This window comes from Streptomyces sp. NPDC041135, assembly GCF_055592085.1.
Genome location: NZ_JBVIYZ010000017.1, coordinates 1 through 56,371, shown reverse-complemented (window position 1 = coordinate 56,371; position 56,371 = coordinate 1). Strand labels below are relative to the sequence as shown.

Below are 56,371 nucleotides of genomic sequence, written 5' to 3'. Positions count from 1 at the left end.
CCCATACGGCGCAGGGTGTTGACCGCGCCGGTGGCCATGCCCGCGTCCCGCGGCTCGACCGCGTTCAGCGCGGCGGCCGAGGCGGAGGAGCTGATCATGCCCATACCGGCACCGGCGAGGATGAAGCCCACGATCAGGTGGGTCCAGCTGCTGTTGCCGTTCAGTCCGGTCAGCGACCAGATGCCGGCCGCGACGAGCACCATGGCGTAGGCGCACAGCCACTGGTCGGAGATCTTGCGCGACAGCTTCGCGGCGAGCGGAGCGGCGATGAAGGCGGCGCCGGTCAGCGGCAGGAAGCGCACACCGGCGTCGACGGCGTTGTAGGACAGGCCGTTCTGCACCCAGATGGCCAGGTAGTTGATGATCGCGACCAGCGTGGCCTCGACACCGAAGGAGGCGAGGACGACACCGAGGAACTTGCGGTTCTTGAACAGCCGCAGCTCCAGCATCGGGGTCTTGGAGACGGCCTCCCAGACCACGAAGCCGATCAGCAGCGCGCCGCCGATGGCGAACGAGGTGAGGATCTTCGCCGAGGTCCAGCCGTCCTTGTTGCCCTGGACCAGACCGAACAGCGCGGCGACCAGGCCGAGCGTGAGCAGGACCGTGCCGGGCCAGTCGGCCGGCTTGGGCCGGTCGGAGCGGGACTCGTCGAGGTACTTGAAGCCGATCAGGAAGGCGGCCGCCGTGACCGGCACGGTGACCAGGAAGATCCAGCGCCAGCCGGGGCCGTCGCACAGGGCGCCGCCGAGCAGCGGGCCCACGGCGATGGCCGCCGCGATCGAGGCACCGAAGGCACCGATGGCGCCGGAGCGGGCCTTCGGGTCCGGGAAGGCCGCGCCGATCAGGGGCAGCGTCATGGCGAACAGCATCGTGCCGCCGAGGCCCTGGACGACACGGGCGATCTCCAGCGGCAGCGGGCTGCTGGTGAGCGCGCAGGCCAGGGAGCCGAGGGTGAAGACCAGCATGCCGGCCTGGAAGATCTTCTTGCGGCCCAGCCGGTCGCCGAGCGTCGCCGCGGTCAGCATCAGGCAGGCGAGCGGGAGGTTGTAGGCGTTGACGACCCAGGACAGGTTCGACAGATCCGTGTCCATCGCCTTCTGAATGCTCGGCAGCGCCACCGCCACGATGGTGACGTTCATCAGGAGGCAGAAAACTGAGACACAGACCAGGACGAGTGTCCAGATCCGGCCGGAACGCCCCGGAGCGACGGGAGCGGTCATGACGGTGTCCTTTCGATTACACAACGGCTGTAGCCCAGCCATAGGTGTACGCCCATTGCGCTACAGGTGTCAAGCTAAGCTTGTACACTCATCAGGTAAGGTCGGCTCACGGGACGAAGGAGGAGGCCATGCCCACCAGCACCAGTCACGCGTCCACGCAGGCCAAGACGGCTGCCAAGCGACGTCGGCCCGCTCGCCGGGGCGAAGGGGGCCAACTCCGTTCGGAGATCATCGACGCGGCCGGCCGGCAGCTGGCCGAGACGGGCGACGCGAGCAGCCTGTCCCTGCGGTCGGTCGCGCGCACCGTCGGCGTGGCCGCGACCTCGATCTACCTCCACTTCCAGGACATCGGGGAGTTGGTTTCCGCGGTGAAGCAGCGGTTGTTCCAGCAGTTCACCCAGGCACTCACCGAAGTCGCGGACGCGGCGGGAGACGATCCCCGCGAGCGGGTACGCGCCCTGAGCCTGGCGTACGTCGACTTCGGACTGACCCACCCGGGCGACTACCGGGTGATGTTCACCCCCCTGTCGGCCTCCGTCACCGAGGAGTTGAGCCGTCAGACCAACGGGGCGTTCGCCGTGCTCCGCCAGGCCGTCGCCGCGGCGGTCGGCGAGGTCCGGGCCGACCGGGTGGCGCTGCACCTGTGGACTGCGCTGCACGGGATCGTCACCCTGCGCGAGCTGGGCAGCTTCCCGTGGCCGGCCGTCGGGGAACAGGTCGACAGCCTCCTTGGTCTGTTGTTCGGCCCGCAGGGGAACCAGTCCGTGAACTAGCCCCCGCACGCCGCGCATTCCGATATCCATGACGGCAATGGAGCAACTCCTTATGGGGGACCTGTCCGTGGACAGGCAAGGGGTATCTCCCGGACATGGAACAGCGACACGTCCGGAACGGTAACCCCTATTTCCTGCTAGGGGTCGGGGTTCCGGACCGGGGTTCTGCCGATTCTCCAGCGGAATTCAGGTCTCCACCGCAGGCGGAAGACGCTCCGCGCAGGTGGACGCGCGTTTTCCGGCACCGGTCGGGCAGCAGCTGTTCAAGCGGTTCTCGAGTATTCCTGAAGCAATCATCGAGAATGCGATCGCCCCGAACGCGACCGCCCGGGACGCGATCGCCGAGAGGGCACGGCCGCATGCCGAAGGCGCGCGCACCCGTCGCACGGGTACGCGCGCCGTACGGCGACCCGTGCGCCGGGTCGCGGGGTCAGGACGGTGACGGCACCACGCTGAGGTGGCGGCGGGCGGCGGGGACCGCCGGGTGGCCGTCGGCGGCGGCCGGGGCGAGGCCGGCGCGGGCCACCGGGGCGGCGGCCGCGCCCGGCACCGGCCGGAGCGGACGGACCGCGGGCCGCGGCGAGCGCGCCGCGTGTCCCCCGTACGCCACCGCGTGCTGACGGGCCGTCTCCCGCAGCTCCGCCTCGCGCCGGGCCGTCTGCGCCGCGACCGTCTCGCGCAGCGCCTCGGCGAAGCGGTCGACGTCCTCGGCGGTGTTGTCCAGGTGGACGCAGGCGCGCAGGGCGGTGGCGATGCCCCGCGCGGGCAGGTGCAGCGGCATCTCCTGGGCGACCGTCTTCCACACGACGACGCCTCGCGCCGCCAGTTCCCGGCGCAGCTCCGCGGCGGGCAGTGCGGGGTGGTGGAAGGCGAGGATGCCGGACTGCACCTGGCCGGGCGCGATCACCTCGACGCCCTCGACCGCCTCCACCGCCGCCCGCAGCCGCCGTTGCAGCGCGCGGACATCGGTGCCGCGGCCGATGGCGGCGTGCTCGGCGAGGGCGGCGTTCAGTCCGACGACCGCCGCGTCCTCCGGCGCCGGCGGGTACGGGCGCGCGGACGGCTCCCGGGGTGCCTGGCGCAGCCGGGGGGCGACGTAGGCGAGCCCGGTCCGGTCGGGGCCGCGCAGGAAGCGCCAGGCGTCGGCGGTGAGCAGGTGGCAGCCCGCCCGGCCCGCGTCCACCGGCACCTGGCCCACCGCGTAGGAGGCGTCGACGGCGTACAGGCAGCGGTGCGGGGCGAGGATGCGGCCCACCGCCTCGACCGGGTTGACGATGCCGACGGCACCGGGCACGTGGGTCACCGACACCAGCGCGACCGTGTCGTCGATGTGCTCGGCCAGCCAGCGCAGGTCGAGGTCGCCGTTGTCGCGCAGCGGTACGACCTCCAGCCGGCAGCGGGTGCGGTCGCGCAGCGCGTACAGCGTGGCCAGGTTGGCCGCGCTCTCGTAGGGCGTCGTCCAGATCCGGTCGCCGGCCGCCAGGCGCAGGGTGCCGACCAGGGCCGCGAAGGCCTCGGACGCGCCGGTGACCACCTCGGTGCCGGCCGCGGGCACGCCCAGCAGGGCGCCGATGCGCGCCTGGACCTCGCCGTGCAGGACGTCTCCGTAGGTCTCCTCGACCTCGTGGGGGCCGTAGCGGTCCTCGCGGTGCGCGCAGTCGGCGACCGCGTCGCGCACGGCGGCCGGCATGCGGCCGCGGCCCGCCGTGTTCAGGTGCGCCGTCCGTGTCCGCCGCGGGGCGGGTGCCGTGGTCGCGTCCGTCGTCGCGTTCATTTCCGGGGCCTCCCCCCGTGATCGGGACTGTGCCAAGCATTGCCAGATTTCTTGGCAATACTTTGCCTACTGTCCGGGGAAGTTGGCAACACCCGCTCCGGCGGCGCTCTAGTGCCGTCGTGCGGAAACAGCGCGCGGGCGGCTGTATTTGCCAGGTATTGCCAAGCGGAACCCGCAGGCGGGGAAAGGTATGGCCGGTTTCTCTACTTGTTCTCGATCGATTCCCGAGCGAATTCCAAGGGGGTGTTGCCAAGCTTCTTGGTAAGAAGTTGCCAACGCGGATCGCGGAGTTGCCCGCGACAATGCCACCAGGAGCCGACATGCAGATCGCCGCCCGCGTCCTCGTCACCGCCGCCGCTCTCGCCGCCGCCGTCCTCAGCACCGGTGCCACGCAGGTCGCGGTCGCCGGTGACATCGGCTGGCCCACCGCCCCGGCCGCCACGAGCCACACGGACGCGATCGGCTGGCCGGCCGCCGCGACGGCCACCGCCGCGGACTCCATCGGCTGGCCGCGGGTCGCCGGGGCCACCACCGCCGGCACGGACTCCATCGGCTGGCCGCAGGCGGTCCAGGCCGCCGCGACGGACGCTCCCGCCATCGGCTGGCCCCGGGTCGCCGCGGTCTGACGCGGCACGCCGAACACCGCACGCGGCCGCATCCCGCGGCGCAACGCAAAGAAGCGCCCCCGCAGGGGCGCTGGGAGAAGAGACCTACCGAACCGTGAGGCCCCCGCCGGTCACAGAGCCGTGGCGGGGGCTTCGGTCACTCCGGTCATGTTCGGCGCCACGCGCCAGCCGCTGAGATCGCGGTGCGCGGCCAGCCACGCCGAGGCCAGCGCGACGAGTTCGGCCACCGGGCAGCACAGCGCCTGGGCGGCGCCGACCCGGCCCGTGCGCACCAGGCCCTCGCGGGCGGCGCTCCGGCCGATCTCCTCGTAGTCCCCCTCGTACATGACGAGTTGCTCGCTGGCCCGCCACTCGGTGACACCGTCGGCGCCCGTCGCGTGGGGCACGTCCATACGGTGGCTGCGGCGCCCGGGGTAGGGGGTGCGGTGCTCGGCCAGGTGCAGCGCGGTGCACTTGTCCCAGCCGACCCCGAGCAGCAGCACCTTGGCCCCGGCCCGGCAGAGCCCCGCCAGCGGGCTGTACTCCCCCAGGCCGTAGGGCAGCCGGTGCTCGCCGAGCACCTCGGCGGCGGCGGGACCGGCCGCGGCGAAGGAGTACAGGGGGTGTGCGGAGCGGCGGGCACCGGGCAGGGAGCGGACGAGTTCGGGCAGTCGGCCGAGCCGGGGCTGCGCCGGGTGCAGCTCGGGGTCGAACGGCGGCAGGGCGGCCCGCACCCGGGGCCACCACTCACGCGGCACCGGGCGCTGGGACCAGGTGGCGGGGTCCGTCAGATAGGTGGTGAAGGCGGGCACGACCAGGGTGCCGCCGGGGCCCACGGCGTCGCGCAGCGCCTGGACGAGGGTGACTCCCCCGCCGGTCGTCCAGCCCAGCGCGCTGATCGCCCCGTGCACGACGACGACGTCCGACTCGGTGACGCCCGACGCCCTTATCGCGTCGGCCAGTTCACGACGGCTGTAGGGCCCCGGGGTGGTCGTCTCGGCGGCGGGGTGCAGCATCTTGGGGCCTCCACGGCTCCGGCTCGGCAGGTCGGCGCGGTCACTTCACCGCTCTCGTACGGCCTCGGTCACTTCACGGCTCTCGTACGGCCTCGGTCACTTCACCGCGGCCGCGGCGCCCGGCTCCGCCACCGGTACCGGGTCCGGCCGCCGGGCGCCGCGCACCGCCGGAGTGATCAGCAGGCCCGCCGCGGCGAACAGCGCCGCGACCACGGCCCAGCCGGCGCCCCGGCCGCCGCCGATGAAGGAGGTCAGGAGGGCGGGGCCGAGGATCGACTGGACGCCGTGGTGGAGCTGGAAGGCACCCAGGTACTCACCGCGCCGGTCCCGGGGGGCGAGGTTGAGGCCGAGGGAGAAGGAGGCCGCGGAGTGCCACAGCTCGGCGCAGGTCATCACCGTGAACGCGGCCGTGACCAGCACCCCGGCCGCCCAGGGCGAGAGCCCGCCGGTCGGCACCAGCAGCAGGCAGGCCGCGGCGGCGGCCAGACCGGCGCGGCGGGCGACGCGGGCCGCGCCGGGCAGGTCGTCGGTGCCCCGGGAGGTGCGGACCTGGAACAGTACGCACAGCACGGTGTTGAACCCGATGAGCGCCGGCGTGAGCGCGGCGGGCAGCTCGGTGGCGACCACGATCCACAGCGGTACGGCGACCGCGAGGAAGGAGTCGTGCAGCGCCAGGACGGCGTTGACCGCCACCACCCGCAGGAAGGGAAGGTCGCGCAGGGCGGCCGTACGGCCCGTGGCCGGTGGTGCGGGACGGGCGCCGCGCGAGGGCAGCCCGCGCACCAGCAGTCCCGCGATGACGAAGGTGACCCCGTTGACCAGGGGAAAGACCTGGAGCACGGCACCGCTGCCGAAGGCGATGAGGGCCGCGGCGCCCAGGGTGCCCAGGCCCATGCTGGCGTTGCCGACCGCCCGGATCGCGGCCCGCGCGGTCACCCGCTCGCCCTCGGGGACGAGTTCGGCGATCAGGGACATGAAGGAGGGCCCGGTGCCGAACTGCAGGGCGCCGAGCAGGATCGCGAGCGCCGTGAACTGCCAGGCGGAGTGCACCGCGGGCAGGGCCAGGTAGCCGCCGCCCAGCAGCACCAGCAGCCAGGTCAGCAGCGGCCGGGCGCCCACCCGGTCGGCGACCTTGCCGAAGAGCACCGAGGCGAGCAGCCCGCTCAGCCCGGCGGCGGACAGCGCGAGGCCGACCTGGGCGGCGGTCAGCCCGGTGACCCGTGTCAGATAGACGGCGGACCCGGCGACGTACAGCCCGACGCCGACGCCGTCGACCCCGTGCAGCAGCGCGATGCGCCGCGCCGGGCCGTGCAGCGCGTTCAGGGGGTTCAGGGAGCCCGCGAGGGACGGCATGGCTGGTCTCCGCTCGATGCGAGGTGCTCGGCGTCCACGGCGGCCCGGCGTCGCGCTGCCCGGCGGCCGCGGCGGTTCAGGGGGTGCGCAGGACGGAGTAGATGAGCTGGTCGTGCCAGCCGCCCGCGCGCCACTGGGCACGGCGGATGCGGCCCTCCCGCTCGAACCCCGCCTTCTCCGCCGCCCGTTGCTCGGCGATGTTCTCCACGTCGGTGCACACCTGGACGCGTTCGGCCCGGGTGTGCTGGAAGAGGTACTCGACGAGCAGCTGCTGCGCCCGGGTGCCGACACCCTTGCCGCGCCGGTCGGCGAACAGGCCGATGGCGATCTCCCAGCAGGCGGAGGTCTCCACCCGCCCCCAGGACCTGCGGAACCACTCGACGCGTCCGGCGAGGGTGTCGTCGGCGGTGACGGACAGCATGTTCTCGTCACCGCCGAGCAGCCCCCGCTCGTCGAGCAGCCGCCGCAGTCGCACGGTCGGGGTGTGCCCGAACCACTGGTACGGGCCCGGCCCCTCGGGTCCGGCGAACTCCGCGTCGAACCGGTCGAGGTCGGCGGCGGTCACCGGGCGCAGCGCCACGTTCATCCCCGGTGCCCGGCCTTCAGCCGTACCGCCTGCTTGAGCACCTGGTCGGCGTCCGCGGCCCGCAGGCCGTCGGCGACCAGGGTGCGCAGCCGGGCCAGCCGTTCGGTCAGGGTGAGCCGGTGGTGTTCCTCGGTGAGCGCCTCGTACTCGGGGTGGCCGAGCAGTTCGGCGAGGAACACGTTGGCCAGGTCCTTGGTGGACGGCTCCTCGATGGTGACGGCGATGTGGATGGAGTTGCCGATCCGCGCGGTGGCGGAGTGCGGGGTGCCGTGCGGCATGTAGAGCACGTCACCGGGGCGCAGGGTGACCTCCATCCGGCGGTCGAAGGGGATCACCCCGCCGGCGTAGCGGTCGGACTCGCTGGTCGTGGTCTCGTCGAGCCGGCCCAGCACCCAGTCCTTGACGCCGGCGACCTGCAGGACGAGCACGTGGGCACCGTCCATGTGGGCCGCGATGGCGGTCTTGCCGGGCGGGGAGAGGAAGACGAACGACTCCAGTTCGGCCCGGAACTCCGGCTCCAGGGAGCGGACGAGCGCGCGCAGCCGGGGGTGCCAGTGCTCGGGCTGGCTGAACTTGAAGGTGCCGCCGCCGGCGAAGTCCCGTCTGATCTGCTCGGGGTTGATGTAGCCGGGGACGCTGTGGCCGACGATGGAGCGGGAGCGGGTCATGTCGGAGACCGCGGTGCGCACCCCCTCGTCGAAGGAGGTGAAGTACGGGCGGATCAGCAGCCCGCAGTCGACCTCCTCCCAGATCTCCTCCTCGGTGATCAGCCCGCTCAGGTCCGCCCGGGAGCGGAACACCGTCGGCTGATCGGCCCAGTGGTCCCGGAAGAAGACCTCGGTGTCACCGACCAGGTCCTCGAGGGTGATGGTCATCCGGTCACCTCCCGCATCGCCGTGAGGGCGGTGTCCGCCCAGGTGTCGTCGTCGAGGGCGCCGGCCGTGCCGAGCAGCGCGGCTCGCACGTTCTCGGTGCGCTCCTCGAGGGTGGTCGCGTGGAAGCGGTGGGACAGCTCCCGGTCATGGCCGAGGACGTACGCGGCGAGCGCCTCGAGCAGGTCGTCGGGCGTCGGCTCGGTCAGCGTGAACGTCAGGTGGAAGGAGTCGCCGTCGCGGGCGATCGCATCGTGCGGCCAGCCGTGCGGCAGGTAGAGCACGTCACCGGGTTCGAGGACGAAGGTGTGGGTGGGTTCCGCCGCGTCCACGTCCAGCCCGGCGCCGCTGCGCACCTGGCCGTCCTGCGCGTACAGCTGCCACTCCTTGCGGCCCTCCAGCTGGACGGCGACGACGTGCGAGGCGTCGCGGTGCGGGAGCATGCCGCGGCTCTCCGGCGGGGTCCAGAAGACGTACGACGCCACCGCGACCGGGGCCGCCGCCTCGAACTGCTCGACGAGGGTGCGGGTGGGCCGGTGCCAGTCGGAGAGCTGGTTCAGCTTCAGCGTGCCGCCGGCCGACATCAGCCGGTGGATGGCGGCGCGGTCGGGGAAGCCGGGGCGCTCGTGGCCGATGACGTCACGGGTGGTGGTGTAGGTGCGCTCGTGCGGCACCGCGCCCTGGCGCAGCACCGAGAAGTACGGCCAGCGCAGCAGGCTGGCCTCCAGTTTCTCCTCGACGAGGGCGGAGGAGAGGTGGCGGGCGGGGTCGACCGCGCCGCGCAGGATACGGAATTCCTTGTTCCAGGCGTCGGCGAAGATGCCCTCGCCGCGCAGGGTCTCGACGAGCGACGTCCCGGTACGAGGCGTCTGTGCGCTTGCTGAGTTCAACCCGACCCCCAAGGGCTCCATGTGCGTGCGAGTGCGGGCGCCGGCCGGAGAGCCACGGTGCTGCGCTCCGGCCGACGGAGCCGTCCGGTGGGTCAGGCGTTGGAGATCTGGTTCATGATGGTCTTCGGCGAGTCGAAGGCGTCCTCCTCCTCGCCGCCGCCGGCGACGCCGGTCTGCGCCAGCTCCTCCGGGGTCTCCGAGGTGCCGTCGATCGCCTTCTTCGTGTCGCGAATACCCATTTCAGCCTCCACAGGCAAGGAAGGGCTCCGCCGCGATTCGGCGGCGGACTGCGTGGAAGCGTCGCAACGGCGTCTCGCACAGCGCTCGATTTCACCTGGACATGACAGAACGGCGAGGAGCGCGCCGGCCATCTCGGGCAGGGCGCCTCGCCAGGGGTGAGCCTGCCGCCGGACCGGTGAGGGGATGAGGGGGGTGGACACCGGGCCGGCGGCACGCGACCCACAACAAGCGTGCGGGCGCCTCCTTCAGGACCGCTGGAGGAACGCTCGAGAGCCGCAAGGCGACGGGCGCGCGGCGGCCGCCCGGCCCACCGGTCCGCCGGTGCTCCAGTCCTGCTAGAGCCGCCCCTTCCACCCTGTGCCGGAACCAGTGGATCTCCCCCGGGTGGGCCGACGGACAGGACGGGCATGAGGGCTGCGCAGGGATCGCACACGGACACCGCCACCGCGCAGACGGCCCCGCAGACGACGGCACTGGCCCTGTGTTCCGTGGGGCGTTCCCGGATCGTGCTCGTCGAGGGCCCGGCGGGCTGCGGCAAGAGCCGGCTGCTGGAGCTGGTGGCCGAGCGGGCCGCCGCGGCCGGCACGCTGGTCCTCAGGGCCGCCGCCACCCCCGCCGACCGGCGGGTACCGCTGGGGGTTCTGCGCCGGCTCGTCGCCGGCGGCCCGCTGAGTGCGCCGCCCGGCCCGCTCGGCACGGCGCACCCCGACTTCCCGCGGGCGGCCCGGGCGTTCTGCGCGCGGCTGTGCGCGCTGGCCCAGGACGGCCCGGTCGTGCTGTGCGTCGACGACGTCCAGGACGCCGACGAGGAGTCCCTGGCCCATCTGCGCCACCTGGCCCTGCACGCCCGCCCGGCCCGCGTCCAGCTGTTCGTCACGGCCCGGTACCGGCCCGGCGCCGAGCCGTCGCCGTTCGTCGGCGCCCTGCACCGCCTGCCGCACTTCCACCGCATCGGCCTGCGGCCCCTGACCGCGGCGGGTACGAGGCCGCCGACCGTGCTGAGCGCGGCGGAGGAACGGGTGACCGCGCTGGCCGCCGAGGGGCTGACGAACCGGCAGATCGCGGCCCGCCTGTTCCTCACGGTCAGCACGGTGGAGCAGCACCTCACCCGTGCCTACCGCAAGCTGCGCATCACCGGCCGGCCGCAGCTGCCCGGCGCGCTCCCCCAGCCGGCCGGCACCGGGGACTGACGCGCCGCCGTACGCGGGGGCCCCGGGCGCGTGCGCCCCGGGCCCGGAGGTGCGTACTAGGCCGAGGCCGACTGCGACTCGCGGCCCTGGGTGCGCAGCTGCTCGTTGATGCGCCTGGCTTCTTCCAGCTGGTCCTCGAGGATGACGATGCGGCAGGCGGCCTCTATCGAGGTGCCCTGGTCGACGAGTTCCCGTGCGCGGACGGCGATACGCAGCTGGTAACGGGAGAAACGGCGGTGACCGCCCTCGGAGCGCAGGGGGGTGATCAGGCGGTGTTCGCCGAGGGCCCGGAGGAAGGCGGGGGTGGTGCCGAGCATCTCGGCGGCCCGGCCCATGGTGTAGGCGGGGTAGTCGTCGTCGTCGAGGTTGTCGACGGCGCGGGAACCAGCTGGGGGCATAGACCTCTTCTTTCGGGGACGCGTCGGGGGGCCCGGGTGCCGTGTCGGCACCCGGGCCCCGAGCTTGCAACACCATCTACCGGCTGACCGCGCCGGCGTTGTCTGTCCGCAGGGTCCGCCTGGGAGGGCGGGGCTGCGGGGATCGCGGATGCGTGACCGGGGACCACCTTCCAATCCGGGGCCTGCGGTACCCGGGCGGTTCTCTTCCTCACCCGGGCGATCCTGATGGCGTCTCGCTCCTCACCTTCGGTTACGGGGTCGTACTGCTCGACCTGCTCGCACGGCGGTCCGTGTCTGCCGTGCCCGTTTCGACTTCTTGGGTACGACGACGACAGTAGCTCCGTGACCAAGCAATGTCTACTGCCACCACGATAGATTTTCTGGACGGTCAGTAGGTGAAGACCTGCGCCAAATACACCCGAAAGAGTGCCACTGGGACCGTCGCACCGTCTCTTGGCAACATCGTCCCCGCACGTCGCCCGGCCCTCTCCAGCCGTGCTCCAGCGCCGCGAGACCACCCCTCCGGCCGGTGTTGCCAGCATCTTGGCAAAAGCTTGCCAAGCCGGAAGATCCAGCGGAGCGCGCGCCAGCCGAGCCCCGGATCGATCCCGGAAGCCGCTGTCGAAGGAGTCAGCCCGATGTCCATCTCCGGCCTCATCCAGCAGCACGCGGCCGCCCGGCCCGAGGACTCCCTCCCCGGCGACCCGCCCGGCAGCCCGCTCCAGGAGATCGTGCGCGACCTGTTCGCCGAGGTGCTCGGGTTGCCCCGCGGGGCGGTGCACGCGGACACCGACTTCTTCCGCTCCGGCGGCCGGCCGGAGGCGGCCGGCCGCCTGCTGGCCCGCGCCCGGCAGACGCTGGACGCGCACCTGGGCGACCAGGCGCTGCGGGAGGCACCGACCCCCGCCCGGTTCGCCGCGCTGGCCGGTGACAAGCCCGCCGAGGTGACCGGCCCCGGCGGCGCGGGCACCCAGAGCGCGCTGCTGCCGTTCCGGCTGCGCGGCGGGCTGGACGTGGCCGCGCTGGAGGCGGCGCTGACCGACCTCGGCCGGCGGCACGAGGCCCTGCGCAACTCCCGGCTGGGCGCCGCGGGCACCCGGCTGCGCGCCCTGCCCGGCGGCGACCACCGGCTGGAGCTGGCGCTGCCGTCCGCCGCCGTCGACCAGTTCTCGCAGCTGCCGCTGGCCGCCGAACTGGCCCGGGCCTACGCCGCCCGGACGGCCGGCACGGCCCCCGGCGGCCCGGGCGAGGTGCCCGGACCGGCACCGCGCGCGCTGTGGGGCGACGCGGCGCCCACCCCGCTGCCCCCGGGCGGCGCCCCGCTCACCGGCGACCTGGTGGCGGGCTCCCTGGACGTGGAACTGGACGGCGAGGTGCACGCACGTCTGGCCCGGTTCGCCGCCAAACACGGCGCCACCCTGTTCATGGTCGTGCACACCGCGCTCGCGGCCCTGCTGACCCGGCTCGGCGCCGAGGGCGAGGTCACCCTCGCCGCCCCCGTCCCGGCCCGCTACGACACCGCCACGCGCGGCGCCGTCGGCCCCTACGGCCGCGTCCTGGCGCTGACCGCCGACACCGGCGGCGACCCGTCCTTCGCCGAGCTGCTGCGCCGGGTGCGCGCGGCCGACCTCGCCGCCTACCGCGACCCGGCCGCGCCGCTCGCCCTGCCCGGCGGGATCGCCCTGTCGGTGCTCCAGGAGGCGGTCGCCGCGTTCCCGGCCGGCGCGCTCACCGTCTGCCCCGAGCCGCCCCGGCTGCCCCTGCCGCCGGCCGAGCTGGGCCTGATCCTGACCGAGCGGCAGAGCGCGTCGGGCGCCCCGGCGGGCCTCGCCGTCACCGCGGTGTTCCCGCAGGACACCGTCGGTGAGGCCGCCGCCGCCTCCCTCACCGGGCAGCTGGTGTGCCTGCTGGAGTCGGCCGTGCGCGAGCCGCACCGGCCGCTGAGCCGGCTGCGGCTGGTGCCGGGCGGCGCCGAGGACGCGGCCGGGCTGTGGGCCGGCACCCGCCCCGCGCTACCCGCCGCGACGGTCGCCGAGCTGTTCGCCGCGCGGGCGGCCGAGCAGCCCCGGGCCCTCGCCCTGGGCGAGCTGACGTACGCCGAACTCGACGCCCGCTCCGACCTCCTGGCGCACGCGCTGATCGAGCACCACGCGGGCCCGGGCACCTCGGTGCTGACCGCCATCGCCTCCCCGGCCGGGTTCGCGGTGGCCGCGCTGGCCATCGCCAAGACGGGCGCCGCCTGCGCCCCGGTGGACCCGGTCCTGGACGACGTGCCGGAGCGGCTGCGGCCGGTGGCGCTGCTGCTCGACGAGGGCGCGGACCGGGTGCTGCGGGCCGTACCGGGGGCGGCGCGCCTGGTGCGGGACCCGGACGCCGACCTGCTGCCGACGGGCGGCCGCTGGCCGGTGCAGGACGCCGACCGGACCGCCCCGGCCGGCTGCGGCGACCCGGTGGTGCTGGCCCTCGCCGAGGACGGCACGGTCGCGATCGGCCCCGGCGCGGTGGCGGCGGCGGCCGTGACCGCGTCGGCCGAGGGCGCGGACGCGCTGTGGCTGGTGCCGGACTACCCGGACGCCAACGACACCCTCGGGCTGCTGGCCACGCTGGCGCGCGGCGCCCGGGTGCACCTGCCCGGGCCGGGCGAGCCGCTGCTGGCGGGCCCGCGGGAAGTGGTGGACATGCTGCGGGAGCGGCGGGCCGGCCTGCTGCTGGGCGACGCCGGCGGGCCGCTGCTGGCGCTGGCCCGGTCCGAGGGCGTCACGGTGACCACCGGCGGCGGCTGGGCCGAGGGCCGGATCGTGGTGCGGCACACGCCGGAAGGGGTGCTGCCCGCGCCCGGGTTCGGCGCCTACGTGCTGGACGCCCGGCTGCGCCCGGTGCCCGCCGGCGGCGTCGGTGCCCTGTACGTGGGGGGCGCGGGCGTCGCCCAGGGGTACGCCGGTGACCCGGCCGCGACCGGGGAGCGGTTCCTGCCGGACCCGTTCGGCGGGCCGGAGGGGGAGACGGCCGTGATGTGGCGCACCGGCCGGGCCGCGATGGTGGACGCCGACGGCAGCCTGCACGTGCTGGACGAGCCGCCCGCCGACGACCCGTTCGCCGACGAGTACGCCACGTTCGTCGTCGTCTGCGACGGCCGCGGGCACCGCGCCCTGTGGCCGGCCGCCGTCCCGGTGCCCGCGGGCTGGCGGCAGACCTGCGCCGAGGACCTGTACGAACTCTGCCTGGACCACCTCAAGGACCCGCGCTGACCTCCGCGCCGGGCCCGGTGGCGGCCGGCCGCCGGCGCGCTCCCGGTCAGCGTGCCGCCGGCGCGGTGCCGGTCTGCGCCGGAACGGGTCCGGCCTGCGCGGGGAAGGGTCCGGCCTGCGCGGGGAAGGGTCCGGCCGGGCCGCGCTGGGACTGCGCCAGGGCCTCGGCGAGGATGCGCCAGATGTCGGCCGCCAGGTCGATGTTGGAGTCCGCCTGCGCCTGCTCCGCCAGGGCCCGCAGCCCCGCCACGCCGCCGTGGTCGCCGGACAGGATGCGCAGCTGGTGGCGGAGGATGTCCAGCCGTACCCGGTCCCGGTAGGTCATCCGCGGCTCCTCCCGGGCGAGTTCGCCGAGCAGGGAGCGCGCGTCGTCGTACCGCCCGGTGAGGAAGGCCAGGTCGGCCTTGAGGGCGGCCAGCTCCTGGCGCAGGTTGGGGGTGCCGACGAAGGTCATGGCGGACTCGGCGGCGGTGATGCAGCGTTCGGCGGCGGCCGGCTCGGCCGGAGTCTTCTGCAGGTGCAGCCGTCCGGCGGCCAGCCGCAGCCGCAGCCACAGCAGCAGGTCCTCACCGCTGGAGAACCGCTCCAGGGTCTGCTCCAGGCACTCCTGCGCGCCCCGGTGGTCGCCCTGGCGCATCCGTACCGCCGCCGCCGTCCACATGGCCTCCGCCCACAGCGTGTCGGAGCGGCCCGCGACCAGGTCGGTCAGCTCGTCGGCGTGGGCGCGGGCGTCCGGCAGCCGGCCCGCCTCGGCCTCGACGGAGACCAGGGCGAGCAGCGCGGCCGCCTGGTCGGAGACGCCCAGGGAGCTGTCCCGGGCGAGGTGGTGGGCGCGCACCGACGCGTCGAGGGCCGGGGCGATCTCACCGAGGGAGCGCAGGCAGCGGGCGAGCCGGGTCAGGCCCCGCACCCGCAGCTCGGGCAGGCCGACGTCCTCGCCGAGGCCGACCAGTTCCTCGAGGTAGGAACGCTCGTCCTCGTGGTCGCCCTCCACCCGGCGGGCCTTGGCCAGCAGCCACAGCGCCTGCCAGCGCACCACGGGCTCCTCGTGGCCGTCCGCGTCGAGCGCCTCGCGCAGCGCCTCCATCGCGCCGGGGCCCGCCTCGGCCGCGGTGGACGAGGCGAGGGTCAGGGCGTGGGTGAGCGAACCGGCCGAGGGCTCCTCGAAGTCGGCGGGCTTGAGGCCGAGCCGGTCGGCGAGGTAGGCGACGGCGCGGTCGGTGGGCTGCCGGGCGCCGGACTCCAGCCGGGAGAGGTAACCGGTGGACATGCCCTCGCCCGCGAGCGCGGTCTGGGACAGGCCCCGGGCCGTCCGCAGCTTGCGCAGACGGCGGCCGAAAGCGGGCTGTTGCAGCATGGGGACCGTCCCAGGGGATAGGCGGCGCCGGTGGTGCGCCGGGAGCCGGGGAGCCGGATTCGAGCTTGGCAGCCCGGCAACGGCCGGGCAAACCTTTGCCACGCGTTCTGCCTCGGCTCTCGTGCCGGTCTCACGAGACTCTCGTACGGCTCTCGTACGCGTCTCGTACGGATCTCGTGCGCTCCTCCAGCGTTTCTCCAGAGGTTCTCGAACGAATCCGGTCAGCATCTCCAGCATCCCGTCGGCGGCGGCTTCGCGCTGTCCGCCCGCACCCTCAGGAGTCGTCCATGAATCCGGCGCGGCCCACCTGTTCGGACGACGACATAGGCTGGCCGAGAAAGCGGCTGGGCGGCCGTCCCGGACGGACCGGCTACGACACCCCGTCCGTCCCGTCGGCCGCGTCGGTCCCGCCGGCCGAGGCCGCCTCCGCCGCCGTCCGCACCAGCGCCAGCGCCGCCGCCGTACCGCCGTCGCCGCCGACGACGACCAGCGGCGGCCGGCCGCCCTGGGCCGCCATGTCACGCGCGAGGGCGTAGGCCAGCGCGCCCGCGCCGCACGATCCGCTGAGCGTGAGCCGGCCGCCGCGCGCGGTCAGCGCCCGCAGCGCGCCCGCGGCCGGGGCGGCGCCGGCGGCGCCGGCCGGGAGCACCGCGAGGGCCTGCGGGCCGGTGTGCCGGCGGGCCAGGACCTGATGGTCGGGCGGCGGGGCGCCGGGCGCCTGCACCAGGCAGACCGCGCCCGCCCCGGCGGCCGCCTGGGCGCGCAGCGGGACCAGCGGTCCGGGTGCGGCGGCCGGGGGCGGCGCCTGCGGGGACGGGGGCTGCGGCGGCCGCGGCGGCGCGGTGCCGGACAGCCGCGCGAGCACCTGCCCGACGGTGGTGTCCGCGTCGGCCCAGCGGGGCAGCATCCGCAGCAGCCGGACGCAGTCGGCGAGCATCCGCCGCGCCGCGGCCCGCTCCACCCGGACGCCGTCGAACACCGCGGTGAGGGTCAGCCCCTGCCCGTGGTCGCGGCAGGCGTGCACCCCGAGCGGGTAGGCCGTCAACGCGCCCGCGTGGTCGTGCTGTTCGACCTGGATGCCCTCGGCGGACAGGGCCCGCGTCAGCGCGTCGTCGGGGCGCGGGCCGGACTCCCAGCCGATCAGGGTGTCGGCGGCCGGGGCGGCGCGGCCGGCGAGTTCACCGGGCGCCACCCACTCGTACGCGGCCAGGTCCAGAGTGTGGTCGCGCAGCGTGCGCAGCAGCCACGGCACCGACTGACCGGGATCGACCGTGACCGACACCGGCAGCGGGTTCTCGAAGGGACCCGGGGTGCGTTCGATGCCCTCCAGGAGCAGACCGCGCCCGGGGAAGGTGACGCCGAAGGCCACCGGTGCGGGACCGTCGACCGCCGCCGCCCGGTGGCGCAGCATCGCCCAGGCGGTCTGCAGCGCGCTGCTGCCGGTGGCGCCCCAGCGGGCGGCCCAGTGGTCGAGCCGGGCCGTCTCGGCCCGCGCCAGCCGGACCCGGCAGCGGCCGGTGCCGCCGCGCCCGGCGGGCAGCGGGGGCGGCACGGACGCCGGGAGCGGGCAGCCGCGCCAGAACTCCCGCGCCGGGGCGAGGTCCTGGCCGTCCAGCCAGCGCGTGTAGTCGCGCAGGTCGGGCCGCCGCTCGCCGCCGGCCAGGCAGCCCTGGGCCAGGTAGGCGCGGCAGAACTCGCGCAGCAACAGCCGTACGCTCCAGCTGTCCAGGACTGCCCGGTGGTAGGTGAGCAGCACGTCGGTGCTGCTCACGGCGCCGGCCGCGCGGTCGGCGCGGCGCAGCAGCGCGGCCCGCAGCAGGCCGGGGCGGCGCAGGTCGAAGCCGCGGGCCCGTTCACTCTCGCGCAGCGCCTCGCGGCGGGCGGCGCTGTCGTACTCGTGGCGCACCACCTCGGGCGCGCAGTGGTCGAAGACGACCGCGCGCGGCCGCGGTTCCCAGCAGAACGCGGTGCGCAGCACCGTCTCGCGGTCGGCGACGGCCTGCCAGGCGGCGGTGAACCGGTCTACGTCCAGCGGCCCGTGCCAGCGCCAGGTGAGCTGCTCGACGTGGTGGCCGGGGCGTTCCAGGGCGCCGGCCAGCCAGGCCCGCTGGAGCGGGGTGACGGCGAGGGTGCGCGGCAGGGTGCCGCAGTGCGGTGCGCTGCCGCCGCCGGCGCCCGGGCCGCTGTCGTCGCGGGCGAGGACGGGGCTGCCGGTGAGCAGGTCGGCGAGGAGGCCTGCCGGATACGGTCCCGGTTGCTCGCCGGGGCCGGGCAGTTCGACGGTGTGGTGGCGGGGCCCGTGCCGCAGCAGCCGGACCGGGGCCCGGCCCAGGTCGGGGTGGTTGAGGGCGATGTGGTCGAGGGCGCGGTGGAAGAGGTCGGTGTCCAGCGGGCCGCGCAGGTCGAGCGTGGGCGGCGCGGCGGGATCGGCCGGGCGGCCCGGGTCGAGGACGGCGTACAGGGGCGCGGTCTCGTCCGGTTCGTCGGTCATCGCGGCTGCTCTCCTTCCTCCTCGGCCCCGGTCCGCGGCGGGGTGTCCGCTCAGCAGGTCCGGCGCAGCCCCGCCTCGAAGGCGTAGATGGCCGCGTGGACGCGGTTGCGCAGCCGCAGCTTGTGCAGCAGGTTCTGCACGTGCGTCTTGACGGTGTGCTCGGAGAGGGTGAGGGCGCCGGCGATCTCGCCGTTGGACATGCCGTGGGCGAGCAGTTCCAGCACCTCGCACTCGCGCTCGGTCAGCTGCTCCGGGCCGACGTCCGACACCCGGGGCGCCCGGCGCGGCTCCGCGGGCGGCCGGTGGACGAGGGTGTAGCCGGCGGCGGCCAGGACGACGGCGGAGGCGAGCTGGCCCGCGGTGGCCGTGCCCGGCAGGTGGCCGTGGGCGCGGGCGGGGCCGGCGGAGCCGCCCATGGTGAGGACCCGGACGTCGTCGCCGGAGTCCCGGGTGAGCGCGGCGTGTTCGTCGGCGGTGAGGGCGCCGTGCACGACGACGACGTGCGGGCGCAGGGCGCGCAGCGCGGCGGCGGCCTGCGGTCCGGGCACGCTCTCGCCGGTGATCCGGATGCCGGGGTGGCCCTCGAGCAGGGTGCGGATGCCGACGCGGGCGAGCGGGTCGGCGCCCAGGACGTGGACGCGGACGGCGGCCGGCCGGCCGGTGCCGGGCCGCGGGTCCCCGGCGGCGCGGTCCTCCGGGTGGCGGTGCCGGTAGGCGGGCGGCTCGTCGGAGGCCACCGGGGGCAGTACGTGCACCGTGGCGTGCCGTTCCTCCATGCCGCGCTCCTCCCCCGTCGTGCGTCCCCTTCAGGTCACGGTAGCGGTGCGCGGGGATTCGCCCCGGTTGTCTCCAGCGCGCCCCTATCCGCCCCCGACCGGTTCTCGTGCCCGGCGCCCGCTGCCGTCGCCCGGGCCGGTCCGGGGGCCGCCGTACCGCGCCACACGGCCTCCCAGTCCAGGCGCGGCCCGCGCACCTGGAGTTCCCCGAAGGCCCGCAGCAGTTCGGGTACCTGCCCGACCCCGGCCGCGCCGGCGGCGGTCGGGCCGCAGCGCAGCAGCACGGGGTAGCCGGGTGTGTCGTACCCGCGTCCGGCGCCGCTCCCGGCGGGCGCCGCGCGCATCACGTGCCGGGCGGCGGTACGCAGGTCCAGCACCCCGGCCGCGCAGGCCGCCGTGACGGTGCCGGTGCCGTCGCCGGTGACCGCGCCGACCGGCAGGCCCCACTCCCGCCACAGCCGGAACAGGCCGAGCTGGTAGGCGAACAGGGCGGGGCGGCCGTACTCGGGGGTGTGCAGCAGCCAGGTGTCCGCGCCGCCGTGCGGGGCGAACACCACGGCGGCCAGCGGCAGCGGCAGCAGCGCCTCCAGGGCCCGGCCGGCGGTGTCGAACTCGCGGCGGAAGACCGGGAAGGTCCCGTACAGCGCCCGGGCCAGCGGCAGTGCGCGGCCCCGCCAGTCCGCGAACAGCACCGCCACGTCGCCGTCGCCGGTCAGTCGCACGCCACCCGCCTGCGTCCGCGCGGCGCGCTCACCGCGGCGCCGGCGCCAGGACATCGTGGTACTCCACGATCCGGCCGGCCGCGTCGAAGCGCAGCTCGCCCGCCAGGCTCCAGGAGGCGTCGCCGAGCGCGGCGGTGAGCCGCACGGTGACCCGGTCGCCGTCGGCGAGCAGGCTCTCGCAGGCGAGCCGCACCCCGGGCACGGTCCAGTGCCGGGTCAGCCGGTTGGGCTCGCCCCGGTTGCCCGCGGCGACCAGGGCGCGGGCGAGTTCCTTGTTGCGCTCCTCGACGGCGCGGGCGGCGAGAAAGGCGTGCAGGGTCTCGCTCAGCGGATCGGACAGCGTCGGTGGCATGATGACCGTCCCTCCGTCACATCACTGCGACTCGGCTCGGCCCGCAGTGTGGCGGCGCCGGCTGGAGGGGCACCGGAGAACGGGTGCACCGGCGCCCGGCGTACGCCCCCTGCCGCCACCGCGCGGTGCGCCGGCGCGGCGACGGCATCCGGCCAATTACCGCCCGCGCGGGCCCGGTCGATTCGGCCGGATCGTGTCGGCCGGGCGGCGCCGAAGAGGCGAAACGCGCAGCGCACCCCTAGCTTCGGCGGTCCGCGCGGGGCCGCTAAGGGGTCGCTCCTGGTTGCCGCGCCCGGCCGTCCGCCCCACCATGGACGAGGTACTCCCCGCCCGTCCCGTGCAGGTACGCCGAGCCGACCTCCTGCGCGCCCCCCACGTGCGAAACGGATGACCGCGAAGAGCCCCGTTGCAGTCCGCGGCCTGGAGGTGTGTGTGCGCGTTCGCCCCGTGCCCGGTCTGCACGTCAGCGTGGACGCCGACGGGCGGCTCGACGTGGTCGCGGAGCCGGCCCGCCGCTTCCGCTGCGGTCCCGTCGGCACGGCCATGTGGATCGCCCTGCGTCAGCACGACGGCGACGTGTGCGCGGCCGCCGGCACCCTCGCCACCGTGTGGGGCACCGAGCCGGCCAACGCCCGCGCCGATCTCGACATCTGGGTGGACGAGATGCGCGACGCCGGACTGGTGCGCACCGACCCCTGACATCCTCCGCGTTCTCCTCCGCCCCGGCTCGACCACCCCTGTAGCGTGCGCGCCCACGCTGATCCCGATTAGGGGTGGACCAACCGGGACGGGGCGACTATGACGGTGGTGTGCTGCAGGACGGCGGCGATCGATTCTCTGGAGGAGGCCTTCGCCGACTGCGCGGCCGGAACGCCGGGCAATGTGCTGATCGAAGGACCGACGGGCTGCGGCAAGAGCGCGCTCGTCCACACGGTCGTCGAACGGGCCACGGCCCACGGCGCCCTGGTGCTCAGCGCGGTGGGCCTGCCCGCCGAGCGCGAGGTGCCCTACGGCGTGCTGCGCCAACTGGTGCGCAGTGACCGGCGGGTGGCGCCGCCCGCGCTGCCGGCCGACTGGGCGGTGCCCGCGCGGGTGGCGGACATGCAGGCGTTCCGCGCCTCGCTGGGCGCACTGAGCGAGAGCGCCCCGGTGGTGCTGTGCGTGGACGACGTGCAGTACGCCGACGCCGAGTCGCTGGCCTTCCTCGAGTACGTCTCCCGGCACGCGCGCGCGGACCGGGTGCTGCTGGTGGTCAGCGACTCCCCGCACCACGAGTCGGGGCGGCCGGAGTTCGCCACCGAGCTGATGCGCCGGCCGGCCTTCCGGCGGGTGCGGCTGGGCCGGCTGACGGCCGAGGAGGTGGCCGAGGTGGCCGGCCGGCACCGCCGCCCGGCACCGGCCGCGTTCCTGTACGACACCAGCGGCGGCAATCCGCTGCTGCTGCGCGCGCTGCTGGAGGAGCAGGGCGCCGAGGGCCGCGTACCGCTGCCCGGCGGGCCGTTCGCCCAGGCCGTCCGCGCCTGCCTGCACCGGATGGGCGCCTGCGCCGCCGGGGTGGCCCAGGCGGCGGCCGTGCTGGACACCGCGGCCACCGCGGAGCGGATCACCGGCCTGCTGGACGCCGCCCCGGACGCGGTGCGCCGGGCGCTGGCCGCGCTGGAGACCGCCGGCCTCCTCGACGGGGTCCGGCTGCGGCATCCGGCGCTGCGCGCCGCGGTGTTCGACGGGCTGGCCCCGGCCGCGCGGCGGGAGCTGCACCGGGGGGCCGCCGTGCTGCTGCGCCCGCAGGGCGTCCCGGCGGCCGACGCGGCCGGGCACCTGCTGGCCGCCGACGCCTGTGGAAGCACCCCATGGCAGGCCACGCCCGGCGAGCTGGACCTGCTGGCCGAGGCGGCCGACGCCCGGCTGGCCGACGACGACGCACCGCAGGCGGCCCGGCTGCTGGAGCTGGCGCTGCGGACGTGCGACGACGGACGCCGGCGCGGTGCCCTCCAACTGCGGCTGGCCCGCATCCAGTGGCGGCTGGACCCGGCCGCCGCCGAACGGCACCTGGCCGCCGCGCTGGCGGCCGCCGGCCGGGCCGACGACGAGCACGCGCAGCCGCTGGCCCAGTCGCTGCTGCTCCAGGGCCGGATCGCCGAGGCCGCCCGGCTGCTCGGCCCCGGCGCGCAGGACCCGGCCGAGGAGGGTGCCTCGCTGCTGGACGTGGTGCTGGACACGGGCGCGGCGGCCGCCGAACGGCTGCTGCGCTCGGCGACGCTGACGGAGGCGACGCTGGTGCCGGTGGTGCAGGCGGTGCAGTCCCTGCTGCACTCCGAGCACCCGGAGCGGGCCGTGCCGTGGAGCAGGACCCTGCTGGAGGACGCCGAGCGGCGTGCGGCGCCCGGCTGGAGCGCGGTGTTCGCCACCCTGCTGGCGCAGGCGCAGCTGCGCCTGGGTGACCTGGAGGCCGCCGTCGCCGCCGCGACGCTGGCGCTCGGCGCGCTGGGCGGCCGGACCGAGTCGGCGCTCGGCCACGCGGCCGGTGCGGTGCTGGTGCGGGCGTACGGGGCCATGGGCCGGTACACGGAGGCCACCGAGCTGTGCGACCGGCGGCTGCCCGGTGACCGGCCGGCCGGGCTGCACGAACTCGGCTTCCTGCGCGCCCGCGGGCTGCACCAGCTGCTGGGCAACCAGCCGCAGGCCGCCCTCGCCGACTTCCTGGCGGTGGGCCGGCTGATGGCGGAGTGGGGCATCGACCGGCCCGCCTACCTGCCGTGGCGCACCGACGCCGCCGAGGCGCTGCTGCGTCTGGGCCGGCCGCAGCAGGCCGAGCAACTGGTCCGCGAACAGCTCGGGCTGCCGGACGCGCGCCGGCCCTGGGTGCGCGGCACCTCACTGCACCTGCGGGCGCTGACCGTGGCCGCGCCCCGGCAGCGGATCGCGCTGCTGCAGCAGGCGGTGGACGAACTGCACCGCTCCGGCGACCGGTTGCAGACGGCGCGGGCGATGGCCGACCTGGGGCAGACCACGCAGGCGGAGGGCACGTCGGCGACGAAGGGCGCGGCGACCGTGCGGGCGGCCTGGAACCTGGCCAAGGAGTGCCGGGCGACGGCGCTGTGCAAGGAGATCCTGCCCGACGCCCCGGTCGGCGAGCCGGTCCGCGACCAGCCGCCCGGCCCCGGCCGCCCCGGCCCGGAGACGGCGCGGCTGAGCAACTCCGAGCAGCGGGTGGCCACCCTGGCCGCCCAGGGCCTGACCAACCGGGAGATCTCGGCGAAGCTGTATCTGACGGTGAGCACCGTCGAGCAGCACCTGACCCGGGTCTACCGCAAGCTCCAGATCAGCTGCCGCGGCGACCTCCCGATGGACCTCGCCCTGGGCGACACCTCCACCTGGGACCAGGAGATGCCGGCGCAGAAGGCCTGATGCCGCCGGAAGAGGGCCGGCCGCCCGGGGACGCGTCACCGCCCCGGGCGGCCGGCCCGGCCGGTTCGGGGACGGGAGCCGGGAGCGGCGGCATGCCTCGCGGGGGGGGAACGACCTGACTGATGCCCGGCCGGGAGCAGGACACCGGCGGGGAAGCGCGTACGGGGACCACCTGGCCGGGACAGGACACCGGGCCGGGGTCGGGGCGGCCGGGCCAGGGGTGGGACACCTGGCCGGGGACGGCCCGCCGAGCGGGGTGAGCGGGTGTCGGCGCCGACGGGGGTGTGGGGGCGAAGTGCTCCCAGTCGGCGGACACCGTACGGCGAGGGCGCGTCGGTGGGGGGACCGGATCACCTGGGATCCAGCACCTCGACGGCGCCGTCAGGCCGCGAACAGGTCGTACGTGGAACTGTGCCTCGGGCCGGCCAGCACGTCCAGCGCGGGGTCCACGGCCAGCATGGCCTGGTGCATGCGCTGCAACTGCGGCGAAGGCTCGACGCCGAGTTCCTCGATCAGCCGCATCCGCAGCTTGCGGTAGACCTCCAGCGCGGAGGCCTGCCGGCCCGAGCGGTACAGCGCCAGCATGGCCTGCGAGTGCAGACCCTCGTGCTGCGGGTGCCGTGCCGTCAGTTCCATCAGTTCGGCGATGAGTTCGGCGTGCCGGCCCAGCCGCAGGTCGGCGTCGATGCGCCGCTCCACGGTCACCAGCCGGCTCTCCTCCAGCCGCATGGCCTCGATCTCCAGCACCGGTCCCGCCTTGACGTCGACCAGTGCCGGACCCTGCCACAGGTCCAGTGCCGTGCGGAATCGATCCGCCGACACCCCGTTGTCGCCCGCCTCGAACGCGGACTGCCCCTCCTTCACCAACCGGTCGTAATGATGCACGTCCACACAGCCCGGCTCGATCTGCAGCAGATAGCCGCCGTGCCGGGTGGCCAGCACATCCTTGGCGCCGGCCGGTGAGCCGGGCCCCATCGCCGTGCCCAGTCTGCGGCGCAGTTGCAGAATGTAGGTCTGCAGGGTGGTGAGCGCGCTCTGCGGCGGCTCGGTGCCCCAGATCTCCTCCATGAGGGTCGGTACGGGCATCACCCGCCCCGGATAGAGCGCCAGCAGCGCCAGGATCTGCCGCGGCTTGCCCGCTGTCGGAACGATCGACCCCCCGTTGACCTCGGCACTCAACGGACCCAGAACCTGAATCCTCACGGTCTCCTCCGTACCTCGTCGAGTTCCTTGTCCCGTTCCTTTCGGTGGCCAGAAATCTGCCCCATATGAACGCTAGCCGCGGCCGTGCCCCCCAAGCGATTTCCTGTAGCGGTCCTCTAGCGGACTTCCACGTTCGGTTTTGCCCACGGAATTTCGACCGCTCAGGAACACGTGTGCCAAAAATACCGCAGGCCTTTCCACCCGGGTCCCGGCACCCCGCGGTGAATATCCGGGGAAAACGATCTGTCCACCGCGCGGACCGCAACCACCCGGAACAAGCCGGTCGGACACGCCGGTACCCGCGCTCACCCCCGGTACGCCGGCCCGCTCCCGCGTCCCCGGCCGCCGCCCACCGGCTCCGGCAGCGGGATGCTGCGCGGCGTCGCCCGGCCCCAGGGGAAGCCGTGGTGGAGGTGGAGCACGGGGACGGGTTCGTCGTGGTCGTCGTGGGCGGGCACGGCGACGGCCGCCAGCACCTCGGGCACCGGCTCCAGTTCGACGAACCGCCACCGCCCGGCCCGGTCGTCCTCGGGCGGCCGGAAGGCCAGCACGCCCTGGTCGTCGGCGAGGGTGAAGGCGAACTCGTCGAAGGGCAGCCCGAGTCCGAGGCCGCGCGCCTTGGAGTAGGCCTCCTTCAGCGTCCACAGCCGCAGCGCCCGCCGGTCCCGGGCGGGTCCCCGCTCCGCGCGGGCCACCCAGTCCTGCTCCTCGGCGCTGAAGGTGCGCACGATGGCGGTGATGGCCTGCTCGTCCCGGTCCAGCCGCTCCACGTCCACGCCGATGCGGTGCCTGCGCACCACCCCGAGCAGGTTGTAGCCGCCGGCGTGCGAGAGGTTGAAGTCCAGGTGCCGCCCGCCGCGCGGCAGTTCCTGCTCGGGCGGGCGCAGGAAGGGCCGGCCCCGCGACGACCGCCAGAAGACCAGCTCCGCCTCGGCGAGCCCGGCCTCCAGCGCCAGGGCCCGCCGTACCAGCGTGTGGGCGACGACGTACTGCCGCCGGTCGCGCTCGAACAGGAACCGGTCGGCGGTCTCGCGTTCGTGCTCGTCGAGCCAGTGGGTGGCGAGGACGTTGGCGATGGCGGGCGCGAGGTCCTCGTTGGGGCACAGCCAGAGCTTGATGGGCGGGCTCGGCCGGCGGTGCTCGGCCGGTGCGGCCGGCGCGGGCCGGTCGCGCAGTTCGGCTGCCGTGGTCATCGCACCGGCCCCCCGTCCGGCCCGGGCCGCAGCAGCGCGGTGCCGGGCAGCGCCAGGACGGGCGCGGGCCCGGGCGGTCCGGCCCGGGTGACGTCGACCCCGGCCAGCCACAGCCGGGCCAGCTGCGCCAGCCGCCGCCCGCGCCACAGGGCCGTCAGGTACTGCTCGGTCTCCGGCAGCTCCGCCAGCAGCGGTACGGCGTCCGGGTCGCCCCCGGTGTCCGCATGGCGCACGGCCCCGGTGTCGGCGCCGGTGGCGCTCCCGGCTTGCGTGCCGGTGGCGTGGTCCGCGGCGAAGGCGTGCAGCGCGGCGGCCAGTTCGGCGGTGTCCCGGGCGGTCACCGCCAGCCGGCTGCCCAGGGCGGCCCGGCCGGTGCACAGTTCGCGGGCGACGGCGGCCAGGTCGGCGCCCGGCCCACCGTGCTCCGGCGCGGTGAGCCAGTCGGCCAGGCGCCGTGCGGTGGCGGCGAGGTGCCGGGACGTGGGAGCCGACAGCAGCACCAGTTCCGTACGCCCCGCGGGCGCCGGGTCCGGCCGCGCGGGGCGCGGCGGCTCGACGGCCTCCTCCAGCAGGAGCTGGGCGCCGGTACCGCTGCCCGCGCACACGGACACCGTGACCCGGCGCGGCACCTCTCCCCCGTCTGCGCCGCGCGCCGGCACCCACCCGGCGGGCGCGCTCACGCCGGGCGCGGGCAGCACGGTGGCGTTGCGCAGTTGCAGCACCGCCCGCACCACCAGGGCCAGCCCGGTGGCGGCGCCCGAGGCACCGGCGAGGGGGGCGACGCCGTGCTCGCTCTCGTGCAGGGCGACCTCGGGCGGCTCGACGCCCGCGGCGGCCAGCACGGCCCGCCCCAGCCGCTGCGCGAGCCCGGTGCGCTCCGCGCCCGGCCGGGGATCGCCGCCCTCGCGGCCGCCGTGTGCGACGGCGCTCGCGCGCAGCACGGCGTGCACGGTGTCCCCGTCGGCCTCGGCGGCGGCGAGCGGCTTGAGCAGGACGGCGCCGACGCCCTCGGCGCCGTGCGGGTGCGCGGCGACGGCGCCGACGAGCGCGGCCGCGCACTCCCCGGACCGCAGCGCGCCGAGGGCCAGGTGCAGCGCGACGAGGAAGCCGGAGTCGCCGGTGTCGACGGCCTGGCCCGGGCCGCGCAGGTCGAGCAGGGCGCAGAGCCGGTCGGCCGGCCGCCAGGAGCCGCCGGCGGTGTAGACGCCGAGTGCGCGCGGCTCGCCGTCGGCCGCGCGGAGCCCGTCGAGCCGGGCGCCGGTGTGGCCCGCCCGCTCCAGGGTCTCCCAGGCGGTCTCCAGGAACAGCCGCTCCGGCGCCGTCAGCGCGGCCAGATCCCCGCCGGCCGTGAAGAACTCCGCGTCGAAGGCGTCCCCGGTGTCCGGCTCCTGGTGCGCAGGAGGATCCTGCGGCGCTCCCGGTCCGGTGAGCGCCTGCTGCCAGAACGCCTCCAGGTCCGGCACCCGCGGGAACCGGACGCCGAGACCGATGACGGCGTACCCCTCGGTGCCCACGGACCCGGTGCCCACGGACCCGGTGCCTGCGGTCCGCCCGGTCGGCGAGGTGCCCGCCCGCGCCCCGGCGCCCGCGTCCGCCACCGCCCGCTGCGCCACCGCGTCCCCCGCCGACGCGGCCGACGTGACCGGCGTGACCGGCGTGACCGGTTCCGCCGCGGCCGGAGCCTGCGGCGCGGTGTCCAGGGTCCGCGAGAGCTGCCCCATGAGCAGGGCCACCGCGTGCTGCCGGTCCAGGGCGCCGTTCTTGAAGCGGCTCAGTATCTCCTTGTTGCCCAGCTCGCCGGGTCCTCCGGGCTGCCGGCGAACCCCGGCCCCGTCGACGCCGCCATTGCTGTCGCCCGTGCCGTCGCCGTTGCCCCGGCTCGTGCCGTTGTGACTCATCTCGTCCATGCGGTCGTGCGTCCCCTCGGCTCAGGCCGCGTGCGCTGCCAGCAGGGCGGCCGCCTCGTCGATGCTGAGCAGGTCGTCGCGCACCGCGTCCAGCAGCGCGTGCACCTCGCCCTCGGTCAGCGGTGCCACGGCCGGCACCGCGGGTCGCGCGGCCGGCGCTCGGGAGGCGGCGGCCGCGGTCCTGCCGCGCGAGGCGATGTACGCGGCCATCGCGGTGAGGTCGGGCCGGTCGTAGAGGACGGAGATCCGCTCGTCGAGGCCGTAGGCGCGGTTGATGCTCTCGACGAACTCCGCGCCGAGGATGGAGTCGATGCCCAGCAGCGTGAAGGGCGCGTCGGAGGCGATGTCCGCCGGGGAGCAGCGCAGGATGTCGGCGAGCCGGGTCCGCAGCGCGTCCACGATCTCCGCCGGCGCCTCCCCCGCGGTGGGCGGCGCGGGCGGCGGCCCGGGCACGCCCAGCTCGGCCGCGAGGTGCCGGGCGAGCGAGGCGGGGGTGGGGTGGTCCTGCAGGACCGAGGCCCTGATGCCGGTGCCGTGGCGGGAGTTGACCATCGACACGAACTCGACGGCCAGCATGGAGTCCAACCCGAGGGACTGGAAGGTCCGCTCGGGGTCGATCCGCCCGGCGTCGACGCCGGTCATGTCGGCGAGAACGGCCGTGAAGGCGTCGAGGACGCCGGCGCCGGACGTCGGCAGGGCCGCCTGCGGCGAAGGACGGGGGTCACTGGTCATGTGGGCAACTCCAGGGGTCGGTCCCGCGCTCCTACGGATTGTGAGCGCCCTGCCCCCCGCGGCACATCGCCGCGGCCGGTGATCCCCGCGCCGCCGACTGGCTCCCGGGAGTGAGGCCGTACGGCCCGCCTACGTGAAAAGAGTGAGACCCAGCCACCCGTCGGCACCACGGCCCGCCGGTCCACCGCCCCGCCGGGCCCGCCGCCCGCCGGTCAGGGAACCCGGGCGAGCCGTCCGTCCGCCGCCGCCCCGTCGTGCTGGGGCAGGGCGAACGGGGTCTCCGGGGTGGCCATCAGGATCGACTGCTGCAACCGGCGCAGCCGCACGGACGGCTCCAGCCCGAGGTCCCGGACCAGGAGGCTGCGCAGCTGCTGGTAGACGGTGAGCGCCTCGCCGCGCCGGCCCGAGCGGTACAGGGCCAGCATGAACTGGGCGTGCAGGTTCTCGTGCGTGCGGTAGCGGCTGGTCAGCACGGTGAGTTCGGCGAGCAGCTCGCGGTGCCGGCCGAGGCGCAGGTCGGCCTCGATGCGCTGGTCGAGCGCGCACAGCCGGCCCTCCTCCAGCCGCTTGGCCTCCATGGCCAGCTGCGCGCCGGCCTGCACGTCGGCGAAGGGCGAGCCGGACCACAGCTCGAGCGCCTGGCGCAGGGTGCGGGCGGCGCCGGCGAAGTCCCCGGCGTCCATGGCCCGGTAGCCCAGGCCGGACAGCCGCTCGAACTCGCGGATGTCGCTGCCGCCACCGCCGGAGTTGAGCAGGTAGCCGCCCGGCAGGGTGGCCAGGACGTCCTTGGCGCAGCGCCCGTCCGGCTCCCCGGCGGCGTCGGCCGCGCCCGTGCGCAGTGCGGTCGAGATGAGTTCCCGCAGTTGCAGCACGTACGTCTGCAGCGTGGTGCGGGCGCTGCGGGGCGGTGTGCTCGCCCACAGCTCCTCGATGAGCGCCGCGACGGGCACCACCTGGTCGGCACGCAGGGCCAGGAGAGCCAGCACCTGCCGAGGCTTCGGCGCGGTCGGGGCGATGGAGACCCCGTTCTCCCGCACGTCCAGTGCACCCAGTACGCCGATGTCCACGCCGTCTCCCTAGTCCGCTCCCCCTGGCTACCTCCAGTAGAAAACAGCGCAACCGGTCTGTCAACAGCGTTGCCGCTAGGCTGTTTCTAACGAACCGCCAGAGAGCGGCAACAGAACGCCGCCCCCTCTCCCCGACCTGCCAAGTAATGGTAAAAAGAGGCTACTTGGCGGGCCCTGGAGCGGAGCGGCGCTGGGTGACATGGAGTCGTATGTCCGGTTCTTCGCTGGCCCGAAACGGGACCGCAAAGAGACCGTGCAGTTTGTTACTTGACCGTGTTCATGGCGTTCATGGCGTTCACGGTGCTCACGGTGCTCACGGTGCTCACGGTCACTGCGGCGGGTTGCCGTGCTTGCGGGAGGGCAGGTCGGCGTGCTTGTTGTGCAGCATCGCCAGTGACCGGATGAGCACCTCGCGGGTCTCGGCCGGGTCGATCACGTCGTCCACGAGACCGCGTTCGGCCGCGTAGTAGGGGTGCATCAGCTCGGCCTTGTACTGACTGACCATCTGCCGCCGCATCGCCTCGGGGTCGTCGGCCGCCGCGATCTGCCGCCGGAAGATGACGTTCGCCGCGCCCTCGGCGCCCATCACGGCGATCTCGTTCGTCGGCCAGGCGTAGGTGAGGTCGGCGCCGATCGACTGGGAGTCCATCACGATGTACGCCCCGCCGTACGCCTTGCGCAGGATCAGCGAGATGCGGGGCACGGTGGCGTTGCAGTAGGCGTAGAGCAGCTTCGCGCCGTGCCGGATGATGCCGCCGTGCTCCTGGTCGACGCCGGGCAGGAAGCCGGGCACGTCCAGCAGGGTCAGGATCGGGATGTTGAAGGCGTCGCACATCTGCACGAACCGGGCGGCCTTCTCGCTCGCCTCGATGTCGAGCACGCCCGCCAGGGCCTGCGGCTGGTTGGCGACGATGCCCACGGCCTGCCCGTCGAGCCGGGCCAGCGCGCAGATGATGTTGCGCGCCCAGCGCTCGTGGACCTCCAGGTACTCCCCGTCGTCGACGATCTCCTCGATCACCCGGGTCATGTCGTAGGGCCGGTTGCCGTCGACCGGCACCAGGTCCAGCAGCGGCTCGCAGCGCCGGTCCGCGGGGTCGGCGGAGGGGACCTGCGGCGGGTTCTCGCGGTTGTTCTGCGGGAGCAGCGACAGCAGGTACCGCACCTCGGCGATGCAGGTCTCCTCGTCGTCGTAGGCGAAGTGGCACACCCCGGACGTCTCCGCGTGCACGTCCGCGCCGCCGAGCCCGTTCTGGGTGATCTCCTCGCCGGTGACCGCCTTGACGACGTCGGGTCCGGTGATGAACATCTGCGAGGTCTCGCGCACCATGAACACGAAGTCCGTCAGCGCCGGACTGTAGGCCGCGCCGCCCGCGCACGGGCCGAGCATCACGCTGATCTGCGGGATGACCCCGGAGGCCTTGGTGTTGCGCTGGAAGATGCCGCCGTAACCGGCCAGCGCCGAGACGCCCTCCTGGATACGCGCGCCGGCGCCGTCGTTGAGCGAGACCAGCGGCGCACCGGCCGCGATGGCCATGTCCATGATCTTGTGGATCTTCGTGGCGTGGGCCTCGCCCAGCGCCCCGCCGAAGATCCGGAAGTCGTGCGCGTACACGAACACGGTCCGGCCCTCGACCGTGCCCCAGCCCGTGATCACACCGTCGGTGTACGGCTTCTTGGCCTCCAGGCCGAAGCCCGTCGCCCGGTGCCGCCGCAGCTGCTCCACCTCCTGGAAGGACCCGGGGTCCAGGAGCAGCTCGATCCGCTCCCGCGCCGTCAGCTTGCCCTTGGCGTGCTGCGCCTCGGTCGCCTTCTCGCTCGGGCCCTGCGTGGCGAGGACGCGGATGCCGTGCAGTTCCGCGACGCGCCCGCGGATGTCGCCGGCCGCCTGCTCGGTCCCGGCCGGGGTGATGGTGGGTGTTGCCATGTCAGGTTCCTTCCTGGGGCGGAGAGCTACACGTCACTGCCAGCTGCGCGGGGCCGAGTAGGCCGCCGTGCCCCTCCACCACCGGGAGGTCTTGACCGATGTCCCGCCGCGCTCCTCGGCCCGGCCGCCGCGCAGCGCGAGCAGTACGACGGTCAGCGCCGCCAGCTCTTCCTCACTGGCGTGCCCGCGTTCGATGCGCAGGGCGAGCGCTCCGCTGTCCGATTCGCCCATTCCCCCTCCTCCTGGTCCTTTCCGGCCACGGTCCGCCACCCCCCTCAAGAACCGCTTCCGTCCCGCTCAAGAAACCCAAGAGCCCGCACCAGTGCGTCGGCGGCGGCCGCCGCTCCGGCGTCGCCCGCCATCACCACGGTCGCGGGCACACCCCGGTCGGCCGCGGCCCGGGCCAGCTCGTACGCGGCCCAGGCGCCGGGGCCGTACCCGCACAGCACCAGGCGGCGGCCCGCGCCCAGCAGGTCCTCCAGGGCCGGCGGGAGGCCCTGCGGCGGCCCGGCGAGCCGCAGCCCGACGACCGGTTCGGGGCCGCCGTGACCGCCGAGCAGCTGGTCGTAACAGCCGGGCGGGACCCCGGGCACGGTCACCAGGCAGACCACGGGCGCGTCGTGGCGGCCGGGGCGCAGCGTCGTCAGCACGGGCCGCGCGGGCTGCGGCGGGCGGCGCGCGGCGCCGGGCACGGCCGCCGCGGACAGCAGCTCCAGTGCCTCGCGCACGGTGGCCGTCAGCTCCCAGCACTGCGGCAGGCCGCGCAGCAACCGCACGCACTGGGAGAGCAGTTCGGCCGCGTCGGCGTCGGTGAGGCTGGCCCGCTCGTACACGCCGGTCAGCACCAGGCCGCCGTCGGCGTCGTGCCGGGCGACCAGGGTGACGGGCAGCGCGGTGCCGCCCGGGACGCCGCGCGGCGCCTCCACCTCGACGCCCTGCTCGCGCAGTTCGGCGAGCACCGCGGCGGGCAGCTCGGGGAGGCTGTCGAACAGGACGGCCGTGTCGGTGATCCGCTGCCCCGGCGCGCCCCGCCCGCTCCACGCGCGCACCCGGTCGCCGTCCACCCAGGGGTACGACGCCACGTCGAGCAGGGCGTCGCGGGCCGTGCGCACCAGCTCGGCCAGCGGCATCCCGCGGTCCACGGTCACGGTCATCGGCACGGTCGTGCCGAGCAGCCCGGGCACCCCGGCGGCGCCCGGCATCCCGAGGTCCCGGCCGGTCAGCCGCACCCCGAAGCTCACCGGCAGCGGACCCTCGGCCTGCGCCGCCCGGTACAGCAGCAGCGCCCACGCCACGTGCAGGGCGCTGCTCTCCCCGGCGCCCCGGGCCGCCGCCCAGGTGCGCAGCCGGTGGGCCTGCACGGCGGGCAGGCGGCGCCGGACGCGGCCGGAGCCGGTGCGCCGGGTGGGTCCGGCCGGGCGGCCGGGGCTGACGGCGGCGTGCCGCGGCGGTGCGGCCCGGGACCAGAACTCCCGCGCCGCGTCGGTGGGCCGGCCGGCCAGCCAGCGGGCGTGGTCGCGGATGTCGGGGCGGCGCTCGGCACCGGGCAGCGTCCCGCCGGAGACGTAGGCCCGGTAGAACGCCCACAGCAGCAGGTGGACCCCGCGCTCGTCGAGCAGCGCGCGGTGGTGGGTGAGCAGCACCCGGGTCGTCGGGGTGCCGTCCGGGGCGGCCGGGCCGTCGAGCAGGGTCAGCCGCAGCAGCCCCGGCCGGGACAGGTCGAAGCCGCGCCGGCGGTCCCGCTCCAGCAGGGTGTCCCAGGCGACGGAGGCGCGCGGGTGCCGCTCGACGGTGACCTCGGCGCGCGGGTGCAGCACGATCCGGGGCAGCGCCGCCCAGTCGAAGGAGGCCCGCAGGACCGATTCGCGCTCCACGACCGACTGCCAGGCGGCGCTGAACCGCGCGGTCTCCAGCGGCCCGGTCCAGTTCCAGTGCAGCTGTTCCACGCCCCGGTCCCCGCCCGGCGCGAGGGAGCCGAGCAGCAGCTCGCGCCGGTAGCCGGTGACGGGCACGGGCTCACCGGCCTGCTCGGGGGTGCCGAGCACGTCGGCGAGCAGTTCCGGGCCGAGGACGGCGGGCCCGGGCGCGGCGCCGGTCCTGGTCAGGCGCAGCAGGTGGCGTCCGTCGCCCCGGCTGTCCAGGGTGACGGCGTACTCACGGTGGCGTTCGGCGAGCCGGGCGGCGAGGATCTCGGCGGCGGCGGTCTGCGCGGGTCCGTGCAGCTCCAGCACCATCCGGGAGCCGGTCGGCGCACCGGCCGGCTCGTGCACCACCGCGAACCCGGCGCCCTGTACGGGCTGACGCCCCCTCATCCGTCACCCTCCGCCCCCACCTGCAGGTCGAATCGTTTCTGCGCAGTCGGCACACGCGCACTCGGCACCAGCGCGGCCGACCTGGACGCAGACGCCACTGAAGTCGCCGTGGGGGAGGCGGACACGAACACGTACCCGCGCCGTCCGGCCGGCGGGGCGGCGGATGCCGGGGAGCACCGCGGGTGAACGGCGGCCGGGACCCGCCCGCCGCCGCGCCGCGCATACGAAAGGACGCGCGTCCGCCCTCGCGGCGCCGCCCTCCGCCCCCGGCCCCGGCGCGCCGGACCGGCCCGGCGCACGCGTCGGCGAACCCGGTGACCTGCGGCGGCACGCGCGCGCCTGCGCTCCTCACGACGCCCCCCGACCGTCCCCGCACGCGCCGGAGATGTCCGGCTGCGGCCAGCGTAGTGACGGCCCGGGTTTCCGGTGTGTTTCCTCGAGCCGTCGTTGATCCGCTCCCGAACCGCTCTGCAGCGGTCCGGCGGCGCGGTGGGCCACGCTGACCAGATAGCGGCCCTGCACCAGATGGGTGGCCAGCTCCCACTGCGGCCCGGTGGCCGGGTCCTCGTCGGGCACCACGCGTCCGGCCGCGTCCCGGCGGAAGCCGACCGCGCTGAACCGGCGCCGCATGCCGTGCCCCAGCGCCTTGGTGTACGCCTCCTTCAGCGTCCACAGCCGCAGCAGCCGCACCCCGCGCTCGGCGTCCGGCAGCGCCGCCAGCTCCGCGGCCTCCTCCGGGGTGCACAGGTGGTCCCGCAGCAGCTCGAAGGAGGTCTCCCGGCCGGCCGGTTCGGCGTCCACGCCGATCACCCCGCCCCGGCACACCCCGACCACGATCAGGTCGTCGGTGTGCGTCAGGCTCACCCCGACCTCCCCCAGCCCCCGCAGATACGGCTGCCCGCCCGGCCGGTACGCCAGGTCCAGCTGCTCGGCGGGAACCTCCAGCACGGCCGCCGCGGCGCACCGCAGCACCACCCGGGACGCCGCGAACCGCAGCCGCCCGGCGGGGGCGTCGGTCTGCCGGTAGCGGGCCCAGTCCCGGCCCAGCAGTCCGCGCAGCCCCGGATCGAGCAGCGCGGCCCCCATCCACTCCCCCCACGTGGTGTGCACCACGGCCCGGCCCCACTGTCCGACCTGCTCCCGCACCGGCTCCCAGTCGCCCTCGGGCCCGGCGACATGCAGGGGAACGGCCCCCGCGCCCTCCCTGACGGCGACCCGTCCGGGGTCCGTCCCCCGCGTCGGTGTCATGTCCCAGCCCTCGCTTCCGGTGCGCCCGTTCCCCACAGCACGCGTGTGCCGTACACATCGCAGTCGACGGCGTTGCGGCAGCGGTCGGCGAGTTCCGCCCACACCTGCCCGCGCGGATCGGCCCCGGTGCCGGGCAGCGGCACGCCGAGACGGTCCAAGGTCCGGGACAGGGCGAGCAGCGCCCAGTGCGGGTCGGCGAGGCCGCCGCCGGCGGCCTGCCGGACGCCGAGCACGCCGGCCGCCAGCAGCAGCAGCGCCTGCCGGTCCGCCAGCGCCCGCGCGGCCGGGGCGCGTACGTCGTCCAGGTCCGCGTCCCGGCAGGCCCGGCGCAGCACCCGCTGCTCGGCGGCGAGCCGCCGGGCCACCCGGCGCAGGTCCGCGGCGGCTCCGGTCCCCTCGGTGGTGAGCGGGCCGACCGCACCGGCGAGGGCGGCGGACAGGACGTCGTCCGCACCGGCCCGCCCGCCGGGGGCCACGACCGCCGTCCCCAGCCGGAACAGCGCCTGCCCGCCGGGGCCCGCGGGCTCCGGCGCGGCGCCGGCCGGCCCGGCCAGCCCGGCCACCAGCGCGTCGAGCCCGGTCCCGGCCGTCTCCGCCCGCACCCGGGCCGCGCGCACCCCGCCGACGGCGCTGTCCAGCATCCGGCGCTCCGCCGCCCCGGCCCCGGCCCCGTTCTCGCGCAGTACGAGGTCCAGTTCGGACAGCACCTCCTCCAGCACGGCGGGCACGGTGTGGCCGACGGCGCCGAAGAGCGCCCGGTGCCCCCGCGCGCCCGGCACGGCGCAGCGCAGCGCCACGACCGTGAGGGCCTCACAGGCCAGCAGGTCGGCGAAGGCGGCGGCGAGCACCGGGTACCACTGGCGGGCACCGGGATCGTGCGGGCCGCGCCCGGCGACGGTGACGGCGGCGGTCCGCAGCACCGTCCCGGTGATCCCGGTCAGCGCCGCCGCGCCCAGCAGCGGCTCCGCTCCGGCCGCCGCCCCGCCCCGCGCGGCCGGCCACGCCCGCCGCAGGCACGTCCGTCCCAGCTCCAGGTCGCGGCGGAAGACCGGCCGCAGCACCCGGGCCAGTTGCTCGGGTCCGTCCGTCGTCCCGCCGCCGGGCGCGGCCGCGGCCAGCAGGGGCCCGGCGTCCGCCGTCCCGTCCGCCAGGGCGGTGACGCCGTAGGGGTTGGCCGGGTCCCGGGGATCGCCGAGCAGCGTCTCCAGGCGCATCGCCCGCAACGCCACCCCGACCGGCGCCGGCACCTCCGCATAGGCGCGAGCGGCCGTGGCCTGCGCGGGACCGTCACCGGCCACCGCGACGGCGGCCGCCGCACCGGCGGCACCGCCCGTACGGTGGCCGACGGTCGTGCGGGAGTGCGTCACAGCCATCCCGCCCACCTCCTCATCGCAGACGGCGTACGCCGCTCTCGGCATGCCAGCGGGCCAGTTCCAGCGCCTCCCGGCCGGCGCGCCCGAGCCACTCGCGCACGTACCGGCGTGCCTCCAGCAGGCTCGTGCCCTCGCCCAGCGCCGGTGCGACGGCCGCTTCGCGCAGCAGCACCCGGTGCGTGGCGACGACCCGCGTACCGGCGGCGTCCGGCATCAGGGACCACTCGCCGGTGTGCGCGGCGATCGGCTCGGGGGCGGCGGTGTCCTTGTAGACGATGCGTCCGGCGTGCGGGAAGCACAGGCGCACCGTCCGCGTGGTGACGGTGCGTCCGTCGTCCTCGGCGCACGAGTCCAGCGTGGTGACCTGCACCCCGGGCCGGTCCTCGGTCAGGTCGGCGCGCTCGACGTGCGGGATGAGGTCGGCCCAGTCCCCGACGCGGTACAGGAAGTCGTAGACGAGTTCGGCGGGGCCGTCGACCCACACCTCGTCCTCGAAGGCGAGCAGCAACTCGTCCAGGCGGTCCCAGTCCTCGGCGATCCGCCGGACCTGTGCGAGCCGGCCGCGCAGGTCCCGGGCGGCCGCCTCGGTGCCGGCCGGGTCCGCCGGGACGCCGTCGAGGGCGAGGCTCAGCAGGGAGCGCTCGTCACCGGCGGCCCGTACGGTCCAGGTGCCGGTGAGCGGCTCACCGCGCCGGGCGATGTCCTCCTCCTCGAACCGGACGGTCCGGGAGTGCGGCCGCAGCCGGCGGCGCGCGTGGGTCGTACGCACCCGGTCGTCCACGAGGTCCCACACGTGCAGGAGTTCCTCGGTCCCGTCGAAGTCCATCCGCTCGGCGTGCAGTACGGAGGTCAGCAGCACCGGCCAGCGGGCGGCGTCGGCGAGGATGCCGTAGACGACCCCGGCGGGGGCGGCGACGGGGACGGCGTCTTCGAGCGAGCGCACCCGTGACGACGGCATGAGTGTGCCCCCTTCCTCCGCGGCTGGCCCCAGCCTGCGCCCGGCTTCTCGCGCCGCCGTCGACTTCCGGTCGTGGCGCGCTGGAGGCCGCGGCACGCCAGGCCGGTCAGCCGACCGAGGCGAGCCGTCCGGTGCCGGTCCCGGCGGGCGCCGCGTCGGAGCGGGTCATGAGGATGGACCGCTGGAGCTTGCCGAGCGCGGCGGAGGGCTCCAGGCCCAGGTCGCGCACGAGCGTGGTGCGCAGCCGCCGGTAGGCGTCCAGCGCCTCGCCGCGCCGGCCCGAGCGGTACAGGGCCAGCATGTACTGCCCGCACAGGCTCTCGTGGGTGGGGTAGCGGCTGGTCAGCACGGTGAGTTCGGCGAGCAGCTCGCGGTGCCGGCCGAGGCGCAGGTCGGCCTCGATGCGCTGGTCCAGCGCGCACAGCCGGGTCTCCTCCAGCCGCTTGATCTGTGTGCCGAGGTGGACTCCGGCGTGGACGTCGGCCAGGGCCGGCCCGCTCCACAGCGACAGTGCCTCGCGCAGCAGCCGCGCGGCCTCACGGTGGTCCTCGGCGTCCATCGCCCGGTACCCGGTCCCGGCGAGCCGCTCGAACTCACGGACGTCGCTGGTGCCTTCGCCGCCCTTGAGCAGATAGCCCCCGGGCACGGTGAGCAGGACGTCCTTGGCGGTGCGGCCGTCGGCGCCGTCGGCGCGTCCCAGCGCCGCGGTGATCTGCTCACGCAGTTGCAGGATGTACGTCTGCAGGGTCGGGCGGGCGCTGCGCGGCTGCCGCTGCCCCCACAGTTCCTCGGTCAGCATGCCGACGGGCACGACCTGATCGGCGTGCAGGGCGAGCAGCGCGAGCACCTGGCGCGGTTTGGGCGCGGTGGGGGTGATGGAGATGCCTTTCTCCCGCACATCCAGAGTGCCGAGTATGTCGATGTCCACGCCGTCTCCCCGTGTTGGATGTACCGCTGTGGCCGCGCGAGGCGGCTCCTTAGCACACCGAGTAAAAAACGGCACGGATGGTATGTCAATACCATACCGGTCAGTTTGTTTTCTCCCCAGCCCGGATCGAGGGTCCCTTGAGGATGCCGGCACCCCTCAGCCAAATCCGGCGAAACACCCGGACGCCTGGGCTGACAGTGGCTCAAACTGCGACGTTGACCGGATCGTTGCCATACCGGTCAGGCTGTTACGCGGACCGCTCGATCCGCATGCGCCCACCGGATACGGCCACCGATTCCCGTCCCGGGGCGGCGAGCCGGGGCAGGACGAGCGCCCAGAACTGATCGACGTGGTTGGGCGGCAGCCAGTTGCGGTCCCCGGCGCCGAGCACCTCGAAGCCGACGGTGGCGGCCACGATCACCGCGGCGGCCCCGTCCGGCGAGACGTCGTCGGCGAGTTCCCCCTCGCGCTGGGCCCGCAGCAGCAGGTCGTACACCCAGGAGCACCACCAGTCGCGGAAGCCGATGCCGTTCTTGCGGGAGGGATCGACGCTCAGCTTGAACCCGGCGCGCACGACGGCGTCGGTGGCGACGGCGATCAGCAGTTCCTGGGTGACGGCCACCAGCAGTTGCAGCGAGGAGGACGAGGACGGCCTGCTCGCCGCCACCAGCCGCTCGACGGACTCCTTGCCCGCGCGCTCCACCTCCACGGCGAGCGCGTCCTTGCTGGGGAAGTGGAAGTGCAGCGCTCCCGCGCTCACCCCGGCCCGCTTGCTGATCGCCGGCAGCGAGGAGAGTGCGTACCCGTCGTCGGCGAAGACCTCGGCCGCCGCCAGGATGAGGGCCTGACGGGTGCGTGCCGCCCGGACCTGCTTGACCATCACGTCCTCCTCCTGGGGCCCGGGCGACAGTACGGAATGGATCAGTCCGATCATCCCCGGGCCTGCAACGTTCCATTTCTGGACCCTAGCAAACCGCATGATCAGTAGGTTTACTAGAGCCGTAGCGGTGCCTCCCTTAAGCGCTCGCTGAGTCACGTATCGTGAGATCGCCTGCTCACAGCCGACATTGCGCCACACCCTGACGGCAAGGGCACATGCATGGTCCTCACAAAAAGAGCACAACTGGTTTGTTATCGCTTCGCACCTTCACAGGCCCCGCAGAGCGCGTGTACCCGACCGCGGCCGAGAAAGACGGGGAAATCCAGCCGCCCGGGGCCCGTTCACGCCGCAACAACAAACCAGCGGCCGGGTTTGCTCAGACACCGCTCACCTGCGCGTTTCATCCTCGCGCGTCATGCCCCGACGCCGTGGCGGCGCCCGGGCGGGACCAGGCGCTCTCAGCCGTGCACGGATTTCCGGGCGGGAGCCGGTGTGCGCACCGGGCAGGCGATTCGCCAGGGCGAAGCCAAGCGGAAGCACATCAAGCCGGGCGGAAGCGGATCAGCCGTGGCGGAACGACTCGAGACCCGGCGGAGGCGGCTCGGACCGGCGCGGTGGCTCGGACCCGGTAGCGCGGCTCAGACCTCGGAGGGCACCAGCGTCGCCCGCTGGAGGCGCTCCGCCTCTTCCACGACCCGGGCGCCCCTGTCCGGCGCCGTGTCCAGCCGGATCAGCGCGGCCGGTGTGGCGATGGCCGGCAGTACGTGGTTGTAGAGCACCGAGATGCGGTCGCTGAGGTCGGTCCAGCTGGAGACCACCTCGGACATGAACTGCGTGCCGATCCAGGCGCCCAGGAAGCACTCGGCCGTCTCCCGGGGGATGACGTGCGGCAGCACCTCACCGCGCTCCTTGGCCTCGGCGAGCCGGTCGGTGATCACGTCGGTCCAGGCCGGCCAGGCGCTGCCGAACAGGGAACGGCCCTGCAGATCGGCGGAGAGGCGTATGCCCGCCAGCAGGATGACTTCCTTGGGGATGCGGTGGGCCAGCGTCATGCCGATGTCCACCCACTCCTGGAGCTTCAGCTCGCGCGGCACCCAGTACTCGCTGTTGATCTGGGCGTTGATCACCCCGCGCGCCAGGGATTCCTTGGAGTCGAAGTGGAAGTACAGCGCGCCCTTCGTGACCCCGGCCCGGTCGAGGATCTCGGCGATCGTCGCCGCGGTGTATCCGCGCTCGGCGAACACCGCGGCAGCGGCCTCGATAACAGCACGGCGGGTCCGAACCGCACGCTCTTGCCGCGCCATGGGACCCCTCCGCAGTTGAAAACAAAACCGGACGTGACGTACCTTACCCCATTTCGGGTCCGTTACCACGGGGCCAAGCCCTGGAATCCACCAGATACCCGCCACCATATGGGGAGTTGTGTGGGGACTGGTGCGGTTCGTACGTCCCCGGCCGTCACCTGGCCGTACGGCCCGTGCCGCGGCCGCGCCGGCACGGGACGACGTTCTTTCGTTCACCAGGCGGTGCGCCCCCCGTCCACCGCCAGGGTGGCGCCGGTGACGAAGCTGGCCTTGTCGCTGAGCAGCCAGGCCGCCGACTCCGCGACCTCCTCCGGATCGGCGGCCCGCTGCTGCGGGGCGGACCGGTGGGCCCTGCGCTCGATATCGGGCGACATGGCGAACCAGTCGTCGATCATCTCCGAGCGGGTCAGGCCGGGCGCGATGGCGTTGACGCGGATGCCGTGCGGGGCGTACTCCACCGCGGCCGCCTTGGTCAGCCCGATCACGGCGTGCTTGGCGGCGATGTAGGGCGCGGCCGTCGAGGAGGCGACCAGCCCGCCGACGCTGGAGGTGTTGACGATCGCGCCGGACCCGTTCTCGAGCATGGCGGTGATCTCGTGGCGCATGCAGTTCCACACCCCGCGCAGGTTGGTGTCGGTCACCAGGTCGTAGTCGGCGTCGCTCATCAGGTGCATCGGCGTCTTCGGCAGTCCCGCGCCGGCGTTGTTGAACGCCGCGTCGAGCCGGCCGTACTCCTCGACGGCGAACCGCACCGCCCGGCGCACCTGTTCGCTGTCGCGTACGTCGACGCCGTGGTGGGCGGCCTCGGCCCCCTTGCCGCGCAGTTCGGTGACGAGGTCGCGCAGCCGTTCCTCGCGGCGGGCGGTCAGTACGACGACCGCGCCCTGGTGCGCGAAGACCCGGGCCGCGGCCGCGCCGATGCCGCTGCTGGCCCCGGTGATCAGAACGACCTTGCCCGCCAGCGGCGCCGCCTCGGTGCCCGTCACGCCGGCACCCCGCTCACCGCGGCCGCCACCGCGGCGCCGTCCGCGGCCGGCGCCGGGCTCCCGTGCGCCGCTCCCTGCCAGACGGTGCCGGCGGCCGCCTCCCGGTCGAGGGTGCGCAGGCGCGCTTCGTCGATCTCGTCGAGGCCGCGCACCAGGTGCCGGACGCCGAGGTCGCGCATCAACTCCCGCTGGAAGCCGTGCTCGAAGCTGCTGGGGCGGCCGACGAACGGCACGTTCAGCTCCTTGGCGCGGGCGGCGAAACGGGCCACGTCGTCGATGAACAGCACCTGGTCGTAGCCGAGTCCGAAGTGGTCGCGGACGATCTCCCGGATGCCGGGGCGAAAGCCGTCGGTGCAGATGTAGCGCGGCTCGGTGAACAGCTCGGCCCACTGGCCGAGGTGACGGTGGAAGTGGCTGCCGTCCAGGCCGCCGTAGCAGATGACCTCCAGGCCCAGGGCGCGCAGCCGGTGCAGCAGTTCGGCCGCGCCGTCGAGCGGCCGTACGGGGTGGGCGGCGAGGTACCGCTCGCGCTCGGCGAAGTACTCCTCGATGATGTCCTGTTCGCTCGCGGGCGAGCCGGTGACCTCCAGCAGGACCTGGGCGGCGGCGAGCCGGGGCTGCGAGAACAGCCGCTGCTCCAGCTCGCGCGTGTAGGCGCCGCCGTACCGCTGGACGAGCCGGTGCAGGACGGGACTGAAGCTGTCGTTGAGCAGAACGCCGTCGATGTTGACGGCGGCGAGCCTGAGCGTACGCAGAGCTTCCATCGATGATCCCCCAAAAGAAAACCGCTGGACGGGTTTTTGAACCGCTGCCGTGTCCGTCCCGTAACCGATCAGGGATGGTCCACTTAAGCTAGTTTGTTCCTTTTTCACCCTGTGTCAGGATTAGTTGAGCACGAAAACACATGGTCAAACCCCCATCAAACGGAACCTGTGCTTCAACCAAGCCTGGCCATACTTGCCAAAGCCTTTACCTAGCGGCCGATTCAAGAAAACCGGTAGGTCCGTATCTTATAGGCGTCGAACAGAGCTTCAAGACACGTTGAGTTCTTCAGACGGGGGGGTTTTCGATGAGTCTGTCCACCAGCGAGATCGGGATCGCGCTGCCCGCACTGCCGCGGCTGACCACCACGGTTCCCAAGGAGTACGTCCACCGGGCGTCCCTGGCCGAGGTGTTCCTCACCGGCTGCACCGCTCAGGAGGACGGTCTGCGGTTCTCCCTCACCGGTCAGTGGCCGCGCGCCCACACGTTCTTCAACAGCACCGACGGTTCCAGCCACGACCCGCTGCAAGCCGCAGAGACGTTTCGTCAGGCCGGGATGTTCGTGACCCACGCCGAACGCGGCGTACCGCTCGGCCACCACTTCGTGATGTGGACCCTCAGCTACACAACCGACCTCAGCGCCCTGCGCATCGCCTCGCGGCCGACCGACTTCGACCTGGAGGTGAAGTGCCCCGACCCGGCCCCGCGCGGCCGGATATCCGGCCGCCGCATGCAGATGGAGTTCGCCATCCGCCGCAACGGGGACCTGGTGGCACACGGCGGCGCCCAGTACTCGGTGATCGCACCGGCCGTCTACGACCGCCTGCGCGCGGCCCGTCCCGAGCAGCTCCCGGCCCAGGCCGACCCGGTGCTCGCCCCCGAGCGGATGCCGGCGGCTCTCGTCGGCCGTACCTGCCCGGCCGACGTGGTGCTCACCGCCACGGACCGTCCGACGCGCTGGCTGCTCACCCCGGACCTGAACCACCCGATCCTGTTCGACCACGGCAACGACCACCTGCCCGGCATGGTCCTGCTGGAGGGAGCCCGGCAGGCCGCCACGGCACGCCTGGCACCGCGCACCCTGATCCCGGCGAGCGCCTCGACGGCCTTCATCCGCTACGCGGAACTGGACCGGCCGTGCTGGATCGACGTCACGGACGTCTCGCCCGAGAGCGGCGGCATGGTGACCGTCGAGGTCACCGGCAGCCAGGACGGGGAGCCCGTCTTCACCTCGACCATCACCGGCCCGCTCGTGTGACGGTGGCCCCGGCGCCGTCCCCACTCCCCCGCTCCGCTCTCACCCGTCCCCGCCTGCGCGGTTCGCGCGTTCGAGCCCGCAGGCGGTGTCGCGCGCGGGCGGCCGCCGTCCCGGGCCGGCCCTGCGGGCCCGGCCGGTGATTCTGCGCCGCGGCGCCGTACTGCTCCGGTGTCTCATCGTCGGCCTCCCCCGTGACTGGCCCGCACTTGGTGCGATGGTGCCACTCCCGCGGAACGGCCGGAAGAACGACCGGTAAAACCAACCTCGTCCGCGACGGAAGGCGCCGCGCCGGACCGGCACGGGCACGGGCCCACGGCACCGGCGGAGCCCACCGCGCGGACAATGCCTCAGCCGCTCACAGGGGCAGCGTGATGCCCAGCTCCCGCATCGCCGTCGACGGCGGGCCGCCCTCGGAACGTTCCGTCTTGCGGCCCTTGCTGCCCGGCGCCAGCGTGCGCGGGTCCACGGCCTCGGCCGGCGCCCCGGTGGCGTACAGCCCGTCGGGGTCGGTGTCCCGGTCGTGCGGCAGCAGCCAGAACACCCGGCGCCGGAACGTGCCGGAGGTCCGCGACGGTTTGGCGTCCGGCCCGAGCTGGGCGTAGCCGACCATGCGGCCGTCGCGGTGGTAGGCGGGCCTGCCCCGGCGGCTGGGCAGCCGGTCCAGGCTCTGGCGGACGTAGTCCAGCCCGGTGACGTCCTCAAGCCAGACGAAGTCGACCTCGTGGATGATCTCGTCCTCTTCTATGAGGGCGCTCATGCTGTCTCCTCGTCGGCGAGCAGTCCGATGCCCGGGTAGTACTTGCGCTGGTTGGACAAGATCATCTCCTTCGGAGACGCCAGTCCCACCACCTCTCGGACTCGCGCCGCGAAGGCCCGGGACGAGATCGCCGGCGCCCCTTCATTTTGACACCACGTCTTGTAGGCCGCGTAGAGCTGGGCCTGTTCCGCTCTCAGATCCGGCAGTAACCTGCACGATTCGGACAAAAAGCGCCCGGTGTGGTCCTCCGTCTCGGCGTAGGCCGTGGTGGCGATCCGCACCCGCTCGGGGCCGGTGAGGTCCTTCTCGCCGCTGAGGTAGCGCCGGGCTCCCTGGATCAGCCAGTTGAGGATCCCGGGGCCCTCCTCGGTGACGAGGATGTCCGCCAGGTTGTCGATCTTGCGGTCGTCCGGCACGACCCGCTCGAACGGGATGAGCCGCATCCGGCGCCAGAACGCGAAGCCGCCCGTGCCCACCTCGGGCCGGTGGTTGCCCAGCAGCCAGAGCTTGTGGGTGGGCTGGAAGCTGAAGAAGTCCTGCCGCATCCGCCGCGCCTTGATCCGGTCGCCGCCGGTCAGCAGCTTCACCCGGGCTTCGTCGAACCGGTCCCCCGGCTTGACCTCGCTGCACACGATGACCCGCCGCCCGTGCAGCTCGGCGAGGTCGGTGGGGTGCCCCTCGTAGGGCCGGGCCATCAGGAACCCGGGCGGCGCGGCGTCGGCGTAGTCGCCGACCAGTTTCATCAGCACGTCCAGCAGCACCGACTTTCCGTTCTTGCCGGAGCCGAACAGGAACGGCATCACCTGCCCGCCGACGTCCCCGGTGATGGAGTAGCCCAGCAGCAGGTGCAGGAAGTCGATCATCTCCGCGCCCTCGGGACCATCGCCGAAGGTGTCGGTCAGGAACCGGTCCCAGCGCGGCGTGGGCATCGCCTCGGGCGCGGCGGTGGTGGAGCGGGAGTGGAAGTCCTTGTCCGGGTCGGGCGTACGCAGCAGTCCGGTGCGCAGGTCGACGATGCCGGTCGGGGTGCACAGCGCGTACGGGTCGGCGTCCAGCCGGGCGGCGTTGAGCACCATGCCCGGCGCCGCCTTGGCCTGCACGAGCATCGCGTTGATGCCGCTGGTGCTCAGTGATCGGCGCCGGTGCTGCTGCAGGGCGGTGGTGCTGTGCACGCCGTGCGGGTCGCTGGTGGCGATGGACTCCGCCAGGTCGCCGGCGGCCCACAGCACGGTGTCGTCCTCGTCCATCTGCCAGCGCGTGCTGTCCCACCGGTACCAGCCGAGTCCGGGCACGTGCCGGTAGTCGTTGGCGTACAGCTTCACGAACAGCTTGGCGTTGCCGCGGTCGCTGAGGGTGTCGGGCAGCAGCCCGTCGGCGGTGGCCTCGCCCTGGCCGCCGTGCGGGTCCGTCTCCCGCACCGGGGCCGCCTGCCGGGGCACCGCGGGGGCGGGCTGCGCGACCTGCTGGGCGAGGATCTGCTCGGCGACCGCCTGGGCGTCGAAGAGGGCGTTGTCGTCGGGGGTCATGCGCGGCCTCCCGGAGACAGCGGGCGCAGCCGGCCGGCGCTCAGCCCGCTGCGGATGATGCCGCTGTAGCGGCGCTGCTGCCCGGGCCTTGCGTACTCCGCGGCCTGGATCAGCACCCGCTCCGCCTCCTCGTCACTCAGCTGTCCGGCGGCGGCGAGTCCGCCGGCGGTGTAGGCGGCCCGGTTGAGCTTCTCCGAGAACCCGGCCCCCTCGGGTACGGCGGCGCACGCCGTCACATCGGCCAGAACGGCGCTCAGCGCCCGTCCAGCGGCCGAACGGCCCCCACCGGCTGCCAGGACCGCCTGACGGGCTCGTGGCGGCACAGGACGCGGCATGGGGACGTGTGCGGGCAGGTGCCCGGTCCGCTCCATCTCCCGCGCCAGCCAGCCCGGCAGCGGCGCGGGCTCGCGGACGTCCCCGACGGGCTCGTACACGCCCGCCTCGGTCACCGTGCCCGGCGCGACGATGTAGCCGCCGTGCGCCCGTACGTCGACCTGCCAGGCCAGTGCGCGGCCGCCGCCCGACCCGGTGGAGCACTGCCAGCGCTGCCCGGTGTGCGCCCGGTACCAGACGTGCAGGCCCCCGGAGGGCGTCCGCACGCGCAGGGTGCCCTCGTCGTCCGCGGGACTGCGCTTGCCGCGCAGGGCGGCCAGCACGCCGATCGTGTGGAACCCGTTGGCCAGCCCGGTCAGGTCGACCCCGGCGGGGATCTCGATCCCGGGCAGCAGCCGGTCGCGCCCGGGCAGTTCCCGCGGGTGCGCGTCGATGTCCACGACCACCAGTCCGGCGGGACCGCACGCGACCCCGACACCGAAGCCCGGGTTGGCACCCCACCACTGCTCGATCCTGGCGGAGTCGAGGGTGGCGGCACGGAAGCCGTGACACCAGCGACCGGCGGCCGGACAGGGACAGCCCCGATGGGTGTGACCCGGTTCCCGACAGGCCTCGCAGTTGCCCGCCGGCGTCTTGCGACCGGGCGCCAGCGGATGAACGGGCCATCCCCGGCTCGCACACCAGCGCGCGGTGGCCGACGCTCGTTCGGGCCTCCGCGGGGCGGAGAGCGGCTGCCTTGAGTCGCTGCGTGAAACCCGCAGCTCAGGCACCATTCACATCCCCCACCAGCGACCGAAGCGACTCAACGATTGACACAGATTAGCGAACCACGGAGACAGAAGGGGCCACGCGGGAAAACAAAGGGCCCGCGTCGTCCTCGATCCCCCAGCGACTGAAGCGTCCGTACCCCAGCGACCGAACCATCTTCGGTCGCTGTCTCAGTAGCTCAACGAAGGCGCAGGTCAAAGGGCACGCCACAACCAAAACAGCGACTGAAGCGACTCAACACCTCTATATATGACGCGCACACGCACACGCGCACACACGCGCGTTGCAGCTCATATACCCGGACCTTCAGTCGCTTCAGTCGCTATCCGCCTCCGAAACACCGTCTGACCTGCATCTTTCTCCAGCGACCGAAAGCGACTGTACGAACTCTCAGTCGCTGTTCTTCAGTCGCTGAGCCCCTCTTAACCCCCCAGCGACTCAAGCGACCGTCCAGCGACTCTGGACAGACCAGCGACCGAACTCCCCACCCGGGTCGGCCGCGAGCCTCGCCCCCGCCCCGACCGCCCCCCGCGCGACGCCTCCAGGCAACCCCGACCGCCGGTCGCTTGGGTCGCTTCAGTCGCTGAGCCGAACCGCCTTCCCGCCCCCCGGTCGCCCAGCTGCTCCCGCTCCCCCTCCGCCTCCCCCTGCCCTGGTTCGCCCGGGCACCTGAGCAGCCGTCGACGGGGACTCGAGCGCGCCCAGGCAGGCTTCCCGAGGAAGTCCGTCCCCTCAGCCCGGTAGCTGGAAGGAAGCCCCGATGGCCTCTGCACCGTGGAACCCGACGTTCGAGAACGTCCTCCGGCGCGGCCTCCCCGGCCTGGGCAAGGACAGGACTCCCGCGACCGATGTCCCGCTGGAGGCGTACGGCCTGGACTCGCTGGCCCTCATCGGGATCGTCAGCGGCCTCGAGCTGGCCTTCGGCATCAACCTCGCCGGCCAGGTCGCCGTGCCCGTACGCACCCTGACAGCGGGCCAGCTGTGGGGCATCGTCTCCGCCACCCTCCACCCCACCTGGGACACCGCCGCCCCCACGCACAGCCCCCGCAGGTCCTTCTCCCCCAGCCCGTGGGCAGCGGCCTGACCCCGGACGAGGAACAAGGGGCTCCCTGCCCGCTGTACGTGCCGCAGGGAGCCCTCACTCATGCGACGACCACGTCGCACGCCGCCTCCAGGTCATGCTCCTCCCGCCCCCGCTTCCGCCAGAACTCTCCCCGCCCCTCCCGCGCCCACGAGCCTTCCATCACCGCCGCACTCCTGGCAGCAGAGGACAAGCGTGGCTGGGACCGCACCGGGTCGCTGGAAACACACGCGCGCCTGATCGTTCGGCAGTCCCGACACTGTGGCTGGCTTTCGGTGGCTGAGGTCCAGTCGGGGGAGTGTGCTCAACCATCCGACGTCAGCGGGGTACACCAAAACCAACAGGCCGCATGCGCCCTGGGCCGGTCCCGCACACACCGGTCACCCGAAGTAAGAGAGCGTCCCGCGCCCATTGCCGCGCCGACCTGCGAAAAGGCTGTTGACCACCCAGTTCCCCGGATCTGCCACCCAGTTCGGGCAACAGCACAGGCAGTTCCTTTGACCGCACACCCAGTTCCCAGGAACTGGGTACCACGTCTCCAGGATCGTGGCAGATGAACATCACGTTCATGAGTAGGGCCACTGGGAGCAGGGTGTCCGGCTGTCATGAGGCACTGCCGGACCCACCGCCGAAGTCCAACGACACGGCCCTTCAAGCCGGGCTGATCGACTTCTTGCTCATGTACGTTAAGTTCATCTGGTCGGCCTGAGCGCCGCCCGTCGTGAACTCCTCAGCAACCAGGCACGGAGGCCCCTGTTGGGAACAGCGCGCAGACTGCTGGACGCTGACACCGGTGAGATCGTCCCGTACGCGCCCTATGCCTTCTCCGGCCGCCACACCCAGGTCGACAAGGCGCGCGTGGAGGCGATCACCGAGAGCAAGGCCTTCACACCCAGCCAGAAGTTCCTCGTCCTGTGGTGGATCGGCGTATCACCGGAAGGCATGGAACCGCTCAAGGCCACCGGCGCGGACATCGCCAAGCGGGTGGGTATGTCCACGGACGCCGTGGGGAAGATCAATCGCAAGCTGACCAAGCACCGGATTCTGATCGTCCGCGGCCGCATCGGCAACTACAACTTCTATCGGATCAGCCCGTACATTGCCTTTCACGGAACGGGCATCGAGCAACGGGAAGCCATCCGGTCCTGCAACCCGCCGGACATCCCCGGTTTCGACGAGTCAACCCCTGCACGGTGGGAGGCCAAGTGAACAACACCAAAGACATGACCCTCCGCCTGCTGGAACACACGGCCGGCCTGCCCGCCAACCAGCGGCTGATCCTCATGCTCTACGCCGCCCACCCCGCCGACCGCGCCGGCACCGTGAGCAAGACCGCCGCCGAGCTGGCCGAGGTCCTCGGCATGTCGCCCACCGTCTTCTCCCGCACCCGCCGCCAGATCGTCGAGTCGGGCTGGCTGGAGGAGTCCGAACGCCTCGGACACATCCGCTACTACCGCCTGAGCCCCAAGGCCACCGGCGAAGAAGTCGTCGTACCGCTGCGCCGGGCAACCTGAGGAGCAGCTGCCCAGAACGCGGCTGATGAACGTCACGTCAATCAGCCCCGTCCCCCAGGACGCCCCGAATGCACCCGAAGGACATTCCGCCCTGACGACCATCGGCCTCGTTGTTGTCCGCGGACAACAACGAGGCCGATGGTCATAGGAAAGGCCGGGATCAGGAGGGCCAGGAACCGACGTCAGGCCGACTCCTGCTTGAACTGGTCGAGCTCCTGGAGAAGCACGCCGTATTCCTGAGGGTGCTGCTCCCGCAGAACCGTCAGCATCACACGGGCGCACTGCGCGAAGGTGCCCGGCTCCATCTTTCGCTGGAGATGCAGGGCGATGAAGGGAGCATCGTGGTACGGCAAACGCGGTTGACCGCCGTCACCATTGCTCAGAACATGCTTGTCCTCATCGGAAGCACCAGGCGAAGCCTCACTGCTGCCGCGCTCCGCAGGCTTGGCCTCAGCCGCTCCTCCCCCGGCTGCCTGAGCCGCAGAGCGTGCCTCTTCCTTTTCCGCGGGCACCTGACGTACCGGGTTGCTGTCGATCGCCGGCTGCCCTTGCGACGGCACTCGCGCGTTGTTGTCCGCGGACAACAACGCGGCGGACGACTGCGGCGACGGTACGGGTGACGGCACGGGCGGGGCAGCCGACGAAACCCCGTTGTTGTCCGCGGACAACAAACTTCCCGACGATTCCGGCGGCACCAGAGATCTCACGGACTCGACGGAGCCGGCCGACTCAGGCGACTCCTCCGGCTTCACCGAGGGAGTCGCCCCGAGGCCCCCGTTGTTGTCCGCGGACAACAACTCCTCACGCACCGCGGCCACCGCTGCCTTCTCCGCGGCCTTCGATCGTGCCGCGGCCTCCTTGGTCTCCGCGAGATGATCCAGAAGGGCTGCCGCACCAAGGCCCGGGTTGTCTTTCAGATGCCGGGCAAGGAGACGGCCATCGCGCTCCGACATGCTGCCGACACTGAGCATGGTCTGAATCTCGTCCGGCAGCTCCAGTAGAGCCAGCTGATTGGTCACCCACGAGCGGTCCCGCCCGAGCTGCTCAGCGGCCCGCGTACGAGCGCCCCGCTCGGACTCCTCTGCGCAGACGCTCACCAACTGCTGCACACCCCGGGCGCGCTCGATCAGATCGAAGTCCTCCCGGCTGAGGTTCTCCTCCAGCAGGTGCTTGATGAACCTCTCGCGCGACGACGCCAGGTCGTCACGAATCACGAAGTCCAACGCCTCGAGTCCCACGTGCACGGCGCTGCGGAACCGCCGCTCCCCGTTGACCAGGACGTGCAGGGCCGACCCGATACGCTCCCCGTGATCGGGCCACAGGGCGAGGTAGGCATCGCGGGTGACCGCGACACAGGCAGCCAGCTGGGCCTGCCGCAGTTCCTCACCGAACCGGGTCATCTCGTCGTCGGTGCCGAAGTTACGCCGCGGGTTCAGCGGCGTCGAGGAGACCTCCTCCAGGCGCAGCCGGACGAGTTCGTACGCGGGTACGTCGCCCTGGGCCACCGCCTTTGCGCGACCTCGGGCGCTACGCTCACGACGCACCTGCCCGAACGACGATCCCGTTCCCAGCTTGTCTGCCACGCTCATGCGCTGATCCTCCGGGCCACGGCGCGCAGCGCCTTCGACTGCTCGCCGTACGGGGCGTGCACCAGAAGCGGCTGCTTCATGCGGACGGCTTCCCGCTGGTCCTTCAGCTCCGGGATGACGGCGATCACCGGAGGCTCACCCATCTTCTGCCACTCAGCGAGCGACGACGTGGCGACATAGCCCTTGCGTGCGTCGTAGAGGTTGACCACGAAGCCGACCATGGCGATGCCCACGTCCAGGTCGCCGGTGAGGTCCTGGATCTGGTCGTAGAGCATGTCGAAGGCATCGGCCGAGGAGTCCTCCGCCTGGACCACGATCACAATGCCGGAAGCGTTGTCCTCCTCGCCCTCTCGGGTACGGCAGTAGTACAGAGCCGTGTCCATCGAGTAGCCGAGGCTGGGAGGGCAGTCGACGACGATGAAGTCGAACTCCTTCTCCAATTCCTCAAGCGCCTTCTCCAGCGCCGTCTCCTTCACCCGGACATGCCGACTGGTCGCCAGCTTGGCATCCAGCAGGAACGCGTCCTTGCACGACGGCAGCAGCCACAGGTGATCCTCGAAGTCACCTCCCTCTATCGGCACCAGGAGGTCACGCAGTTCCCCCTTCGCCTCTCCCAGCATGTGCTTGGCCAGGCTCGGGCTGTCGATGTCCAGCATGGTGTGGCCCAGCTGAACGGTGAGGTGGCCTTGCGGGTCGAAGTCGATGAGCAGGGTGCGGTACCCGGACTCGGCGAGAGCCTGGGCCGTGCCAGCGGCCACCGATGTCTTGCCCACGCCTCCCTTCTGATTGCCGAAGATGATCCGGCGGGCACCCGTGATCCGGGGCGGCTTCGGCCGCGGGGAGGGATTGCTGTCGAGCCAGAGACGGATCGCCTGGGCCACGCCCTGGTTGTAAGAGATCCCTCGGCTCTTGCAGACCTTCTTGAGCTTGTCGTACAGCCCAGTCGGAAGGTAGGTCGAGAAGGAGGCCCCGCCGCTGGTGTCGACCGGCGAACCTGGCTTCGCCTTCCGCCAGGCCTCCACACCCTCGGTGACAGCGTCCTGGATATCTCTGTCCAGCTCGGCCGCGCGGACCTTCAGCTCCTTACGCAAGTTGGCAGGCAGCTTGGCAACTACCTTTTCCCGATCACTCGGGTCGTATGGCGCAGTCATGGCGCTACCTTACTCACCTCCGACTCCCCCACACATCCGCCAAGCCCGTGTCGACCCAATCTTGTTGTCCGCGGACAACAACAGACGCCGCACAATTGACGCCATCACACAGCAAACAACCCGCCGACACGGGGCACCTCCAGCCTCTAACGGCCCTGGCAGGAGCTGACGTTGAGACACAGGACCCCGCAGCGCAGAAAGGGTCCACCTGGGCCTGCAGCGCGGGTGAACCTTCCCTGGAATCTCGTAGTCGCCCGTCTTAGGTCAGCAGACGGATCTGAGCGCTCGGCGCCGCTTCCAGCCTCGTCAGCAAGGAGGCCGCCACCGCGCTCGACCTCGTCAGCGGCCTGACGCGCCTGCTGGGCGAAGCAGAAATCGGCCCGACCGCATTCCGGCGACCTACCACCGCACCAAGGAGTCACCTACCTGCACGGCGACTACTCGATCGGCGACGACACCCTGTCGGGCGTCAACCACCGCCACAAAGGCACCACGAACACCCGGGCCGCCCTGAAGTCGATCCAGGGCGCTCGCCCGAACGGCGCACCCATCTACGTGATCCTGGACAGTCTCTGCGCGCACATGGGCACCAAGACCCGCGCCTGGGCGAAGAAGAACAATGTGGAGCTGTGCTTCACCCCGACCAATGCCTCCTGGGCCAACCCGATCGAGGCCCACTTCGGACCACTGCGGCAGTTCACCCTTGCCAGCTCCCACCATCCGAACCACAGCGTCCAGACCCGCGAGCTGCATGGCTACCTGCGCTGGCACAACGCCAACGCCCGCCAAGAGCGCGCCCAAATTCGCAGGGAGGAAGGCATGCGCTGGTGCGGACACCCCCTCACCGAAGCCGCATGACAACCCGTTTAACCCGCGGACCTCAGCCCTGATCGAGCGGATTTCTTCAGATCCCTCTTCTCTCCCTCTCCGCGCGGGTGCCCCGCTTGACGCTGACGCCTCGCTGGGCACGCCGGCGGTCGGAGAGAGAGAACGAGGTTTCGCCCAAGAGGCAGAATCCATCTGGGGCCGAGCTTCCTAAGCAGCGTGAGGATTCGAGCAGAAGCCAGCAGCGGAAGGCCGGATCGTGGCCGCTTACGCCGCTGCCCTCGGGCGACCGGTGCTGAACGGCACCAAGGCCAAGCTGGAGCGTCAGGCTGTTGAGCTGCTTGCGCAAGGCCTACCGGAGGCGTAGCTGTGCGCCCGGGCACAGGAGCTCGCCGCGCGAGGCAGGGCTCACCTGGTTCAACACGCGGAGCGGTTGTTCTGGTCGACCCGGTCTGCTGGAGTGGTGCGGTGAGTGCGCTGACGGCACTGGTACTGCTGCGCGGCTGAACTCGCGCTTCCGGGAGGTCGGGCCGGAGGATGCTCGGGAGCTGTGTCCGCGCTGCTACCTCGACCGAGCCGCCCCCGCGACCGCGTAAAGCACACCGTGTGCCCATCTCCGCGCGCTTTGGTCCCACCCGGGCATACTCCCGGGCGGGACTGGGTTGAGGAGGCGCTCAGATCGCCGCGCAGGGCTTCGCCTCGTCGAGCCACTGCAGGCTCATCCTCCGTGCCAGGACAGCAGCGGCAGCGGCACCGACGCCCAGGGGTAGCAGTGGCCAGGCGAAGAGGGTGCTGAAGCCTTCCCGCGGTGAGGACCATATCGCCTCCCACTCGGGTTGGACCGCACGTTTGTCGCCTCGGGCATGGCATGTCATACGAGCTGGCAGCAAGGGACTGACTGGCCTGGACGCGGCCACCGCGGTGGCCGCCGCCTGCGCTCGGCACCATCCCGACACGGGCGAGGTGGCCTGGACGCCGTCCGATTTTCCCGCGCCGAGGCGGCCGAACGGGCCTGCCGCGAACGCGCCGTCGCCGTGCGCGCCCGCCAGCCGTCCTAGAGACTGAAGCGAGCCGCCAGGGCGCCTTCCGCCTCATTATCCAGGCCGCAGACGCCGCCACATGGGCCGCCTCACCGCGCCACCTGGCCGACGCGCGCTCAGAGCGCCAACCTGTATGCGAACCCGCCGACCTGGAGCGGGGGGAGGCCGCCGAGCACCCGGCACGCGCTGAACGGCGGCACGACCAAGCCGCCCATGACCGCGAGTTCGCCAACCTCATCACCCCACAGGAGACTGCTGCGGTCGCGCAACGCTGTGACCTGCTGTGGTCGGGTCTGTGGTCGGGGTAGCGCGGTTCATGGTCGGGCTCATGGCCGGGTGGTGTGCATCGTCGTACGGTCGGTGTGGTGATGCGCAATCCCTGCGCGGTGGTTGGTGCGCAGCGATTGCGCAGGGTGTCTACGGGTGCCGGGTCTGGTTCCAGGGAACATGCTGGTCAGGGTTTTGGACGGGGCGCCATATGGGCGCGCAGGGGCCGTCCTGGAGCAGGTCGGTCATGGGTACTGCGAGGACGGTGACGTTGCGCAGGAAGCCGCACAGTGCCGGTTCCGAGGCGGCTGCGTGCAGGGCGCGGATGCGTGTCTCGAGGCCTATGGGGCCGGTGCCGTCCAGGACGAACAGCAGCCGGGGGAACAGCGGGTAGCGGCGCCTCCAGTCCTCCTCTAGGGGCTGTTGCCCGGCGGTCGGCCTCGGGCGTCCGGGCAGGGGCATGGGTATGTAATCGTGAAGGCGGGCGTAGGCGGTCAGTTTCGCGGCCAGGCGTTCGGGTCCCATGGTGGCCCGGTCGACTTCCACGAAGGCGCGCAGCATTGACCCTCCGTCGTCGCTGGTGCGGTAGTACAGCAGGGCGTCGGGGATAACTGCCTCGCCGCTGCCGAGATGGTGGTGGACCTCGGGGATCCAGTCCAGTGGTCGGCATTCGTCGCCGCGGCGGCGGGCATCCCGCAGGAAGGCAAGTCCGGTCTCCGTCACCGTCAGCGCATGCCCGGCCCGTAGCCGGGCCGCGGTGCGGTCCGCGATCAGCCTCGGTGGCCGTCGCTGGCGCAGCTCGGGCCACTCGGAGGCAACGTCCACGCCGTACTGTGTGGCGAACCACACCCGCGTCCGTCCGGCCTGTGGCAGCGTGACGCGGTCGATGAGCCCCTCACCGCGCAGCTTGGCCAGCCGACGCCGAGTCTGCTCGATCCGCACCCCGGGCGCGATCACCAGGTGCATCTGCTCGGTCGTCGCCATCCGGTACTGCGCCAGCACGGCCAGCGCCAGCCGGTCCCCGCCGCCGGCATCCACGTTCAGCATCGCCACTGCTGCCCTTCGAGGACGGTGCAGCACCGGGCTTGTCCGGCGCCGCGCGTACCGTCGAGGCCAGCAGTCGGCCCCGACCAGAAGACCGACCACGAAGACCCCACCAGCGTCACGATGCGATAACCCCGCCCCCGACCACGCCCGCAACCCCTCCGGCATACCCGCCGACCACCCCGCCGACAACTGTCCGCACCCATCGGGCGTCCGACGACGTATGCGCAGGTCACCACCCCTTTTTCCGTGGTCGGGGAGCCCGACATCCCCCTCTGCACCCCCACAACAGCCCCGCCCAAGAAGAATTAGGAAAAAGGGAGGGCGGGCGTGGTGTGGTGTGGCGGAGCGGTCGGGGGATTGGGCGGTGGTCAAGGGGTGCTGCGCGTCGGCGGGGCCTCCGCGCTCAGCGGCTGACTAGTCGGCGCGCCAGGAGGACAGGGCGCCATCCGGACCCAGTGGCCCGGGCAAACGTCAAGGCGAGGACTGTGCCGGGCCGGGCGCGGGCCTCGGTCACGGCGCGCTGCCAGCTGCACGTGCAACGCGGCGGGAATGTCGGCGGCGCTTGAAATGTGAGCCGTTCCCGGCGGGTGAAAAATACCCGCACCCGACAGCCTCCGCCGGAACGGCCACAGAGAACGGACCAGCGGGGAGTGCTGATGCGCTTCCGCCTGGAACTCAGCCGCTTCGCTGCTGCCCGTACCCGGGCCACGAGCAGATTCGCACCGTGACGGCCGGTCCAGTACCGCTGTGGCACCCTGCCCCGGCCAAGTGGCCGGTGCCCCGGCCCACGGCAATCGATCATTACTGGGGGTAGGTGATGTACGGCCCCACATCGTACGCCGTCGGTACGGGGTGCGATCCGTTCGAGGCACCGGCATGGACCTTTCGGTTCGTCGTCATGCGGACATCGCGCCACGGTCTCGAATGCGAAGTCGGCCAGACAGTTCCGTAGTGGCGCCTTCGGCAGTGACAGGACGACTGGTGCAAGGCCAGTCATCGACGGCCTGAGTTCGCATGCACTGGTACTCTGGGCGCACCCCCTGCGGCTTACGGCTCCGTATGGGCCCGTGGGTGTCGGTGAACTTCGAAAGCTGACCCGGTGCTCGACTCCGAAGATGGACCCCCGGTCGGTCAGTTGATGTTGTTCATTCCCCTGCGTTGGCGGGT

General features: G+C 73.4%; 47 protein-coding genes (1 of these 47 cut by a window edge). 11 read left to right on the top strand and 36 right to left on the bottom strand.

The genetic code is table 11. The features are described from left to right. A protein-coding gene (locus ACZ6CZ_RS29025; RefSeq protein ID WP_469027004.1) for an MFS transporter crosses the window boundary here: on the bottom strand, positions 1-1,220 show its 5' portion. It extends 403 nt beyond the left edge of the window; 1,220 of the gene's 1,623 nt are visible here — the first part of the coding sequence; it begins with the start codon at positions 1,218-1,220; its stop codon lies off the left edge, out of view. A 128-nt stretch (positions 1,221-1,348) separates the two neighbouring features. Here ACZ6CZ_RS29025 and ACZ6CZ_RS29020 point away from each other — a divergent pair, with 128 nt between their 5' ends. Beyond that, positions 1,349-1,993, top strand: a complete 645-nt coding sequence (locus tag ACZ6CZ_RS29020; RefSeq protein ID WP_469027002.1) for a TetR/AcrR family transcriptional regulator — start codon at positions 1,349-1,351, stop codon at positions 1,991-1,993. Between the two features lie 430 nt (positions 1,994-2,423). Here the strand turns inward: ACZ6CZ_RS29020 and ACZ6CZ_RS29015 are convergent, their stop codons facing one another. Beyond that, the gene (locus tag ACZ6CZ_RS29015; protein ID WP_469026999.1) at positions 2,424-3,767 is read right to left on the bottom strand and encodes an aminotransferase class V-fold PLP-dependent enzyme; all 1,344 of its coding nucleotides are present in this window, start codon (positions 3,765-3,767) and stop codon (positions 2,424-2,426) included. Between the two features lie 320 nt (positions 3,768-4,087). On the opposite strand from ACZ6CZ_RS29015, the gene ACZ6CZ_RS29010 reads away from it, so the two are divergent. Beyond that, a complete protein-coding gene (locus tag ACZ6CZ_RS29010) occupies positions 4,088-4,393 on the top strand; it encodes a hypothetical protein (protein WP_469026997.1) in 306 nt (101 codons plus the stop codon). A 110-nt stretch (positions 4,394-4,503) separates the two neighbouring features. Here ACZ6CZ_RS29010 and ACZ6CZ_RS29005 read toward each other — a convergent pair whose 3' ends face one another. From ACZ6CZ_RS29005 to ACZ6CZ_RS28980, 6 genes are all read right to left on the bottom strand, one after another. Beyond that, positions 4,504-5,388 (bottom strand): AAC(3) family N-acetyltransferase, encoded by an 885-nt coding sequence (locus ACZ6CZ_RS29005; protein ID WP_469026996.1) that lies wholly within the window; start codon positions 5,386-5,388, stop codon positions 4,504-4,506. A gap of 96 nt (positions 5,389-5,484) precedes the next feature. Then, positions 5,485-6,741, bottom strand: a complete 1,257-nt coding sequence (locus ACZ6CZ_RS29000; RefSeq protein ID WP_469026994.1) for an MFS transporter — start codon at positions 6,739-6,741, stop codon at positions 5,485-5,487. 76 nt (positions 6,742-6,817) lie between these two features. Continuing rightward, positions 6,818-7,327: a GNAT family N-acetyltransferase gene (locus ACZ6CZ_RS28995; protein ID WP_469026991.1), complete on the bottom strand. Its 510-nt coding sequence runs from the start codon at positions 7,325-7,327 to the stop codon at positions 6,818-6,820. Beyond that, positions 7,324-8,202, bottom strand: a complete 879-nt coding sequence (locus ACZ6CZ_RS28990) for a JmjC domain-containing protein (RefSeq protein WP_469026989.1) — start codon at positions 8,200-8,202, stop codon at positions 7,324-7,326. Before ACZ6CZ_RS28990 ends, ACZ6CZ_RS28995 begins: the two co-directional genes overlap by 4 nt. Then, positions 8,199-9,089: a JmjC domain-containing protein gene (locus ACZ6CZ_RS28985; RefSeq protein WP_469026987.1), complete on the bottom strand. Its 891-nt coding sequence runs from the start codon at positions 9,087-9,089 to the stop codon at positions 8,199-8,201. Before ACZ6CZ_RS28985 ends, ACZ6CZ_RS28990 begins: the two co-directional genes overlap by 4 nt. Before the next feature lie 92 nt (positions 9,090-9,181). Further along, entirely contained in the window at positions 9,182-9,328 is a 147-nt protein-coding gene (locus ACZ6CZ_RS28980) for a hypothetical protein (RefSeq protein ID WP_469026984.1), read from the bottom strand. Between the two features lie 408 nt (positions 9,329-9,736). Here ACZ6CZ_RS28980 and ACZ6CZ_RS28975 point away from each other — a divergent pair, with 408 nt between their 5' ends. Continuing rightward, positions 9,737-10,519 carry a LuxR family transcriptional regulator gene (locus tag ACZ6CZ_RS28975; protein ID WP_469026982.1) on the top strand — a complete coding sequence of 261 codons (783 nt, stop codon included), beginning with the start codon at positions 9,737-9,739 and terminating at the stop codon, positions 10,517-10,519. Positions 10,520-10,575: 56 nt separating this feature from the next. On the opposite strand, the gene ACZ6CZ_RS28970 is transcribed toward ACZ6CZ_RS28975, so the two are convergent. Continuing rightward, positions 10,576-10,917, bottom strand: a complete 342-nt coding sequence (locus ACZ6CZ_RS28970) for a MerR family transcriptional regulator (RefSeq protein ID WP_469026980.1) — start codon at positions 10,915-10,917, stop codon at positions 10,576-10,578. Positions 10,918-11,555: 638 nt separating this feature from the next. Here ACZ6CZ_RS28970 and ACZ6CZ_RS28965 point away from each other — a divergent pair. Next, on the top strand, positions 11,556-14,165 hold the full coding sequence (locus ACZ6CZ_RS28965; protein WP_469026978.1) for an AMP-binding protein: 2,610 nt from the start codon (positions 11,556-11,558) through the stop codon (positions 14,163-14,165). 46 nt (positions 14,166-14,211) lie between these two features. Here ACZ6CZ_RS28965 and ACZ6CZ_RS28960 read toward each other — a convergent pair whose 3' ends face one another. The 5 genes from ACZ6CZ_RS28960 to ACZ6CZ_RS28940 form a co-directional block, all read right to left on the bottom strand. Continuing rightward, entirely contained in the window at positions 14,212-15,522 is a 1,311-nt protein-coding gene (locus ACZ6CZ_RS28960; protein ID WP_469026975.1) for a helix-turn-helix domain-containing protein, read from the bottom strand. 370 nt (positions 15,523-15,892) lie between these two features. After that, on the bottom strand, positions 15,893-18,013 hold the full coding sequence (locus ACZ6CZ_RS28955; RefSeq protein ID WP_469026973.1) for a condensation domain-containing protein: 2,121 nt from the start codon (positions 18,011-18,013) through the stop codon (positions 15,893-15,895). 50 nt (positions 18,014-18,063) lie between these two features. After that, positions 18,064-18,789 (bottom strand): response regulator transcription factor, encoded by a 726-nt coding sequence (locus ACZ6CZ_RS28950; protein WP_469026970.1) that lies wholly within the window; start codon positions 18,787-18,789, stop codon positions 18,064-18,066. Between the two features lie 35 nt (positions 18,790-18,824). Then, positions 18,825-19,565, bottom strand: a complete 741-nt coding sequence (locus ACZ6CZ_RS28945; protein ID WP_469026968.1) for an ACP S-malonyltransferase — start codon at positions 19,563-19,565, stop codon at positions 18,825-18,827. Beyond that, complete coding sequence (locus ACZ6CZ_RS28940) at positions 19,540-19,863, bottom strand: hypothetical protein (RefSeq protein ID WP_469026966.1); 324 nt, start codon at positions 19,861-19,863, stop codon at positions 19,540-19,542. The genes ACZ6CZ_RS28945 and ACZ6CZ_RS28940 overlap by 26 nt, the downstream gene beginning before the upstream one ends. A gap of 432 nt (positions 19,864-20,295) precedes the next feature. Here ACZ6CZ_RS28940 and ACZ6CZ_RS28935 point away from each other — a divergent pair, with 432 nt between their 5' ends. Both ACZ6CZ_RS28935 and ACZ6CZ_RS28930 read left to right on the top strand, forming a co-directional pair. Further along, the gene (locus tag ACZ6CZ_RS28935; RefSeq protein ID WP_469026963.1) at positions 20,296-20,562 is read left to right on the top strand and encodes a PqqD family peptide modification chaperone; all 267 of its coding nucleotides are present in this window, start codon (positions 20,296-20,298) and stop codon (positions 20,560-20,562) included. Positions 20,563-20,670: 108 nt separating this feature from the next. After that, complete coding sequence (locus ACZ6CZ_RS28930) at positions 20,671-23,271, top strand: AAA family ATPase (RefSeq protein ID WP_469026961.1); 2,601 nt, start codon at positions 20,671-20,673, stop codon at positions 23,269-23,271. 381 nt (positions 23,272-23,652) lie between these two features. Here ACZ6CZ_RS28930 and ACZ6CZ_RS28925 read toward each other — a convergent pair whose 3' ends face one another. The 16 genes from ACZ6CZ_RS28925 to ACZ6CZ_RS28850 all read right to left on the bottom strand — a co-directional run bounded on the left by ACZ6CZ_RS28925 (position 23,653) and on the right by ACZ6CZ_RS28850 (position 42,050). Further along, positions 23,653-24,474 (bottom strand): AfsR/SARP family transcriptional regulator, encoded by an 822-nt coding sequence (locus ACZ6CZ_RS28925; RefSeq protein ID WP_469026959.1) that lies wholly within the window; start codon positions 24,472-24,474, stop codon positions 23,653-23,655. Positions 24,475-24,779: 305 nt separating this feature from the next. Further along, positions 24,780-25,667 carry a 4'-phosphopantetheinyl transferase family protein gene (locus ACZ6CZ_RS28920; RefSeq protein WP_469026956.1) on the bottom strand — a complete coding sequence of 296 codons (888 nt, stop codon included), beginning with the start codon at positions 25,665-25,667 and terminating at the stop codon, positions 24,780-24,782. Continuing rightward, positions 25,664-27,574, bottom strand: a complete 1,911-nt coding sequence (locus ACZ6CZ_RS28915; protein ID WP_469026954.1) for a beta-ketoacyl synthase N-terminal-like domain-containing protein — start codon at positions 27,572-27,574, stop codon at positions 25,664-25,666. The genes ACZ6CZ_RS28920 and ACZ6CZ_RS28915 overlap by 4 nt, the downstream gene beginning before the upstream one ends. A gap of 21 nt (positions 27,575-27,595) precedes the next feature. Beyond that, entirely contained in the window at positions 27,596-28,306 is a 711-nt protein-coding gene (locus tag ACZ6CZ_RS28910; protein WP_469026952.1) for an acyl carrier protein, read from the bottom strand. A 212-nt stretch (positions 28,307-28,518) separates the two neighbouring features. Then, the gene (locus ACZ6CZ_RS28905) at positions 28,519-29,373 is read right to left on the bottom strand and encodes an AfsR/SARP family transcriptional regulator (RefSeq protein ID WP_469026949.1); all 855 of its coding nucleotides are present in this window, start codon (positions 29,371-29,373) and stop codon (positions 28,519-28,521) included. Positions 29,374-29,701: 328 nt separating this feature from the next. Further along, entirely contained in the window at positions 29,702-31,297 is a 1,596-nt protein-coding gene (locus ACZ6CZ_RS28900) for an acyl-CoA carboxylase subunit beta (protein WP_469026947.1), read from the bottom strand. 33 nt (positions 31,298-31,330) lie between these two features. After that, positions 31,331-31,528, bottom strand: a complete 198-nt coding sequence (locus tag ACZ6CZ_RS28895) for an acyl-CoA carboxylase subunit epsilon (RefSeq protein WP_469026944.1) — start codon at positions 31,526-31,528, stop codon at positions 31,331-31,333. Positions 31,529-31,572: 44 nt separating this feature from the next. After that, a complete protein-coding gene (locus ACZ6CZ_RS28890; RefSeq protein WP_469026942.1) occupies positions 31,573-33,609 on the bottom strand; it encodes a condensation domain-containing protein in 2,037 nt (678 codons plus the stop codon). 348 nt (positions 33,610-33,957) lie between these two features. Next, positions 33,958-34,857: a 4'-phosphopantetheinyl transferase family protein gene (locus ACZ6CZ_RS28885; protein ID WP_469026939.1), complete on the bottom strand. Its 900-nt coding sequence runs from the start codon at positions 34,855-34,857 to the stop codon at positions 33,958-33,960. After that, on the bottom strand, positions 34,854-36,230 hold the full coding sequence (locus tag ACZ6CZ_RS28880; RefSeq protein ID WP_469026936.1) for a hypothetical protein: 1,377 nt from the start codon (positions 36,228-36,230) through the stop codon (positions 34,854-34,856). The genes ACZ6CZ_RS28885 and ACZ6CZ_RS28880 overlap by 4 nt, the downstream gene beginning before the upstream one ends. A 13-nt stretch (positions 36,231-36,243) precedes the next feature. Continuing rightward, entirely contained in the window at positions 36,244-37,188 is a 945-nt protein-coding gene (locus tag ACZ6CZ_RS28875; RefSeq protein ID WP_469026934.1) for an SRPBCC family protein, read from the bottom strand. A 106-nt stretch (positions 37,189-37,294) separates the two neighbouring features. Beyond that, positions 37,295-38,116, bottom strand: coding sequence for an AfsR/SARP family transcriptional regulator (locus ACZ6CZ_RS28870; RefSeq protein ID WP_469026932.1), 822 nt, complete (start codon positions 38,114-38,116; stop codon positions 37,295-37,297). A 247-nt stretch (positions 38,117-38,363) separates the two neighbouring features. Beyond that, complete coding sequence (locus ACZ6CZ_RS28865; protein WP_469026929.1) at positions 38,364-38,996, bottom strand: ScbR family autoregulator-binding transcription factor; 633 nt, start codon at positions 38,994-38,996, stop codon at positions 38,364-38,366. A gap of 638 nt (positions 38,997-39,634) precedes the next feature. After that, on the bottom strand, positions 39,635-40,300 hold the full coding sequence (locus ACZ6CZ_RS28860) for a ScbR family autoregulator-binding transcription factor (RefSeq protein ID WP_469026927.1): 666 nt from the start codon (positions 40,298-40,300) through the stop codon (positions 39,635-39,637). 212 nt (positions 40,301-40,512) lie between these two features. Further along, on the bottom strand, positions 40,513-41,286 hold the full coding sequence (locus ACZ6CZ_RS28855; protein ID WP_469026925.1) for an SDR family NAD(P)-dependent oxidoreductase: 774 nt from the start codon (positions 41,284-41,286) through the stop codon (positions 40,513-40,515). Then, on the bottom strand, positions 41,283-42,050 hold the full coding sequence (locus ACZ6CZ_RS28850) for an HAD family phosphatase (RefSeq protein WP_469026923.1): 768 nt from the start codon (positions 42,048-42,050) through the stop codon (positions 41,283-41,285). The genes ACZ6CZ_RS28855 and ACZ6CZ_RS28850 overlap by 4 nt, the downstream gene beginning before the upstream one ends. Positions 42,051-42,355: 305 nt before the next feature. On the opposite strand from ACZ6CZ_RS28850, the gene ACZ6CZ_RS28845 reads away from it, so the two are divergent. Beyond that, on the top strand, positions 42,356-43,306 hold the full coding sequence (locus ACZ6CZ_RS28845) for a ScbA/BarX family gamma-butyrolactone biosynthesis protein (RefSeq protein WP_469026920.1): 951 nt from the start codon (positions 42,356-42,358) through the stop codon (positions 43,304-43,306). A 355-nt stretch (positions 43,307-43,661) separates the two neighbouring features. Here ACZ6CZ_RS28845 and ACZ6CZ_RS28840 read toward each other — a convergent pair whose 3' ends face one another. Genes ACZ6CZ_RS28840 through ACZ6CZ_RS28830 form a run of 3 tightly spaced genes read right to left on the bottom strand, consistent with a single transcriptional unit; the run spans position 43,662 to position 46,695 of the window. Further along, the gene (locus ACZ6CZ_RS28840) at positions 43,662-44,063 is read right to left on the bottom strand and encodes a DUF6009 family protein (protein ID WP_469026918.1); all 402 of its coding nucleotides are present in this window, start codon (positions 44,061-44,063) and stop codon (positions 43,662-43,664) included. Then, positions 44,060-45,589 (bottom strand): DNA primase family protein, encoded by a 1,530-nt coding sequence (locus ACZ6CZ_RS28835; RefSeq protein WP_469026916.1) that lies wholly within the window; start codon positions 45,587-45,589, stop codon positions 44,060-44,062. Before ACZ6CZ_RS28835 ends, ACZ6CZ_RS28840 begins: the two co-directional genes overlap by 4 nt. Then, positions 45,586-46,695: a bifunctional DNA primase/polymerase gene (locus ACZ6CZ_RS28830; RefSeq protein WP_469026913.1), complete on the bottom strand. Its 1,110-nt coding sequence runs from the start codon at positions 46,693-46,695 to the stop codon at positions 45,586-45,588. Before ACZ6CZ_RS28830 ends, ACZ6CZ_RS28835 begins: the two co-directional genes overlap by 4 nt. A gap of 755 nt (positions 46,696-47,450) precedes the next feature. On the opposite strand from ACZ6CZ_RS28830, the gene ACZ6CZ_RS28825 reads away from it, so the two are divergent. The 3 genes from ACZ6CZ_RS28825 (at position 47,451) to ACZ6CZ_RS28815 (ending at position 49,285) form a co-directional block, all read left to right on the top strand. Continuing rightward, positions 47,451-47,774: an acyl carrier protein gene (locus ACZ6CZ_RS28825; RefSeq protein ID WP_469026910.1), complete on the top strand. Its 324-nt coding sequence runs from the start codon at positions 47,451-47,453 to the stop codon at positions 47,772-47,774. A 753-nt stretch (positions 47,775-48,527) separates the two neighbouring features. After that, positions 48,528-48,980, top strand: a complete 453-nt coding sequence (locus tag ACZ6CZ_RS28820) for a MarR family transcriptional regulator (RefSeq protein ID WP_469026907.1) — start codon at positions 48,528-48,530, stop codon at positions 48,978-48,980. Between the two features lie 14 nt (positions 48,981-48,994). Next, complete coding sequence (locus tag ACZ6CZ_RS28815; RefSeq protein ID WP_469027077.1) at positions 48,995-49,285, top strand: replication initiation protein, RepL2; 291 nt, start codon at positions 48,995-48,997, stop codon at positions 49,283-49,285. 182 nt (positions 49,286-49,467) lie between these two features. On the opposite strand, the gene ACZ6CZ_RS28810 is transcribed toward ACZ6CZ_RS28815, so the two are convergent. Together ACZ6CZ_RS28810 and ACZ6CZ_RS28805 are read right to left on the bottom strand one after the other, a co-directional pair. Beyond that, positions 49,468-50,874 carry a ParB/RepB/Spo0J family partition protein gene (locus tag ACZ6CZ_RS28810; RefSeq protein ID WP_469026905.1) on the bottom strand — a complete coding sequence of 469 codons (1,407 nt, stop codon included), beginning with the start codon at positions 50,872-50,874 and terminating at the stop codon, positions 49,468-49,470. Continuing rightward, positions 50,871-52,025, bottom strand: coding sequence for a ParA family protein (locus ACZ6CZ_RS28805; protein WP_469026903.1), 1,155 nt, complete (start codon positions 52,023-52,025; stop codon positions 50,871-50,873). The genes ACZ6CZ_RS28810 and ACZ6CZ_RS28805 overlap by 4 nt, the downstream gene beginning before the upstream one ends. Positions 52,026-52,580: 555 nt before the next feature. Here ACZ6CZ_RS28805 and ACZ6CZ_RS28800 point away from each other — a divergent pair. Further along, a complete protein-coding gene (locus tag ACZ6CZ_RS28800) occupies positions 52,581-52,883 on the top strand; it encodes a hypothetical protein (protein ID WP_469026901.1) in 303 nt (100 codons plus the stop codon). A 1,424-nt stretch (positions 52,884-54,307) separates the two neighbouring features. Here the strand turns inward: ACZ6CZ_RS28800 and ACZ6CZ_RS28795 are convergent. Next, on the bottom strand, positions 54,308-55,204 hold the full coding sequence (locus ACZ6CZ_RS28795) for a replication-relaxation family protein (protein ID WP_469026899.1): 897 nt from the start codon (positions 55,202-55,204) through the stop codon (positions 54,308-54,310). Between the last annotated feature and the right edge of the window lie 1,167 nt (positions 55,205-56,371).

Excerpts from the sequence above, each read along its gene's own strand:
- ACZ6CZ_RS28805 (WP_469026903.1), bottom strand. The coding sequence starts at position 52,025 with ATGACTGCGCCATACGACCCGAGTGATCGGGAAAAGGTAGTTGCCAAG.
- ACZ6CZ_RS28880 (WP_469026936.1), bottom strand. The coding sequence starts at position 36,230 with ATGGCTGTGACGCACTCCCGCACGACCGTCGGCCACCGTACGGGCGGT.
- ACZ6CZ_RS28970 (WP_469026980.1), bottom strand. The coding sequence starts at position 10,917 with ATGCCCCCAGCTGGTTCCCGCGCCGTCGACAACCTCGACGACGACGAC.
- ACZ6CZ_RS28890 (WP_469026942.1), bottom strand. The coding sequence starts at position 33,609 with ATGAGGGGGCGTCAGCCCGTACAGGGCGCCGGGTTCGCGGTGGTGCAC.
- ACZ6CZ_RS29005 (WP_469026996.1), bottom strand. The coding sequence starts at position 5,388 with ATGCTGCACCCCGCCGCCGAGACGACCACCCCGGGGCCCTACAGCCGT.
- ACZ6CZ_RS28835 (WP_469026916.1), bottom strand. The coding sequence starts at position 45,589 with ATGACCCCCGACGACAACGCCCTCTTCGACGCCCAGGCGGTCGCCGAG.
- ACZ6CZ_RS28860 (WP_469026927.1), bottom strand. The coding sequence starts at position 40,300 with ATGGCGCGGCAAGAGCGTGCGGTTCGGACCCGCCGTGCTGTTATCGAG.
- ACZ6CZ_RS28885 (WP_469026939.1), bottom strand. The coding sequence starts at position 34,857 with ATGACACCGACGCGGGGGACGGACCCCGGACGGGTCGCCGTCAGGGAG.
- ACZ6CZ_RS28915 (WP_469026954.1), bottom strand. The coding sequence starts at position 27,574 with ATGGACGAGATGAGTCACAACGGCACGAGCCGGGGCAACGGCGACGGC.
- ACZ6CZ_RS28850 (WP_469026923.1), bottom strand. The coding sequence starts at position 42,050 with ATGGAAGCTCTGCGTACGCTCAGGCTCGCCGCCGTCAACATCGACGGC.
- ACZ6CZ_RS29000 (WP_469026994.1), bottom strand. The coding sequence starts at position 6,741 with ATGCCGTCCCTCGCGGGCTCCCTGAACCCCCTGAACGCGCTGCACGGC.
- ACZ6CZ_RS28840 (WP_469026918.1), bottom strand. The coding sequence starts at position 44,063 with ATGAGCGCCCTCATAGAAGAGGACGAGATCATCCACGAGGTCGACTTC.
- ACZ6CZ_RS28995 (WP_469026991.1), bottom strand. The coding sequence starts at position 7,327 with ATGAACGTGGCGCTGCGCCCGGTGACCGCCGCCGACCTCGACCGGTTC.
- ACZ6CZ_RS29010 (WP_469026997.1), top strand. The coding sequence starts at position 4,088 with ATGCAGATCGCCGCCCGCGTCCTCGTCACCGCCGCCGCTCTCGCCGCC.
- ACZ6CZ_RS28945 (WP_469026968.1), bottom strand. The coding sequence starts at position 19,565 with ATGTCCTGGCGCCGGCGCCGCGGTGAGCGCGCCGCGCGGACGCAGGCG.
- ACZ6CZ_RS28825 (WP_469026910.1), top strand. The coding sequence starts at position 47,451 with ATGGCCTCTGCACCGTGGAACCCGACGTTCGAGAACGTCCTCCGGCGC.
- ACZ6CZ_RS28980 (WP_469026984.1), bottom strand. The coding sequence starts at position 9,328 with ATGGGTATTCGCGACACGAAGAAGGCGATCGACGGCACCTCGGAGACC.
- ACZ6CZ_RS28910 (WP_469026952.1), bottom strand. The coding sequence starts at position 28,306 with ATGACCAGTGACCCCCGTCCTTCGCCGCAGGCGGCCCTGCCGACGTCC.
- ACZ6CZ_RS28950 (WP_469026970.1), bottom strand. The coding sequence starts at position 18,789 with ATGGAGGAACGGCACGCCACGGTGCACGTACTGCCCCCGGTGGCCTCC.
- ACZ6CZ_RS28990 (WP_469026989.1), bottom strand. The coding sequence starts at position 8,202 with ATGACCATCACCCTCGAGGACCTGGTCGGTGACACCGAGGTCTTCTTC.
- ACZ6CZ_RS28795 (WP_469026899.1), bottom strand. The coding sequence starts at position 55,204 with ATGCTGAACGTGGATGCCGGCGGCGGGGACCGGCTGGCGCTGGCCGTG.
- ACZ6CZ_RS28900 (WP_469026947.1), bottom strand. The coding sequence starts at position 31,297 with ATGGCAACACCCACCATCACCCCGGCCGGGACCGAGCAGGCGGCCGGC.
- ACZ6CZ_RS28845 (WP_469026920.1), top strand. The coding sequence starts at position 42,356 with ATGAGTCTGTCCACCAGCGAGATCGGGATCGCGCTGCCCGCACTGCCG.
- ACZ6CZ_RS28895 (WP_469026944.1), bottom strand. The coding sequence starts at position 31,528 with ATGGGCGAATCGGACAGCGGAGCGCTCGCCCTGCGCATCGAACGCGGG.
- ACZ6CZ_RS28965 (WP_469026978.1), top strand. The coding sequence starts at position 11,556 with ATGTCCATCTCCGGCCTCATCCAGCAGCACGCGGCCGCCCGGCCCGAG.
- ACZ6CZ_RS28960 (WP_469026975.1), bottom strand. The coding sequence starts at position 15,522 with ATGCTGCAACAGCCCGCTTTCGGCCGCCGTCTGCGCAAGCTGCGGACG.
- ACZ6CZ_RS28940 (WP_469026966.1), bottom strand. The coding sequence starts at position 19,863 with ATGCCACCGACGCTGTCCGATCCGCTGAGCGAGACCCTGCACGCCTTT.
- ACZ6CZ_RS29020 (WP_469027002.1), top strand. The coding sequence starts at position 1,349 with ATGCCCACCAGCACCAGTCACGCGTCCACGCAGGCCAAGACGGCTGCC.
- ACZ6CZ_RS28920 (WP_469026956.1), bottom strand. The coding sequence starts at position 25,667 with ATGACCACGGCAGCCGAACTGCGCGACCGGCCCGCGCCGGCCGCACCG.
- ACZ6CZ_RS28875 (WP_469026934.1), bottom strand. The coding sequence starts at position 37,188 with ATGCCGTCGTCACGGGTGCGCTCGCTCGAAGACGCCGTCCCCGTCGCC.
- ACZ6CZ_RS29015 (WP_469026999.1), bottom strand. The coding sequence starts at position 3,767 with ATGAACGCGACGACGGACGCGACCACGGCACCCGCCCCGCGGCGGACA.
- ACZ6CZ_RS28810 (WP_469026905.1), bottom strand. The coding sequence starts at position 50,874 with ATGAGCGTGGCAGACAAGCTGGGAACGGGATCGTCGTTCGGGCAGGTG.
- ACZ6CZ_RS28975 (WP_469026982.1), top strand. The coding sequence starts at position 9,737 with ATGAGGGCTGCGCAGGGATCGCACACGGACACCGCCACCGCGCAGACG.
- ACZ6CZ_RS28830 (WP_469026913.1), bottom strand. The coding sequence starts at position 46,695 with ATGGTGCCTGAGCTGCGGGTTTCACGCAGCGACTCAAGGCAGCCGCTC.
- ACZ6CZ_RS28815 (WP_469027077.1), top strand. The coding sequence starts at position 48,995 with ATGACCCTCCGCCTGCTGGAACACACGGCCGGCCTGCCCGCCAACCAG.
- ACZ6CZ_RS28955 (WP_469026973.1), bottom strand. The coding sequence starts at position 18,013 with ATGACCGACGAACCGGACGAGACCGCGCCCCTGTACGCCGTCCTCGAC.
- ACZ6CZ_RS28865 (WP_469026929.1), bottom strand. The coding sequence starts at position 38,996 with ATGGTCAAGCAGGTCCGGGCGGCACGCACCCGTCAGGCCCTCATCCTG.